The sequence below is a fragment of the Vibrio sp. SALL6 genome, assembly GCF_002002385.1.
GTDB classification, from domain to species: Bacteria; Pseudomonadota; Gammaproteobacteria; order Enterobacterales; family Vibrionaceae; genus Vibrio; species Vibrio parahaemolyticus.
Map to the genome: position 1 here is coordinate 57,672 of NZ_MQVK01000005.1, position 57,671 is coordinate 115,342.

General features: G+C 43.2%; 52 protein-coding genes (2 of these 52 cut by a window edge). 24 read left to right on the forward strand and 28 right to left on the reverse strand.

The window, feature by feature from the left end; genetic code table 11:
• Nucleotides 1–688, forward strand: the final stretch of a protein-coding gene (locus BIW15_RS01450; RefSeq protein WP_005484177.1) for a cache domain-containing protein. The gene continues 1,352 nt to the left of window position 1, outside the view; 688 of the gene's 2,040 nt are visible here — the last part of the coding sequence; its start codon lies off the left edge, out of view; its stop codon occupies nucleotides 686–688.
• A 250-nt stretch (nucleotides 689–938) separates the two neighbouring features.
• Nucleotides 939–2,531 carry an ABC-F family ATPase gene (locus BIW15_RS01455; protein ID WP_005453913.1) on the forward strand — a complete coding sequence of 531 codons (1,593 nt, stop codon included), beginning with the start codon at nucleotides 939–941 and terminating at the stop codon, nucleotides 2,529–2,531.
• A 362-nt stretch (nucleotides 2,532–2,893) separates the two neighbouring features.
• Here BIW15_RS01455 and BIW15_RS01460 read toward each other — a convergent pair whose 3' ends face one another.
• Nucleotides 2,894–3,727 (reverse strand): formate dehydrogenase accessory sulfurtransferase FdhD, encoded by an 834-nt coding sequence (locus BIW15_RS01460; RefSeq protein WP_005396179.1) that lies wholly within the window; start codon nucleotides 3,725–3,727, stop codon nucleotides 2,894–2,896.
• Between the two features lie 315 nt (nucleotides 3,728–4,042).
• On the opposite strand from BIW15_RS01460, the gene BIW15_RS01465 reads away from it, so the two are divergent.
• From BIW15_RS01465 to BIW15_RS01520, 12 genes are all read left to right on the forward strand, one after another.
• A complete protein-coding gene (locus BIW15_RS01465) occupies nucleotides 4,043–4,507 on the forward strand; it encodes a DUF3305 domain-containing protein (RefSeq protein WP_077280448.1) in 465 nt (154 codons plus the stop codon).
• Nucleotides 4,497–5,126 (forward strand): DUF3306 domain-containing protein, encoded by a 630-nt coding sequence (locus BIW15_RS01470; RefSeq protein ID WP_025515722.1) that lies wholly within the window; start codon nucleotides 4,497–4,499, stop codon nucleotides 5,124–5,126. The genes BIW15_RS01465 and BIW15_RS01470 overlap by 11 nt, the downstream gene beginning before the upstream one ends.
• Before the next feature lie 308 nt (nucleotides 5,127–5,434).
• A complete protein-coding gene (locus BIW15_RS01475) occupies nucleotides 5,435–7,096 on the forward strand; it encodes a 4Fe-4S dicluster domain-containing protein (protein WP_005396174.1) in 1,662 nt (553 codons plus the stop codon).
• 9 nt (nucleotides 7,097–7,105) lie between these two features.
• Nucleotides 7,106–7,732 carry a molecular chaperone gene (locus tag BIW15_RS01480; RefSeq protein ID WP_077280449.1) on the forward strand — a complete coding sequence of 209 codons (627 nt, stop codon included), beginning with the start codon at nucleotides 7,106–7,108 and terminating at the stop codon, nucleotides 7,730–7,732.
• 73 nt (nucleotides 7,733–7,805) lie between these two features.
• Nucleotides 7,806–8,006 (forward strand): twin-arginine translocation signal domain-containing protein, encoded by a 201-nt coding sequence (locus BIW15_RS01485; protein ID WP_005396171.1) that lies wholly within the window; start codon nucleotides 7,806–7,808, stop codon nucleotides 8,004–8,006.
• 10 nt (nucleotides 8,007–8,016) lie between these two features.
• A complete protein-coding gene (locus tag BIW15_RS01490) occupies nucleotides 8,017–10,872 on the forward strand; it encodes a formate dehydrogenase subunit alpha (RefSeq protein WP_077280450.1) in 2,856 nt (951 codons plus the stop codon).
• An 11-nt stretch (nucleotides 10,873–10,883) separates the two neighbouring features.
• Nucleotides 10,884–11,492 (forward strand): formate dehydrogenase FDH3 subunit beta, encoded by a 609-nt coding sequence (gene fdh3B / locus BIW15_RS01495; RefSeq protein ID WP_005453840.1) that lies wholly within the window; start codon nucleotides 10,884–10,886, stop codon nucleotides 11,490–11,492.
• Between the two features lie 14 nt (nucleotides 11,493–11,506).
• Nucleotides 11,507–12,559 (forward strand): formate dehydrogenase subunit gamma, encoded by a 1,053-nt coding sequence (locus BIW15_RS01500; protein WP_077280451.1) that lies wholly within the window; start codon nucleotides 11,507–11,509, stop codon nucleotides 12,557–12,559.
• Nucleotides 12,543–12,959: a membrane protein gene (locus BIW15_RS01505; protein ID WP_005479430.1), complete on the forward strand. Its 417-nt coding sequence runs from the start codon at nucleotides 12,543–12,545 to the stop codon at nucleotides 12,957–12,959. The genes BIW15_RS01500 and BIW15_RS01505 overlap by 17 nt, the downstream gene beginning before the upstream one ends.
• Before the next feature lie 509 nt (nucleotides 12,960–13,468).
• Entirely contained in the window at nucleotides 13,469–17,845 is a 4,377-nt protein-coding gene (locus tag BIW15_RS01510) for an RHS repeat-associated core domain-containing protein (RefSeq protein ID WP_077280452.1), read from the forward strand.
• A complete protein-coding gene (locus BIW15_RS01515; RefSeq protein ID WP_020903759.1) occupies nucleotides 17,846–18,745 on the forward strand; it encodes an immunity 49 family protein in 900 nt (299 codons plus the stop codon).
• 347 nt (nucleotides 18,746–19,092) lie between these two features.
• On the forward strand, nucleotides 19,093–20,313 hold the full coding sequence (locus tag BIW15_RS01520; RefSeq protein ID WP_005495037.1) for an ammonium transporter: 1,221 nt from the start codon (nucleotides 19,093–19,095) through the stop codon (nucleotides 20,311–20,313).
• A 73-nt stretch (nucleotides 20,314–20,386) separates the two neighbouring features.
• Here BIW15_RS01520 and BIW15_RS01525 read toward each other — a convergent pair whose 3' ends face one another.
• Complete coding sequence (locus tag BIW15_RS01525) at nucleotides 20,387–20,566, reverse strand: hypothetical protein (protein WP_005479442.1); 180 nt, start codon at nucleotides 20,564–20,566, stop codon at nucleotides 20,387–20,389.
• Nucleotides 20,567–20,686: 120 nt separating this feature from the next.
• Between BIW15_RS01525 and cobB the strand changes: the two genes are divergently transcribed.
• Complete coding sequence (cobB, locus tag BIW15_RS01530) at nucleotides 20,687–21,412, forward strand: Sir2 family NAD+-dependent deacetylase (RefSeq protein WP_025515731.1); 726 nt, start codon at nucleotides 20,687–20,689, stop codon at nucleotides 21,410–21,412.
• Between the two features lie 64 nt (nucleotides 21,413–21,476).
• Here the strand turns inward: cobB and BIW15_RS01535 are convergent, their stop codons facing one another.
• The 5 genes from BIW15_RS01535 to potA form a co-directional block, all read right to left on the reverse strand.
• Nucleotides 21,477–22,514 (reverse strand): extracellular solute-binding protein, encoded by a 1,038-nt coding sequence (locus tag BIW15_RS01535; protein WP_005453907.1) that lies wholly within the window; start codon nucleotides 22,512–22,514, stop codon nucleotides 21,477–21,479.
• A gap of 250 nt (nucleotides 22,515–22,764) precedes the next feature.
• Nucleotides 22,765–23,796, reverse strand: a complete 1,032-nt coding sequence (locus BIW15_RS01540) for an extracellular solute-binding protein (RefSeq protein WP_017448550.1) — start codon at nucleotides 23,794–23,796, stop codon at nucleotides 22,765–22,767.
• A gap of 106 nt (nucleotides 23,797–23,902) precedes the next feature.
• Nucleotides 23,903–24,673, reverse strand: a complete 771-nt coding sequence (gene potC / locus BIW15_RS01545) for a spermidine/putrescine ABC transporter permease PotC (RefSeq protein WP_005389180.1) — start codon at nucleotides 24,671–24,673, stop codon at nucleotides 23,903–23,905.
• Nucleotides 24,673–25,533 (reverse strand): spermidine/putrescine ABC transporter permease PotB, encoded by an 861-nt coding sequence (gene potB / locus BIW15_RS01550; protein ID WP_005457403.1) that lies wholly within the window; start codon nucleotides 25,531–25,533, stop codon nucleotides 24,673–24,675. Before potB ends, potC begins: the two co-directional genes overlap by 1 nt.
• Complete coding sequence (gene potA / locus BIW15_RS01555; RefSeq protein ID WP_005477641.1) at nucleotides 25,514–26,707, reverse strand: spermidine/putrescine ABC transporter ATP-binding protein PotA; 1,194 nt, start codon at nucleotides 26,705–26,707, stop codon at nucleotides 25,514–25,516. Before potA ends, potB begins: the two co-directional genes overlap by 20 nt.
• Before the next feature lie 323 nt (nucleotides 26,708–27,030).
• Between potA and BIW15_RS01560 the strand changes: the two genes are divergently transcribed.
• The 4 genes from BIW15_RS01560 to ttcA all read left to right on the forward strand — a co-directional run bounded on the left by BIW15_RS01560 (nucleotide 27,031) and on the right by ttcA (nucleotide 30,413).
• Nucleotides 27,031–27,828 carry a hypothetical protein gene (locus BIW15_RS01560; RefSeq protein ID WP_005457395.1) on the forward strand — a complete coding sequence of 266 codons (798 nt, stop codon included), beginning with the start codon at nucleotides 27,031–27,033 and terminating at the stop codon, nucleotides 27,826–27,828.
• Entirely contained in the window at nucleotides 27,821–28,657 is an 837-nt protein-coding gene (locus BIW15_RS01565; RefSeq protein WP_053305168.1) for a glucosaminidase domain-containing protein, read from the forward strand. Before BIW15_RS01560 ends, BIW15_RS01565 begins: the two co-directional genes overlap by 8 nt.
• 12 nt (nucleotides 28,658–28,669) lie before the next feature.
• Nucleotides 28,670–29,329 carry a DUF2987 domain-containing protein gene (locus tag BIW15_RS01570; RefSeq protein WP_017448551.1) on the forward strand — a complete coding sequence of 220 codons (660 nt, stop codon included), beginning with the start codon at nucleotides 28,670–28,672 and terminating at the stop codon, nucleotides 29,327–29,329.
• A gap of 190 nt (nucleotides 29,330–29,519) precedes the next feature.
• Nucleotides 29,520–30,413: a tRNA 2-thiocytidine(32) synthetase TtcA gene (gene ttcA, locus BIW15_RS01575; RefSeq protein WP_005477636.1), complete on the forward strand. Its 894-nt coding sequence runs from the start codon at nucleotides 29,520–29,522 to the stop codon at nucleotides 30,411–30,413.
• A gap of 95 nt (nucleotides 30,414–30,508) precedes the next feature.
• Here the strand turns inward: ttcA and uspE are convergent, their stop codons facing one another.
• The 10 genes from uspE to ccoN form a co-directional block, all read right to left on the reverse strand.
• Nucleotides 30,509–31,456, reverse strand: a complete 948-nt coding sequence (gene uspE / locus BIW15_RS01580) for a universal stress protein UspE (RefSeq protein WP_005495023.1) — start codon at nucleotides 31,454–31,456, stop codon at nucleotides 30,509–30,511.
• 179 nt (nucleotides 31,457–31,635) lie between these two features.
• Entirely contained in the window at nucleotides 31,636–32,382 is a 747-nt protein-coding gene (locus BIW15_RS01585; RefSeq protein WP_005477663.1) for an FNR family transcription factor, read from the reverse strand.
• A gap of 90 nt (nucleotides 32,383–32,472) precedes the next feature.
• A complete protein-coding gene (locus tag BIW15_RS01590) occupies nucleotides 32,473–33,150 on the reverse strand; it encodes a sulfite exporter TauE/SafE family protein (RefSeq protein WP_005477632.1) in 678 nt (225 codons plus the stop codon).
• Nucleotides 33,151–33,158: 8 nt separating this feature from the next.
• Nucleotides 33,159–33,323 (reverse strand): cbb3-type cytochrome oxidase assembly protein CcoS, encoded by a 165-nt coding sequence (gene ccoS, locus BIW15_RS01595; protein WP_005457379.1) that lies wholly within the window; start codon nucleotides 33,321–33,323, stop codon nucleotides 33,159–33,161.
• Nucleotides 33,324–33,337: 14 nt separating this feature from the next.
• Complete coding sequence (locus BIW15_RS01600) at nucleotides 33,338–35,701, reverse strand: heavy metal translocating P-type ATPase metal-binding domain-containing protein (protein ID WP_021449068.1); 2,364 nt, start codon at nucleotides 35,699–35,701, stop codon at nucleotides 33,338–33,340.
• A 4-nt stretch (nucleotides 35,702–35,705) separates the two neighbouring features.
• Nucleotides 35,706–36,182: a FixH family protein gene (locus BIW15_RS01605; protein WP_005457371.1), complete on the reverse strand. Its 477-nt coding sequence runs from the start codon at nucleotides 36,180–36,182 to the stop codon at nucleotides 35,706–35,708.
• Nucleotides 36,183–36,272: 90 nt separating this feature from the next.
• Entirely contained in the window at nucleotides 36,273–37,247 is a 975-nt protein-coding gene (ccoP, locus tag BIW15_RS01610; RefSeq protein ID WP_005477628.1) for a cytochrome-c oxidase, cbb3-type subunit III, read from the reverse strand.
• On the reverse strand, nucleotides 37,247–37,420 hold the full coding sequence (locus BIW15_RS01615; protein ID WP_005396487.1) for a CcoQ/FixQ family Cbb3-type cytochrome c oxidase assembly chaperone: 174 nt from the start codon (nucleotides 37,418–37,420) through the stop codon (nucleotides 37,247–37,249). The genes ccoP and BIW15_RS01615 overlap by 1 nt, the downstream gene beginning before the upstream one ends.
• Nucleotides 37,421–37,429: 9 nt before the next feature.
• Nucleotides 37,430–38,050 (reverse strand): cytochrome-c oxidase, cbb3-type subunit II, encoded by a 621-nt coding sequence (ccoO, locus tag BIW15_RS01620; RefSeq protein WP_005457377.1) that lies wholly within the window; start codon nucleotides 38,048–38,050, stop codon nucleotides 37,430–37,432.
• A gap of 12 nt (nucleotides 38,051–38,062) precedes the next feature.
• Nucleotides 38,063–39,490: a cytochrome-c oxidase, cbb3-type subunit I gene (gene ccoN / locus BIW15_RS01625; RefSeq protein ID WP_005477654.1), complete on the reverse strand. Its 1,428-nt coding sequence runs from the start codon at nucleotides 39,488–39,490 to the stop codon at nucleotides 38,063–38,065.
• Between the two features lie 256 nt (nucleotides 39,491–39,746).
• On the opposite strand from ccoN, the gene BIW15_RS01630 reads away from it, so the two are divergent.
• The 3 genes from BIW15_RS01630 to BIW15_RS01640 all read left to right on the forward strand — a co-directional run bounded on the left by BIW15_RS01630 (nucleotide 39,747) and on the right by BIW15_RS01640 (nucleotide 43,118).
• On the forward strand, nucleotides 39,747–40,103 hold the full coding sequence (locus tag BIW15_RS01630) for a hypothetical protein (protein ID WP_005457383.1): 357 nt from the start codon (nucleotides 39,747–39,749) through the stop codon (nucleotides 40,101–40,103).
• Nucleotides 40,104–40,216: 113 nt separating this feature from the next.
• Nucleotides 40,217–41,398, forward strand: coding sequence for an FIST signal transduction protein (locus tag BIW15_RS01635; RefSeq protein WP_017448554.1), 1,182 nt, complete (start codon nucleotides 40,217–40,219; stop codon nucleotides 41,396–41,398).
• Nucleotides 41,388–43,118 carry an ATP-binding protein gene (locus tag BIW15_RS01640; protein ID WP_077280454.1) on the forward strand — a complete coding sequence of 577 codons (1,731 nt, stop codon included), beginning with the start codon at nucleotides 41,388–41,390 and terminating at the stop codon, nucleotides 43,116–43,118. The genes BIW15_RS01635 and BIW15_RS01640 overlap by 11 nt, the downstream gene beginning before the upstream one ends.
• A 373-nt stretch (nucleotides 43,119–43,491) precedes the next feature.
• Here BIW15_RS01640 and BIW15_RS01650 read toward each other — a convergent pair whose 3' ends face one another.
• The 3 genes from BIW15_RS01650 to matP form a co-directional block, all read right to left on the reverse strand.
• Nucleotides 43,492–43,815, reverse strand: a complete 324-nt coding sequence (locus BIW15_RS01650) for a hypothetical protein (protein ID WP_005457460.1) — start codon at nucleotides 43,813–43,815, stop codon at nucleotides 43,492–43,494.
• A 112-nt stretch (nucleotides 43,816–43,927) separates the two neighbouring features.
• Complete coding sequence (locus BIW15_RS01655; protein ID WP_077280455.1) at nucleotides 43,928–44,239, reverse strand: DUF3634 family protein; 312 nt, start codon at nucleotides 44,237–44,239, stop codon at nucleotides 43,928–43,930.
• A gap of 10 nt (nucleotides 44,240–44,249) precedes the next feature.
• On the reverse strand, nucleotides 44,250–44,699 hold the full coding sequence (matP, locus tag BIW15_RS01660) for a macrodomain Ter protein MatP (RefSeq protein ID WP_025503614.1): 450 nt from the start codon (nucleotides 44,697–44,699) through the stop codon (nucleotides 44,250–44,252).
• Between the two features lie 210 nt (nucleotides 44,700–44,909).
• On the opposite strand from matP, the gene BIW15_RS01665 reads away from it, so the two are divergent.
• Entirely contained in the window at nucleotides 44,910–46,547 is a 1,638-nt protein-coding gene (locus BIW15_RS01665) for a Lon protease family protein (protein WP_077280456.1), read from the forward strand.
• A gap of 70 nt (nucleotides 46,548–46,617) precedes the next feature.
• The gene (gene fabA / locus BIW15_RS01670; protein ID WP_005390081.1) at nucleotides 46,618–47,136 is read left to right on the forward strand and encodes a bifunctional 3-hydroxydecanoyl-ACP dehydratase/trans-2-decenoyl-ACP isomerase; all 519 of its coding nucleotides are present in this window, start codon (nucleotides 46,618–46,620) and stop codon (nucleotides 47,134–47,136) included.
• 113 nt (nucleotides 47,137–47,249) lie between these two features.
• Here fabA and rmf read toward each other — a convergent pair whose 3' ends face one another.
• The 8 genes from rmf to BIW15_RS01710 form a co-directional block, all read right to left on the reverse strand.
• Nucleotides 47,250–47,423: a ribosome modulation factor gene (gene rmf / locus BIW15_RS01675; RefSeq protein ID WP_005494976.1), complete on the reverse strand. Its 174-nt coding sequence runs from the start codon at nucleotides 47,421–47,423 to the stop codon at nucleotides 47,250–47,252.
• A 171-nt stretch (nucleotides 47,424–47,594) separates the two neighbouring features.
• Entirely contained in the window at nucleotides 47,595–49,334 is a 1,740-nt protein-coding gene (locus BIW15_RS01680) for a DUF3466 family protein (protein ID WP_025632351.1), read from the reverse strand.
• Nucleotides 49,335–49,341: 7 nt separating this feature from the next.
• Nucleotides 49,342–51,261, reverse strand: a complete 1,920-nt coding sequence (locus BIW15_RS01685; protein WP_025629279.1) for an ABC transporter ATP-binding protein — start codon at nucleotides 51,259–51,261, stop codon at nucleotides 49,342–49,344.
• Nucleotides 51,239–51,481: a glutaredoxin family protein gene (locus BIW15_RS01690; protein ID WP_031810488.1), complete on the reverse strand. Its 243-nt coding sequence runs from the start codon at nucleotides 51,479–51,481 to the stop codon at nucleotides 51,239–51,241. Before BIW15_RS01690 ends, BIW15_RS01685 begins: the two co-directional genes overlap by 23 nt.
• Nucleotides 51,482–51,509: 28 nt before the next feature.
• On the reverse strand, nucleotides 51,510–53,633 hold the full coding sequence (gene rlmKL, locus BIW15_RS01695; RefSeq protein WP_025441885.1) for a bifunctional 23S rRNA (guanine(2069)-N(7))-methyltransferase RlmK/23S rRNA (guanine(2445)-N(2))-methyltransferase RlmL: 2,124 nt from the start codon (nucleotides 53,631–53,633) through the stop codon (nucleotides 51,510–51,512).
• A gap of 496 nt (nucleotides 53,634–54,129) precedes the next feature.
• A complete protein-coding gene (locus BIW15_RS01700) occupies nucleotides 54,130–54,672 on the reverse strand; it encodes a cell division protein ZapC (protein ID WP_005494967.1) in 543 nt (180 codons plus the stop codon).
• 168 nt (nucleotides 54,673–54,840) lie between these two features.
• Nucleotides 54,841–55,851 carry a quinone-dependent dihydroorotate dehydrogenase gene (gene pyrD / locus BIW15_RS01705; protein WP_005458264.1) on the reverse strand — a complete coding sequence of 337 codons (1,011 nt, stop codon included), beginning with the start codon at nucleotides 55,849–55,851 and terminating at the stop codon, nucleotides 54,841–54,843.
• Between the two features lie 297 nt (nucleotides 55,852–56,148).
• Nucleotides 56,149–57,671 carry the final stretch of an NAD-glutamate dehydrogenase gene (locus tag BIW15_RS01710; protein ID WP_077280457.1) on the reverse strand. 3,319 nt of this gene lie beyond the right edge of the window, so 1,523 of the gene's 4,842 nt are visible here — the last part of the coding sequence; its start codon lies off the right edge, out of view — the gene reads right to left on this strand; it ends in the stop codon at nucleotides 56,149–56,151.

Below are 57,671 nucleotides of genomic sequence, written 5' to 3' on the forward strand. Positions count from 1 at the left end.
GCTGACCGCCGGGATTGCACACGAAATCAATAATCCAACTGCGGTAATTCTTGGTAACGTTGAGTTGATTCACTTTGAGTTGGGTGAAGATGCGAGTCGAGTTCAAGAAGAAATTGATGCAATTCACGCGCAAATTGACCGTATCCGCAATATCACTCGCAGTTTATTGCAATACAGTCGCCAAGGCGGTGTTCAAGATGAAATCACTTGGCAGCATGTCAACCCTATCATTGATGAGAGCATCACATTGGTCAAAACCGGTACTAAGAAGCGCGACGTCGAATTTGTTACCGATTTACAAGCGCATACGCCAGTTGAAATTAATCGCCATCACTTGCTACAAATTTTGGTTAACCTGCAAATGAACGCCATTCATGCGATGAACGGCAAAGGAAAACTGATCGTAATGAGTGAAGATTGGATTGAAGAAGGTGAAATAAAGGGCGCAGCGATTCATGTTATCGACGATGGTTGTGGTATCAAACCAGAAAACTTAAATCGAATTTTCTCACCGTTTTACACGACGAAACGCGACGGCACAGGGCTAGGGCTATCGGTCTCCCAAAGTATTCTCAGCCAAACGGGTGGTGAGTTAAAAGCAGAGTCTGAATGGGGGAAAGGAAGTACATTCAGCATCTATTTACCAAAGAAAGCCGAGCTACTGCTGGAAGTGACGAACATCGCGTAACGTAAACCTACGCCAGTTCCATCTAAAAGGTCAGTGAAAACTGGCCTTTTTCTTATCTACTCATCTTATCCTTCGTTGCCACTTCAAGTACGACAAATGACATGGATTTTTCGCCTTTTCGTACAGAAAAACACAGGTAACGAAACATATTTCCCATTAATTAATAAAAACAAAACTTGAAGTATGTAGCTTGAAGCAGTACCGTTGCCCGGTTTTTTCTCAATACACTTAAATTGCTAAGGTAAAGGTTTTGATCTCCACAGCGAATATCACTCAACAATTTGGCGCTAAGCCGTTATTTGAAAACATCTCAGTTAAGTTTGGCGAAGGTAACCGCTACGGCTTAATCGGGGCTAACGGTTGTGGTAAATCAACCTTTATGAAGATCTTAAGCGGTGAGCTTGAGCCAACAGGCGGTAACGTAAGCTACGATCCAAACGAGCGTGTTGCAAAGCTAAACCAGGATCAGTTCGCGTACGAAGAATTCACGGTTATCGACACGGTAATCATGGGTCACAAAGAGCTTTGGGAAGTGAAGCAAGAGCGTGACCGTATTTACTCTTTGCCAGAAATGAGCGAAGAAGACGGCATGAAAGTGGCTGACCTTGAAGTTCAATTCGCGGAAATGGACGGCTACATGGCTGAAGCAAAAGCGGGCGAGTTGCTTCTTGCTGTAGGTATTCCAATGGAACAACACTTCGGTTTGATGAGCGAAGTGGCTCCAGGTTGGAAACTGCGTGTGCTTCTAGCGCAAATCCTGTTTGCTGACCCAGACATCATGCTACTTGACGAACCAACCAACAACTTGGACATGGATACGATCCGTTGGTTGGAAGACACGCTAAACGCGCGTAACTGCACGATGATCATCATCTCGCACGACCGTCACTTCCTAAACTCAGTATGTACGCACATGGCTGACTTGGATTACGGTGAACTACGTGTTTACCCTGGTAACTACGATGAGTACATGACCGCGGCTTCTCAAGCTCGCGAACGTCTACTTAGCGACAACGCGAAGAAGAAAGCTCAAATCGCTGAGCTACAAACTTTCGTTGCGCGTTTCTCTGCAAACGCATCGAAAGCAAAACAAGCTACGTCTCGCGCTAAGCAAATTGACAAGATCAAATTGGATGAAGTTAAAGCGTCTAGCCGTCAAAACCCATTCATTCGTTTCGAACAGTCGAAAGAACTGTTCCGTAACGCTCTGATTGTTGAAAACCTAAGCCAAGGTTTTGAAGAGGACTTGTTCTCAGACTTCAATGCAATTTTTGAAGTGGGTGAGCGCGTTGCGATCATCGGTGAGAACGGTGTGGGTAAAACAACTCTTCTAAACACGCTTGCTGGTGTACTTGAACCTCGTGCGGGTGAGTTCAAATGGTCTGAAAATGCAAACATCGGTTACTACGCGCAAGACCACGCGCATGAGTTTGCAGAAGACATGAATCTAACGGATTGGATGGGTCAATGGCGTCAAGAGGGCGACGACGAGCAAGTAGTTCGTGGTTTCCTAGGTCGTATGCTGTTTGGCCAAGACGACATTAAGAAGTCAGTAAAAGTACTGTCTGGTGGTGAACAAGGTCGTATGCTGCTTGGCAAGCTGATGATGCACAAGCCAAACATGTTGCTAATGGACGAACCAACCAACCACATGGATATGGAATCGATCGAATCTTTGAACACTGCGCTTGAGCAATACAAAGGCACGTTGTTCTTCGTATCTCACGACCGTGTGTTCGTAGACTCGCTAGCAACACGTATTATCGAAATTCGCGATGGCAAGATTTCAGACTTCAAAGGTACTTACTCTGAGTTCTTGAAATCTCGTGGCGTTGACGCATAATTACTCATACAGCGCTTGAAAAGTAAAAGCCTCGCTATTTAGCGAGGCTTTTTTAATTGGTCTTAATCCTTAAACTGACCGGTTAGATACGCATATATGCCGACGACACCAAATGTAATGATCATTGAGAGCATAATGCCACTGGGCGTGAGCAAAAAATTCCACAGTTGGTCATTGTCCATAGTTCACATCCTTTGTGAATGAGCTGTAGTTAGCATCAATTAAAACAAGTGTTGTTATTGCTACAACAAACGTTGCTATTTCTGGCTTACATCGCTTAGTTAAGCCTTCATAACGTGATGATTTACTTATCCCAATCGTTATAAGTTTACACTAATCGGCGGTTTTGTAATGTGTTCTCGTTAACGAGATGCGCTTTCGCCTTTCACATCAAACTCAATCTTGTCCGCTCCGGTAAATACTTGGAATCGCAAACCTTTCGCACGCGCAATGGTCGTAATGCCAAATTGCTTCGCTAGATCTAACCCCATTTGAGTAACGCCAGAGCGAGAAAGTAGAACAGGAATGCCCATTTGAGCTACTTTAATCACCATCTCTGATGTAAGGCGACCTGTTGTGTAGAAAATTTTATCTTCACCTGTCTCTTCTTTGAGCCACATCTCACCTGCAAGAGTATCCACTGCGTTGTGACGGCCGACATCTTCCACAAATGACAATACCTCATTGCCTTTGCAAACCGCACAGCCATGCACCGCGCCCGCTTTTTTGTAGGTGTCGTTGTAATGAGTCAACGCTTCTAGTGCGGAGTAGATTTCTGATTGCTTAAGCGGAACTTGAGGCACTTGGTAGTTCTCAAGTTGTTTCATCACGTTGCCATACATGGTGCCTTGACCACAGCCAGATGTGACGGTTTTCTTTTTCAGAGCGCCTTCTAAATGTTCGGTATTTTCTTTAGTAATCACCGCTGCGGAATGCGTTTCCCAGTCAATAATGACGGATTCAATCGCTGCTGGATCAGACAGGAAGCTTTGGTTTTTTAAATAACCCAGTACCAGCGCTTCTGGACGCGAACCTAGCGTCATGAGCGTGACCACTTCTTTCCAGTTCAGCATGACCGTAAGAGGACGTTCGCAAGCAATTTGCTTCGTGAGCTTTTCGCCGTACTCGTCGTACACATCGACTTCAATGGTTTGCAGGGGATTTTCACTGGTTTTAATAATATTTGGTTTCAGCACAGTCGTGTCCTAGTGATTAAGAGCGTTAGGTTGCTACGCATTTAGCTTGCTAAGTGGTTAGCAAAGCAAATCTCGTTCCAAAATAGCGGTTCCCATAAAAATTGCGAGGTTTTATGTCAACAATGCATTAAAACTGCGATATCGCAGTAATGACACATCAATAAATTTGAGTTTCAACTACTTTGGTACTTGAGTATAGCGCTGCGTATAGGATTGATTTGGCGCGGTTATTGCTTTGTAGCGATGAAATGGTTGAAAGCCAAGGTCAAAATGTCCTGTGAGTTTTCAGACCAACATAGAAAAACTGGGTGAGTTATGTCGGATAAGAAAGATTTCGAGAACAATTACGAGAAGACTGAAGACGCATGGCCAATTGGCGTAGAGCTTGTTGAGCATGAGATCAGTACAGGGATTTGGGTGACAACCCAATGGCAGTTGACGGGATTTGCGCTAAATCCGACTGAACAGACTCCAGATGTTTGTCTGTTGCAATTGCACAAAGACGAGCGTACAGACTACCGCTTTAACTTAAGCTCTCAGCAACCTAAACTTTTTTTAGTGATGGATAACGTCGAGTCTGGTGAAAAACCAGCGATACAGCTACTAACGGCTTCACAATCTGTCGCGGCGCAATATATGGATGGCGACAACCTTGTACTATCCAACGATATGCCGTTAGCCGTTCAGGCTTGGATGGAAGCCTTTATCGGTCGCCACGGTGAGTTGTTAGAAGTAAGACGTAAGAAACGCAAAGGAGCGGGCAGAGCAAATGGCAACTAGTTTTTTAAGCCGTTGGTCGAAACGTAAGTTAGAAGAATCTTCCCAACATGATGAAGAGATCACGCCGATAGCAGAGACGGAGCAATCCGAAGATTGTGTCACAGCGCTTTCAAACGCTGACGAAAGCTCAGACGCTTTGAACGTCAATGAGGTTAGTCAGGCTCCAGACATTACCGCGAATGTAGAGACTGAAAAGCCCGAAGAAATGTCTGTGGCGCAACTGCTGGTTTCTGAAGCTTCAGAAAGCGTTAAGAAAGCCGCGCTGCGCAAAATGTTCTTGTCCGAAGAATTTAACGTGCGTGATGGCCTAGACGATTACGATGACGATTACAGTAACTTAAAGTCACTTTCTAAAGACGTCGCAGAGACGCTGCGTGATTGGGTTAAAGAAAAAGTGGAAGAAGAACCAGACGCTGAAACGGCGCAAGGATCTGAACTTAACGCTGACGATATCGCATCTGAAGTGGTTGAAGAAGCAGAACCAAATGCCGAAAAAAGTGCCGGAATTACCCAAGATGAAAATGAACTGTATATAAATACAGTATCTGGTGAAAGTGATACTTTTGCTGAGGAATCACCGCCTAACGAGGTGAGACAAAATATACCACACAAAGAATAGGTACATTTTGACTAAACACTCAATGAACCGGCTGGGACAAAATGTCTCAATCGGTTTTTTTATCCCTACTATTTGTCGGTAAAATGTCTAACTGATTGAATTTTAATTGATATTTTATTGGCATGACATTTGCTATTTGTTGCTCAATACCAATCTGGTTGAAGTTAGTACGGACGCACTGCGTAGTATTCATCGCCTATAGATGGCGGAATAAGAATGCTCATTGATAAGTTAATCAGCAGAATCTCCGGCGCTAACTACACTAAGAGATGGAAAAGACTATCCATGTTCATAAATGGAATTGAGCAATGCTGAAACAATTATTAGAACAAGCAACTTCCAATAACGGTAAAGCGAGGCTGTACGCTTTCGAAAATACCGTAGAGTTGACCAATCTTATTCCACCAACCGTAAGCTATGAAAGCGGTGGTAATACTTTGATTGTGGGTCCAACGGCAATCATCGAAAGTGCGGCAGCGCAATTGTCGCAAATGAACAGCCTAACGCTGCTTTCTACCGATGGCGAAAAGGGAACAAATCCCGAGCTTTACTACGCTAATTCGGTTCAGGTTTCAGGGTTCTTAGGTACGTTTGAAGTTCTGATTGAAAATCATGGTTCGACCAACAATCTTGCCAAGGTCGCGATCAATAGCGATTGTTTCGATATCGTACTCGATCTTTGCCTAAACAGCTGCATGTCGGAAGAAGTACCAGTACCGGGCTACTACCCAGTTGGTCGTGGCTATCCGAAACTGGCTGAAGCGTTGGAAGAAATTCCAACCTTGATGGGGACGTTCGATAAACCGAAATTCTTCCGTTTAGATACCGATCTATGTGCACACAGCTCTCGTGGCGTAAAAGGTTGCGAACGTTGTGTGGATGCTTGTCCGGCAGGGGCACTATCGAGTGAAGGCAGCGACAAAACGGGCCATCGCATCGAGATCAACCCATACCTATGTCAAGGCGTGGGTACTTGTGCTACAGCGTGTCCGACAGAAGCTATTCATTACGCATTGCCAAACCCAGAAGATACGCAAAAGTTTATTGAACGTACGCTAGCCAACTATGAGCAAGCGGGTGGTTTAGATCCTATCGTATTGATTTGTAGTTCTCGCCACGAGAGTTACAACGTGATGGCACTAAAAGCACTGCCAGATAATGTGATTCCAATTGTGGTGGAAGAACTGCCTTCGGTTGGTATAGATACTTGGTTCGCCGCGCTTGTGAACGGTGCCACTCAGGTGCTATTTGCGGCTTCGCGTTTTATGCCTCAAACCATTATTCGTGTACTTAATAGCGAAGTAGGTATTGCTCAAGAGCTGCTCGACCAACTTGGTATCGCCAAAGAAACCATCGACATTTTGTATCTAGAGTCATTACGTGAAGGTGCTCCGACACTTTGTACCGAGTCTTTTGATTTGGCATTAGGAGACTTGCAAGGCAACAAACGTCAGCGTCTATTTACGGCGTTGGATGCGTTGTCAGCATCACGTATTCCAGTTGAGAACATTGTTGAACTGCCAGCGAACGCACCTTACGGTACGGTTTCTTGTGAAAGTAAAGATTGTACGTTGTGCATGAGCTGTGTGGCGGTGTGTCCAACACGTGCATTGCATACGGACGGCCAATCTCCGTCGCTTAAATTCGTCGAGCAAGACTGCATTCAATGTGGGCTGTGCGAGAAAGCGTGTCCAGAGAAAGTGCTGACGCTTACTCCTCGTATGAACTGGGTGAAAGAAGAACGCCAGAAAGCGGTTGTGATTCATGAAGAAAAGGCAGCCGAGTGCATTCGCTGTCACAAGCCTTTTGCTCCGCAATCGATGATCGACATGCTGCAAAACAAGCTTCGTGGCCATTCTCATTTCTCTGATGAAGCTGCCATTAATCGCATCGCCATGTGTGAGGACTGTCGTGTGATCGACATGTTTGAATCGATGGCTGCAGATCCAATGAATCAATTGAAATACTAGGAGCTCGCAGTGGATACACAACAAGAACAAACACTGAGAACGGACATTTATCTCGTTCTATCCGCGCTTTTTCGTAGTGCGCCAAGTGAGGAAATGCTGGCGTTCTTGAAATCGCTAGAAATTGAACCGTCTGAGAGCGCGATGCAAAAAGCTTGGCTCGCACTGCAAGAAGCCGCGAACGAAGCGCAGCGAGAAGCGTTAGAAGAAGAATATCAAGATCTGTTTATTGGCATTGGACGTGGTGAAGTTGTGCCATTCGGATCTTGGCATCGTACGGGCTCGATGATGGAAAAACCGTTAGCGGAAATTCGTCGCGATTTGGAACTTTTAGGCATCGAACGGGAAGAGAACGTGAAAGAGCCTGAAGACCATATTTCTGCACTGTGCGAAGTGATGGCAATGCTGACGGGTAAAGAGGAAGAACTTCAACAAGCGGTGTTTAACAAACACATCGCGCCTTGGTTCCAATCTTTTACGCGCCAACTAGAGAACGCAGAAAGCGTGAACTTCTACAAGCCAGCTGCACAGCTTTGCGATGCGTTTTTAACGTTAGAGCAAGTGCGCTTTAGCGTGAACACCAAAAGCAGTAAGAGCAAATTAAAAATTGATGTGAAAAACGTCACTGATTACGAGTAATCGAGCAGTACTTGGTCATATCGATAGAGAGGCATGAGTCTCCAAAGATCTACCGTAAGGTAAGGAAGCAATGATGAAAGATAATAAAGAAATAAACACAAGCCGTAGGGATCTCCTAAAAGGCTTCACAACCGCTGCCGTTGCTGGTGCTGTTGTTGCGGGAACCACGAAAGTGGCCGTTGCTTCAGAAACGGTTGAGCCTTCTGAAAAAGACGTGAAGAAAAAAGGGTATCGTGAAACTCAACACATTCGCGATTACTACGACACACTTTAGGAGATAACGGATGAAACTTGTCAAACGCTCCGACAGTGTGAGCAAAGAAACGAACCAGCTTGGCGTATCTCGTCGTGCATTCATGAAAAACACTTCGCTTGCCGCTGGTGGCGCAGTGGTTGGTGCTAGTCTATTCGCACCGGGAATGATGAAAAAGGCGCAAGCAAAATCAGTCGATCCAGAAGCGAAAACAGAAGTAAAACGTACTATCTGTTCTCACTGTTCAGTGGGTTGTGGTATTTACGCAGAAGTTCAAAATGGTGTTTGGACGGGTCAAGAGCCTGCATTCGACCACCCATTTAACGCCGGTGGTCACTGTGCAAAAGGCGCAGCACTGCGTGAACATGGCCACGGTGAGCGCCGTCTTAAATACCCAATGAAGCTTGAAAACGGTAAGTGGAAAAAGCTTTCTTGGGATCAAGCGATCGAAGAAATCGGTAACAAGGTGATGGATATCCGCAAAGAGTCTGGCCCTGATTCGGTTTACTTCTTGGGAAGCGCAAAGCACAGCAACGAACAAGCGTACTTGTTCCGCAAAATGGCATCACTTTGGGGCACTAACAACGTTGACCACCAAGCGCGTATTTGTCACTCAACAACCGTGGCGGGTGTAGCGAACACTTGGGGTTACGGTGCGATGACCAACTCTTTCAATGACATGCACAACTGTAAGTCGATGCTGTTCATTGGTTCAAACCCAGCTGAAGCACACCCAGTAGCGATGCAGCACATTCTGATCGCGAAAGAGAAGAACAACTGTAAGATCGTCGTAGCGGATCCTCGTCGTACACGTACGGCAGCAAAATCGGATCACTATGTCTCACTTCGTCCTGGTTCTGACGTAGCATTCATTTGGGGTGTGTTGTGGCACATCTTCGAAAACCAATGGGAAGATAAAGAGTTCATCCGTCAACGTGTATTCGGTATGGATGAAATCCGTGCTGAAGTAGCGAAGTGGACGCCAGTAGAAGTTGAGCGTGTAACAGGCGTAAGCGAAGAAGACGTTTACCAAACAGCAAAACTGCTTTCTGAAAATCGCCCGGGCTGTATTGTTTGGTGTATGGGTGGTACTCAGCATACTACTGGTAACAACAACACACGTGCTTACTGTGTGCTTGAGCTAGCGCTTGGTAACATTGGTAAATCAGGCGGCGGTGCAAACATCTTCCGTGGTCACGATAACGTACAAGGCGCGACCGACCTAGGCGTACTTTCTGACACGCTACCGGGCTACTACGGCCTTTCTGAAGGTGCTTGGCGTCACTGGTCAAAAGTGTGGGAAATCGATTACGAATGGATTAAAGGTCGTTTCGATGACAACGCTTACGGTGGTCAAAAACCAATGAACAGTGCAGGTATTCCTGTATCTCGTTGGGTGGATGGCGTACTGGAAAACAAAGACAACATTCGTCAACGCGAAAACATCCGTGCAATGTTCTACTGGGGTCACGCAGTGAACTCTCAAACACGTGGTGTTGAGATGAAAAAAGCGATGCAGAAGTTGGACATGATGGTGATTGTGGACCCATACCCAACTGTTGCTGCGGTAATGAACGACCGTACCGACGGCGTTTACCTGCTTCCTGCAACAACGCAGTTTGAAACATACGGCAGTGTTACCGCTTCTAACCGCTCTCTACAATGGCGTGATCAGGTGATTGAACCTTTGTTCGAATCAAAACCAGACCATGAAATCATGTACCTGCTTTCGAAGAAACTGGGCTATTCAGATCTTCTGTTCAAAAACATCCGTGTTGAAAACAACCAGCCGGTGATTGAAGACCTAACGCGTGAATTCAACAAAGGCATGTGGACGATTGGTTACACAGGCCAAAGCCCAGAGCGTTTGAAAGCGCACCAACAAAACTGGCATACGTTCCACAAAACCACATTGGAAGCGGAAGGTGGCCCTGTCAACGGTGAAACCTACGGTCTACCTTGGCCATGTTGGGGTACACCGGAAATGAAACACCCAGGCACACACATTCTGTACGATACGTCTAAGACGGTTGCAGAAGGTGGCGGTAACTTCCGTACGCGCTTTGGTGTGGAATTCGAAGGCAAGAGCCTTCTTGCAGAAGACAGCTACTCGAAAGGCTGTGAAATCAAAGACGGTTACCCAGAATTCACTGACAAGTTGTTGAAACAACTTGGTTGGTGGGACGATCTAACGGCTGAAGAGAAAGCGGCAGCAGAGGGTAAAAACTGGAAGACTGACCTTTCTGGCGGTATTCAGCGTGTCGCGATCAAGCACGGTTGTATCCCATTTGGTAACGCGAAAGCGCGTGCGATTGTTTGGACGTTCCCAGACCGCGTACCACTGCATCGTGAACCACTGTACACACCACGTCGTGACCTTGTAACGGATTACCCAACTTGGGACGACAAAGATGCAATCTTCCGTGTTCCTACGTTGTATAAATCAATTCAAGAGCAAGACAAGTCGGGCGAGTACCCAATCGTTCTGACTTCAGGCCGTCTGGTTGAATATGAAGGTGGTGGTGAGGAGACGCGTTCAAACCCTTGGCTTGCCGAGCTTCAACAAGAAATGTTTGTTGAAGTAAACCCGAAAGACGCGAACGATCTTGGCTTTAGAGATGGTGATGATGTTTGGGTTGAAGGTGCAGAGAAGGGACGAATCAAGGTGAAAGCGATGGTAACACGTCGTGTGAAACCTGGCTTGGCGTTCATTCCGTTCCACTTTGGCGGTAAGTTCGAAGGTGAAGACCTACGTCCTAAATACCCAGAAGGCACGCAACCTTATGTTGTTGGTGAAGCTGCCAACACGGCAACCACTTACGGTTACGACCCTGTTACTTTGATGCAGGAAACCAAAGTAACCCTATGTAACATTCGTAAAGCGTAAGGAGTCTGACAATGGCACGAATGAAATTCCTATGTGACACCAAACGCTGTATCGAGTGTAACGGCTGTGTTACTGCATGTAAGAACGAAAACGACGATGCGCTTGAATGGGGCATCCAACGTCGTCGCGTTGTGACACTTAATGACGGTGAACCGGGTGAAAACTCGATCTCTGTTGCTTGTATGCACTGTACAGATGCGCCTTGTATGGCGGTTTGTCCGGCTGACTGTTTCGAGCATACAGAAGACGGCATCGTACTTCACAATAAAGATCTGTGCATCGGCTGTGGTTACTGCTTGTTTGCTTGTCCGTTTGGCGCTCCGCAGTTCCCGAAACAAGAAGCGTTCGGTGAACGTGGCAAAATGGACAAATGTACGTTCTGCGCAGGCGGTCCAAACACTGAACCAGGTTCAGAAGAAGAACGCCAAAAATACGGTGCGAACCGTATCGCAGAAGGCAAACTACCGATGTGTGCATCGCTATGTTCAACAAAAGCACTACTTGCGGGTGACGCAGAGAAAGTCTCTGATATTTTCCGCCAACGTGTGGTAGAGCGCGGCGCGAAAAACGCAGGTTGGACAGACGGAAACGATCTTTCTTACGATGCGACGAAAAGCTAAGTAAGGAGAGGCACATGTTAAACACTCTTAAACGTGCGTCTCTAGCAATGCTGTCAATGATGACGGCATTGCTGCTGACTTTCGCAATGCCTGCTTCAGCAGAGGAGCAATCTTCTAAAGTGGTTCAACAGGAGATAACGCAACTCGCCGGGGCAGACTATTGGCGCGAAGTCAGAGAGGGGCAAGAGGGCTATACCACGTCTCAATCGCCAGAACATGGCGTATTAATCAGTAAACCTGGTGAGACTTGGTACATTCTAAAAGAGAAATGGATGTCTCCTGCTGGTGCTGTCGCGATTTTCGGCAGTATCGCGATGGTTATCATGGCTTACATATTTGTTGGCCCTTTGATGCTAAGTAAGCCTCGTACAGGCAAAAAGATGAAGCGCTGGTCTCGCTTGGATCGCGCTCTCCACTGGAGTATGGCGTTTACATTCTTAACGCTTGCATTTAGTGGTTTGATGCTGGTTTACGGTAAGCACTTTTTAAAACCTTATGTTCCTACCGAGTTTTGGGGCTTTATCGTCATGTTGGCGAAGCAATACCACAACTACATGGGACCACTGTTCTTCATTTTACTGATGTTTGTACTCTTGAAATGGTGGCGCAAGTCGATTCCAAACATGACAGATATTCGTTGGTTCATGAAAATGGGCGGCATGGTTGGTAAGCACAAAGGCACGCATCCATCGGCAGGGTTCTCAAACGGTGGTGAGAAAGCCATCTACTGGTTGTTGATTTTCTTTGGCGCTATTGTCGCTGTAAGTGGTTTAGTTTTGGATTTCCCAATCTTTGGGCAAACTCGCCGAGATATGGAACTTTCTAACCTAGTTCATGCCATTTCAGCCCTGATTCTGATCTGTGGCTTTATTTTCCACATCTATATCGGTCTATTCGGTATGGAAGGTGCGTTAGAAGGCATGGTGACTGGTGAAGTCGATGAAACATGGGCGAAAGAGCATCACGACCTTTGGTATGAAGAAGTGAAGTCTAAAGAAGCGATGGGCGAAACAGAATCAAAACCAACGACAGAGAAAGGAGCGAAAGCGAATGAACAAACATCATAACGGGATTTGGATTGCGTATATCCTGAGTTGTTTTACCCCGTTTACGTTTTTGATCTCAGGCGTTATCGCAATTATCTATGCGGGTTACCGTTTGGATAAGGGGGAGGACAGCGACGTAGTGATTTCTCATTACTACGGTCTGATTCGTACTTTCTTTCTCTACCTGACGTTTTTTGTGGTGCTGATTGTCACTGTAGCGACCTCTAACGGTGTGCTAGTCGGGGTGAGTGACTATTGGGTGAAAAGTACGTTGATCGAAGACATCGCTTACTTCATCCCTTGGGTCGGAATGGTATTCGCTGCGTTAGCTATTCTTGTCTGGTTCATCCGTATGTTCCAAGGCATGCAGCAACTGCGTAACAATCAACCTCATACTCCCTCTACAGGTCCAAACCTATAATTGAACCTTAACAACATCAAAAGCCGCCTTATTTAGGGCGGCTTTTTTATTGCTTCGATTATGTAATGGAAAGCCAGAAGCTTGTCGTGACACGCTGGACATGAGCATAACGTTCTATAGTTTGAGTCAACTTCTCTTGTGTGAGACACGGTATCTCAGTCACGCGACTATTGTGAATTTTCTTGGTGAATTTTGTTATCTGGGGAGCGAATCAAATTAACAAAAGAAATTGCTCTCTAAAAGGCAAATCGCTGAGACCTCAGTCTCACTCACACTATTGTTCATTTACTCAAGGCATTTTTAGCCGCTAGAGTACGCGACGCTCAGCAATTCTTTTTTAAAGAGCATCAAATTCGCCTTAGTGCATTCAAGTCAAGGAATAGTCGAATTCTGAAAAGGAATCCGGCTTTCACGCGTTTGCTTTGTATTCTCAGTACCTGCTAGATGAAAACAAAGCAAACTTGTGAAGTCAGTGGTAGGCAATAGGAAAGGACACACTCGTTACAACTATGATTCCTCAATTTGTTATCCCTCTCACCAACTGCCTTGGTCAAAGCTTTCATTTTTCCAGTCAGCCAGTCCCAAAAGGTGAACACAAAAAGTTTGACTCAGAACAGAGTGCGAAGGCGTTTCTAGATGACTTCGTACCGCTTAGCTCAAGCCGTATTGAAGAGTTGTATCATCTACTTGGTCAGTTTCCCCCAAACGTACCGGATGAAGAACTGACACCAGAGCTTTATGCGCCTGTATTTGCAAAAGCACTTGTGAATGGTTCTCTTTATGTCGCTAGTTTCCCTAAAATAAAGAAAAACGCGACAATATCCAGTGAACCAACACCGGTACCTAAGCAAGTAAAAGCAAAGTCTAAGCAGAACAAAGCACATACATCTTCTAAAACCCAAGCTAAGAATTCAGCCTCTGCAAAGCCTTTACAGACGGGCAGCGAATGTCATGAAAAAGCGGGAGATCCGGTTTCTCTAGTAACGGGCGAAGAAATATTAACACTCAATGATGTAGAGCTTCCCAATGGCTTCGTTTGGTCAAGAACGTATCGCTCATCCAAAGCTTCCCGAAATCAAGGTCTTGGTTACGGTTGGCGACATGCTTTTCAATTTGAACTGAAAGAAGTCACAGATGAAAAGCACAACGTCACCTCATGGGAATTTGTAAGTGATTCTGCTGACGAGATTGAATTTGAACCAGTTGAGCATGGTTCAACAAGTTATCAAGTCTATGTCGGAGCAAGCTGTCATTTCCTAAACCCAAATACACGAATTGTCACTCTCTCTAGTGGTGATCAATATCGTTTTGAGTTGGTAGAAGACATTTGGCTATTAAAACAAATCCGCAATGGAATCTTTTCGACGTTCCAACTTCGTTATTCAAGAAACCACCGCCTAGTTGAAGTTGCACATAACAAGCGACCAGTTCTTGAGTGTCAATATGATAAACAAGGGCGCCTTGTTGAATTGCTGAACGCAAAGACAGAACAAGTATTAACAACATATATCTATGACGAGCAAGACGATCTTGTTGGTGCGACGAATGATTTGGGTTTGACTGAGCGATATGAGTATCAAGACCAACATTTGATAGCCAAACGTGTTCGACCAACAGGGTTTACGCATCACTTTGAATGGTCAGGAGAAGGCTCGAGTGCTAAGTGCATTAGAAACTTTGGTGACTCAGGTATTTATGATTATCGATTCCATTATGAGGGTGCAAAGTCCTCTTATTCTGACTCTTTAGATAATGAGTGGACTTTCATTCATGATGAGCAAGGTCATCTGCTTGAAAAATCGAGCCCGACAGGAAGAACGTGGCAATGGCACTATGATCATTTAGGGCGTAAAGAGAAAGCGGTATTCCCAGATAACTCGACAACACAGTACCAGTACAATCAGCAAGGCCAATTAATTTCCAAACTGCACTCTTCCGGTGCTCAAATTCAATATGGTTATGACAGCTTAGGTAAGCTTGTAAAAACGGTATCTCCTGATGGTGATCTTGAAAAGGCCTATTACAACAGTCTTGGCCAACGAGTGTGGGATATCGATGCTCTAGGCTGCGTAACGGAGTATGAATACGATAAACATGGTCAAGTCGTAAAGAGAGAGTCTGAAGATGGTAAGAAGAGCCGTTGGTGGTGGGATAAACAACAAAGATTAGTCGCTCATGAAGTAGATGGCACTTTACTTCGCTACAGTTATGGCGCTACCGATTTAGTTAATGGGATTGCGTATCCCGATGGATGTGTTGCCCAGATTTCCTATGATGATTACGGACGCCGCACATCGATAAGATATTTCAACGACGAAGACCAAGTCGGTTACAGTGAAGAGTACGCTTATGACGAGTTTAGTCGTGTTGCACAGATACAGACACCAGAAGGTGTCACGTCTTATCAATGGGGAGCTTTGGCTCAACAAGAAGCGGTAATCTTCCCTGATGGCAGCCATATTTCCTACGAGTACGATCAACAACGTAACCTAACGAAATTAGTTCGAAGTGATGGTCTAGCGTTTGAGTTTTTGTACGACAGCGAAGGTTTACTATCAGGTACCGTTGGATTTGATGGGCTACACAGCCAATTCAAATACGACTCTATGGGAAGAATCATCCGAAAAGATGTCGCAGATAGGACCGTTTTATACCGCTATGACGATGCGGGCTTTCTTCAGCATATTAAAGCGGGAAATGGAAAAAATATTGTTGAGAATCACTTTAACTATACGTTAGGTGGAAGATTGACTTTAGCCTCTAATCGTCATCAAACTCTACAGTATCAATATTCCTCATTTGGACATTTAACTAAGCGTATTCAAGGTCAATTTGAAATCGGTGAAGAGTTTAACCGAGTCGGGCAGCGTATTTCGCAAACCTTACCTGACAAGACGTCACTTAACTTTTCATACGACACCAATGGTAGGCTTTCCGAAATCCGGTTTAGCGATGACTCATTACCGAAAATTGAGTTCCAATATGATGTTATGGGGAGGCTTTCTGTCACTGAAACTGCGAGTTTCAAAGAGAGCAAGCTTTATGACGGTGTCGGTCGATTAGTCGAGCAGCAATGGTCAGGTAGAGAAAAAAAATACATATACAATGCACAGAACCGAATCTCTTCAATTTTAGATAATACTGTAGGGGCAACTCACTATCAGTACGATACCCTCGGGCACGTTACAAAGGTTAGTGAAGCCGGTTCGACTTCAACATTTGAATCAGATAGCTTTGGAAATCCCGCTTTGGCTGATTCTAAGGTAATGAGTGACCGCATTGAAGCTTATGCAGGTGTTCGTTACAAATACGACCAACAAGGTAATCAAGTTAAACGAGAAGGCGATGGCGCGGTTCAAAAACGTGTGTTTGACGCATTAAATCAACTGGTAGAAGTACATGGTGATTCGAGTATTAGTCACTATGAATATGATGCATTAGGCCGTAGAACAAAGAAAATTACTCAACATGGTATCACGGAGTTTCTTTGGGAAGGTGAGCGTTTACTCGGAGAACGCACTGCCGATGGCTTTCGTTGGTACTTATATCAACCAGAAACCTACATCCCATTGGCTGTGTTAGAAAATGGCTCAATTTATTTGTATGAATGTGATCAGGTTGGTAAACCGGAGCGACTAAAAGACAGTGCCGGAAATATCGTTTGGAGTGCAAGTTATGATGTCCATGGATTTGCTTCTATAGACGTTGAAGAGGTGAGAAATCCACTTCGCTTTCAGGGACAGTATTTCGACCAAGAAACCAACTTACATTACAACCTCGCTCGGTATTACGACCCTAAGCTAGGACGTTTTATCCAACAAGACCCGATATCTATTGCTGGTGGCATTAACCATTACCAATATGCAATCAATCCTATCCAGTGGATTGACCCAACAGGTTTCCTTTGTGAAGAAGGGCTAAAACGCTTACAGCAAATGCTGGCTGATTATCAGGCGCAAAACAACGTTCCCCAAGAGGTTTGCGATCAGATTTTAGAGGCGGCAAAAGAGTCATCCGTCGGAGAAGATGGCGTTCGCTCGCAAGTCAAAATCCGCAAACCCAAAGGTAAAAATCATATTCGATATGAATACGATTTAGACCATATTGATTGCGAGAAAAACGAGATTACTTTTTATCGTTATATAAATCATTCAGATGGCAGCAGACACGAAGTGCAGTATGTTGTTGGGATTGAGGAGTTTGTCAATGCGCATGTTTTTGACTCAGAGAAAGTTGGCGGGGAAGAAGGTTGCACGATCTTCACTGAAGATCTTGTGCTGAACAAAGCTAAGTATAAAGAAAACTCTGAACTCAATACGAGTGGTTATGAGCTAACAGAAAGAAACAAAGCAAAAATTGATGAATGTTTGAAAGAGCGTCAAGAGGCTATGGAGGCTCGAACTGACGAAGAAGGATATAACGCGCAAATCGCCAAGATTAATCAGCAATCTGCAAAAATCGGTGAGTTGGCTGCGGATGACTTTGTTCGAAGTAAACGTCCTAATGCTAAGTTGCTTCATCCTAAAGATATTGGAACCTCAATCTCGAAGCCGGGCGACTTTGACATGGTTTATGAGGTGGAGGAGCCACCACCAGGTGAAATTATCATTGTTGAGGCCAAAGGGGGGAGCAGCCCGCTGGGTAGCCGTAAGCTCGGAAATATGGCATATCAGCAAGGGACAACTGAATATGCAACTGCAATTACTGATTTAATGGCTCAAAAGGACAAAGATACAACCGAATGGAAAGCGGCCAGAAGTATAAATAAAGCATTGAGAAAAAAAATTCCTGTTAGATATATTCACACCACTGCAGCTATTTCTGATGCTGGAGAGGTTTCTTCAGTTAATGTAAAAGAATTTAACGTAGAGTTAGGATTTGATTAGATGTCTGATAATAAAAAGAAAGTTAGCATAGAGAGAAAGGCGGAACCTCAATTGACACCAAATGATGTCGCTGAATACCAAATGTATATCAATGAAGATTTAGATGAGCGCAAAGAGCTAATAGCAATCCGTAGAGAGAACTTAGTCGCTCTTAGCGACGACGTTTCAGAACAAGTGAGGTGGTATACTTGCTTTCCATCTTCAATAGAAACTGAACAAATCGGAACACTATGCCTTTATGAGGCGTCATTGATGCGTGCTTTTTACCATCAACTTGCCATTAAACCAAGCGAACCTCAAAGCGTTAAATTACCTGATTATCCAGAAGTGACATGGAAAGGCGAAGGTATTTTGAAAACTGGATGTTTACACCCTAATCGATGGTTGGATGCTTATTTTACTTCGGTGATTGTGCGTGATAAACCTAGTATGGACATATTGGCGAACTTTCCGATTTCTTTGATGAGACAGAGCTCTACCAAAGCGGGTGAGCTGTCTTATATGCTAGTAGACGTCATTCAGTCGTTCCACAACCGCACATCGGACTATCCTGATAAACTGGTTGCAGCAATGGACGCAGCGGTAGCTCAAGGAGATAACTGGGCGTTGGAAATTGCGATGGGGATCCTAGAAACCTTCGCTGCGCTAACTACTAACATTGGCTATGACTTTGAGGAAGTGCTAGTCAAAAATCTACAGTTCCAAGAGAAATATCATCTTCGAGAATTAGGACCCGACAGGATAGGCATCCGCACGTTCATTAATTTCCCTCTGCTTGGCATGGCTTGTATGTGGTACGACAAAGGTCATCGTTTATCTATTGAAACCGGTTGGCTTCCTCCATATCTCGTTGAAGGACGTTGGCTAGAAGATGTAAAAGCAGGCAAGATCACACGATAAATTATCATTTAGTTAGAAATTTAATGTATGAGCCATCTCTATATGAGGTGGCTTTTTTGCGTTTATGGTCAGAGTTTACTAATTAAACGCGTACATGTTGTGCGCATTATATTGGTGCATAAACCCTACATTGGTGCATTTAAATAGATAAAATCAATACAAATAAAAGTTTTTGATTTCATTTAAGGCTTTACAAAACAATGAATTAAACCCTAATTGTTAGAAGAGTAAATTATGGAACGGTAATTGCTGTATTAGACGCTTTGTAAATTTCATTCACCAAATTGGTGATGAATTTAACTTTGATGCACAGGATGAGTGCGCTACAAATAACGGAGATAAACATAATGAGTGTAACTGCTGATCAGGTACATGGCGTTGTACAAACTCTCACACAAAGTTCCGATACACTTTTTCTATTATTGGGTGCCATCATGGTTTTTTTGATGCATGCTGGTTTTGCTTTTCTTGAAGTGGGAACCGTGCGCCAAAAGAACCAAGTAAACGCACTCGTTAAAATTATTGCCGATTTTGGTATTTCTGCGATTGCTTACTTTTTTATTGGTTATTGGGTTGCTTATGGCGGCACGTTCTTTTCTGATGCTCAAACCTTATCTCAAGATAATGGCTACGAGTTGGTTAAGTTCTTTTTTTTACTGACCTTCGCTGCGGCGATTCCTGCTATTGTTTCTGGTGGTATCGCGGAGCGAGCTCGTTTTTATCCGATTCTAATCGCAACATTTTTCACTGTCGGCATAGTATATCCGCTATTTGAAGGAATCATCTGGAATGGAAACTTTGGTGTTCAAGCTTGGTTTGAAAGTACCTTTGGTTATGGTTTTCACGATTTTGCAGGTTCGGTCGTTGTGCACGGCGTTGGTGGATGGATTGCGCTGGTGGCCGTTACTTTTTTAGGGATGCGTAGAGGTCGTATCCGCGCAGGAAAGCATACGAACTTCGCTCCATCTAATATCCCATTTTTGGCACTTGGGGCTTGGATTCTCTGTGTTGGTTGGTTTGGTTTCAACGTTATGTCCGCTCAAACTCTTTCTGGAATCAGTGGCTTAGTGGCGATGAACTCGTTGATGGCAATGGTTGGAGGTATCGTAGCTTCATTACTTGCGGGTAAAAATGACCCTGGCTTTATTCACAATGGCCCTTTGGCCGGTTTGGTTGCGGTTTGCGCGGGGTCAGATTTAATGCATCCGCTTGGTGCATTAGTGACAGGTGCTGTTGCCGGGGTTTTGTTTGTGTATCTGTTTACATACCTGCAAAACCGGACCAAAATCGATGACGTACTGGGTGTGTGGCCTTTGCATGGAGTATGTGGTGCTTGGGGCGGGATCGCTGCAGGAGTTTTTGGTCAAAGTGGATTTGGTGGAATGGGCGGTGTTAGCTTCGCGGTTCAAGTTTTAGGGACATTTCTTGGCATTTCCATTGCGGTTTTAGGTGCTCTTGTAGTCTATGGCGCAATTAACGCTCTAACAGGTTTAAGGCTTTCAGAAGAAGACGAGTTTAATGGTGCGGATTTAGCGATTCATAAAATATCATCTACTAACGAAGACTAATTTAATCGAAAAAAGAGCGGCATCAAACCGCTCTTTTTTAAACTATTTGCTTCAAACCGATATACAAGCCGTTTTAACAGTTGCCTTTTTTAGCTTGACCAGGAGGGCAAAAGCCACCATTGCCGTGCGGCCCATGATTGTCATCATTTGTGCTGACTTTTACTTTTACGTCGTCAATTTCACCTTCCACATTTGTCAGCTGACAGCCTGCTAAAGTCGTAAGTAATATAAGCGCCAGAGATACTTGTCTCATTGCGATTCCTCTCAAAATGTAATTCTAATAGTGACCATTACGACCATGGTCTAATCCATACTACTACAGTTGCTATTCTTTCAGTGTTAAGCTAATGAAAAAGAACAACAAGGATAAGTTATGAATTTCCCTTATAGAAATATTGTAGTACTTACTGGAGCAGGTATCTCGGCTGAATCTGGTATTCAAACATTTCGAGCCCAAGATGGCCTGTGGGAGAATCACCGAATTGAAGATGTAGCAACACCTGAAGGTTTTGCTCGTGATCCAGACCTTGTTCAGAGTTTTTATAATCAACGCCGTCAAAAGCTTCAAGATGAAGCGATCATACCGAATGCTGCGCATCTTGCTCTTGGCCGTCTTGAAGCGGAATTAAAGGGAAAGGTGACGGTTATTACGCAGAATATTGATAACTTGCATGAAAGAGGTGGCAGCCAAAATGTGATTCACATGCATGGTGAGTTACTTAAGGCGCGATGTAGTGAATCTAACCAAGTTATTGAACATACCGAAGATATAAAAACTGGTGAGCTTTGCCATTGTTGTCAGATCCCATCACAAATGCGCCCACATATTGTGTGGTTTGGTGAAATGCCACTGAGAATGGGAGAGATATACGCAGCACTGGAAGAAGCTGATTTGTTTGTCTCTATCGGCACTTCGGGCGTCGTCTATCCGGCCGCTGGCTTTGTGCATGATGCTAAAATGCATGGCGCTCATACTATAGAAATTAACCTTGAGCCAAGTGCGGTTGAAAGTGAATTTGAAGAAAAACGCTATGGTAAAGCAAGCGTTGAAGTACCGAAGCTTGTTGATGAAATCCTTGCTTTGGACACGAAAGCATAAACTAACTATTAGATAAAAAAAAGCGGCTCATGAGCCGCTTTTTCACATCTTTAAAACTAACGATTTAGTTGTTTACTTTTAGCTTTTGGAAGTACTCATCGTACATTACGCTCGCTTCGCCAACTTCATCTTGCCATGTTCCGCTGTCCATTACTTCTTGCGGAGGGAAGATGCTTGGGTCGTTAGCAAACTCTTTTGGTAGCAGTTCATGTGCCGTCTTAACTGGAGTAGGGTAACCAATCTCTAGTGCAATCTTAGCGGCGTTCTCAGGGCGTAGTAGGAAGTCGATCATCTTATGAGCAGCGTCTACGTTTTTCGCGCCAGCTGGAATTGCTAAGCTGTCCATCCAGAAAATGGTGCCTTTTTCAGGCCAGATGATGTCGATATTCGCACCTTCTTGACGAGCCATGTAAGCAGAGCCGTTCCAAAGCATACCAAGAGATACTTCACCTGCAAGGTAAGGGTTTGCAGGGAAATCAGAGTTGAATACCAACACGTTTGGCATTAGCTTTTTCAGCTCTTCATAAGCTGCTTTGATTTCATCTGGGTTCGTTGTATTTGGCGAGTAACCAAGCTTTGTTAATGCAATGTGGAAGACTTCACGAGAGTCATCCATCAGCATTAGTTGGCCTTCCCACTTGCTATCCCAGAAATCGTCCCATTTAGAAACAGACGATTTATCTAGCATATCTGCGTTGATACCAATGCCCGTCGCACCCCAAATGTAAGGGATAGAGTAGTTGTTATTTGGATCAAATGGTTTATCTAGGAAGTTGGTGTCAAGATCGCTAAAGTGAGAAAGTTTCTTTTTGTCGATCTCTTGCAGCATACCTTCTTTACGCATTTTAGAAACGAAGTAGGTAGACGGTACTACCAAATCGTAACCAGAACCTTGCGTTTTTAGCTTCGCGTACATACTTTCGTTAGATTCGTATGTAGAGTAGATAACTTTGATGCCAGTTTCTTTTGTAAAGTCTTCAAGAACTTCGTTTGGAATGTATTCCGACCAGTTGTAGAAATACAGTTCTTGATCAGCCGCCATTGCAGGGGTAGCGATTAGCGTCGCTGCACATAGAGCGCTTGCGTAGAATTTACTTTTCATTTGTTTTCCGTTTTGTTTAGCGATTGGACAAATCAATACTAGTCGCAGTTATTAAGTTGAGCCAAATCGCAATAAGCACAATCCTGTTTATTTAAATCAATTTATACCGAGCCTTTTTAGGGAAACGATAATTCTGTGAAACTGAGCTAAATAAACCTAGCAACGCATAATTATATCAGTCAATTACAAAAATAGGCAGCGTATCGCTGCCTATTTTCAGTTAGTCGATGCCTTAGTAGGCAAGATCAGATTATTGACCCGCTTTCAGCTTCAAGAAGTAGTCTTCATATTTCACTGTCATATCACCAACCGAGTCTTGCCATTCAACACGGTCAAGATCTTCTTGAGAAGGGAACAGCGGTGCTACGTCTTTAAACTTCGAGTTTGATTCTGTAACGGCGGTTAGGTAGCCAGTGTCACGAGAAATTTGCTCTGCGATTTCAGGGCGTAGTAGGAAGTCGATCATTTTGTGCGCTGCTTCTACGTTTTTCGCGCCAGAAGAGATTGCGAAGTTATCAACCCAGCCAATACCGCCTTCTTTAGGGAAGACTAGCTTAAGGTTTAGACCTTCGTTTTGCGCCGCAGCCGCACTGCCGTTCCAAAGCATACCAACGCCAACTTCGCCAGACATGTATGGTGCACCCGGGTTATCAGAGTTAAATACTAGAACGTTTGGCATCAGCTTTTGCAATTCAGCGTATGCTTCGTCGATTTGCTTTGGATCTGTAGAGTTACCTGAGTAACCCAATTTACGTAGGGCAATGTGGAATACTTCACGAGTATCGTCCATTAGCATTACTTGACCTTCAAGCTCAGGCTTCCATAGGTCTGCCCAGCTTTGGAAGTCGTTTGGATCGTACATGTCAGCGTTAACTGCTAGACCTGTAATCGCAACAACGTGTGGAATAGAGTAGTCGTTATTTGGATCGTAAGGCTTATCTAGGTAGTTCTTATCTAGGTTGCCGAAGTTTTTCAGCTTAGTCTTATCGATCTTTTGTAGCATACCTTCATCGCGCATTTTTGCTACGAAGTAAGTTGAAGGTACGACTAGGTCATAACCTTGGTTATGAGTTTTTAGCTTTGCGTACAAAGTTTCGTTCGACTCGTAAGTCGAGTAGATCACTTTGATACCTGTTTCTTTAGTAAATTGCTCTAGGATATTACTGTTGATGTAAGGACCCCAGTTCATAAATACCAATTCTTTATCGTCCGCTGCCGCTGAACCTGAGAACAGAGAAAGCGCACATGCACTACCAGCTAATAGAGTAGCCCATTTTTTCATTGACGTTAGCTCCAAACCAAACGTTGTCCAAATCATTTTGGACGGTAGATAGAAAAACAGAATGGCATGTAACCATTCTGTTTCGTGATGTTAACGGATGCGGATTTTACTTTACTTTTTCTCTTGCTAGCAACTGAGAAATTACTACAAGAACCAAAGATACAATCAACATGACCGTTGCTAAGGCATTCACTTCCGGTGAAATACCCACCTTAACCATCGAGTAAATTTTCAATGGTAGGATTTCGTATGTTGGGCCTGTTACAAACGAGCTGATAATTACGTCGTCTAAAGACAGAGTAAAGCTTAGTAACCAACCTGCAGCAACCGCTGGCTTCGCAAGAGGAAGGATGATCTGTTTTAAGATAACCCATTCACTTGCACCAAGGTCTTTTGCTGCTTCCAACATTTTCACATCAAAGCCGTTCAAGCGGCTGTAAACGGTTACCACAACAAACGGTAAACAGAATGTGATGTGTGCAATCAATAGAGTAAAGAAACCAAGCTGCGCGCCTAAAACTAAAAACAGCGCCAACAATGAAATTGCCATCACGATGTCTGGTGACATCATTACAACAAACAGCATGCCGTTTACCGCACCTTTACCTTTAAAGGAGTAACGGAATAGGGCAACGGCCGTCAAACTACCAATAATAGTAGCAGCTGTTGCAGAAAACACCGCGACATTAAGTGAATGCCACGCTGCTTGCATAAGGCTGTCATTGTTAACTAGGGTTTCGTACCATTTGGTTGTAAACCCGCCCCATTTCATACCAAATTTGTTGGCATTAAATGAGTTCACGATCAATACGATGATTGGTAGATACAAAAATGCATATACCAGCGCCATAAAGCTAAATCTAACTGTACGTCCCATTAGTCTAGCTCCACCTTCTTATTCAATAGTTTGCCTGCTCTGTAGTAGGCGTACAGCATGATTGCCATTGCAATAGTAAGTGCGATACTGGTTGCCGCACCGAATGGCCAATCACGAGCGTTTAATACTTGGCTCTTAATTACGTTACCAATTAATAGGTTCTTCGCTCCGCCTAGAAGATCGGAGATGTAGAACATACCTAACGCAGGAAGAAGTACCAACAAACATCCACCAATAATGCCAGGCATCGTTAACGGCAAGATCACTTTTGTGATGGTTTGCAGTTTGCTTGCGCCTAAGTCTTTTGCAGCCTCAATGTAGGTGTTGTCTAGCTTCTCGATTGCCGAATACAGAGGCAGAATCATAAACGGCAGCAAAATGTAGACAAGACCAATCATTACCGCTGTTTCGGTATACATAAGACGCAATGGCTTATCGATAATATCCATTGCCATTAATGACTTGTTCAAGATGCCCTGTGTGCCAAGAACAATCTTCAAACCGTAAGTACGGATAAGTGAGTTTGTCCAAAACGGTACAATCACAAGAAACAGCATAAACGGGCGCCATTTCTCAGGCATTTTTGCCACGATGTAAGCAAATGGGTAGCCGATGATTAAACACAACAACGTCGCAATGATTGCCATGTAGAAAGAGTGCATCAGCACTTTTGCGTACAATGGATCAAGTAAACGAAGGTAGTTGTCGAAAGTAAAAGTCAGTTCAATTAAGTTCGCTTCATCACGCGTTAAAAAACTTGTACCGATAATCATTAGGTTTGGAACCAACACGAAAAGTGTTAGCCAACCAACAATTAGGGTAATGATTGCGTTCTGAAGATTAATCTTCTTGCTTATCATTGAGTACTACCTCCCAGCTCTCAACCCAAGTGATAGCGACTTTTTGGCCGAGAGAGTGGTCCACATCTGGATCATCTTCGTTAAAGAACTCGCTAACCATCACGCGCATGCCTGAGTCCAGTTGGACAACAGAGTCTAGCGTCATACCTTTATAGGTACGTTCAGTGACGTGACCAACAATGCCTTTTTCTTCAGACTCTTTGATCTCTTCGATACGTAAGTCTTCAGGGCGAAGCAGCACTTGTAGTTTGTCACCTGCTTGTGCTTCTTTGTCGTAGTAAACGACGGACTCAACACCTTCGATTTCCGCACGGATACGTTTTTCATCAATGCGTTCAAGCATTGTTGCGTTGAAGACGTTAATCTCGCCGATAAAGCGAGCAACAAACAAGTTTTTAGGTTCTTCGTAAATTTCACGTGGTGAGCCATCTTGTTCGATAACGCCATCGCGCATAACGATAATGCGGTCAGACATCGATAGAGCTTCTTCCTGATCGTGAGTAACAAAGATAAAGGTAATACCAAGTTGACGCTGAAGTTGTTTCAACTCAATCTGCATTTGTTTACGAAGTTTGTAATCAAGAGCAGAAAGCGATTCATCAAGTAGCAGTACTTTTGGCTTATTTACAACCGCACGCGCGATCGCGATACGTTGTTGCTGACCACCAGAAAGTTGGTGCGGCTTACGCTGCGCCATTTTTTCTAGACGGACCATACGTAGCGCTTCCATTACGCGTGGTTCGATTTCTGCCGCAGGCGTTTTTTGCATGCGTAGGCCAAATGCCACATTATCGAATACGGTCATGTGAGGGAATAATGCGTAACTCTGAAATACCGTGTTGACGTGCCTATGCTCTGCAGGAACTTGCGTTACATCTTGGTCATCTAATACGATTTGACCGTTATCTGCCGTTTCAAAACCAGCGATCATGCGTAAAACCGTCGTTTTACCACAACCAGATGGACCAAGAATCGTCAGAAACTCACCATGATTAACATCAAGATTTAAATTACCGATGATTTCCTTTCCATCGAAACTTTTGCTGATACCAGATAAACGAATAACTGGCTTTCCTGCTTGCTGTTTAGCGTTCAACGTCTGTATTTCTCCCACGTTAAAATTGGGTTTACGCCAATTAGTGTGACATAAGTCATTCACTTTTGAGGCGCGCATCATAATCACCAAAATTGTGAAATTAAAGCATTTTCTTATCTTGAAACAGAAAAAATTTTGCAGGCAAAAGTAATCATTCCTTACCATACTGTTTTTAAGAGGTTATTTGCCTTTTAAACACAGTTCGGTAGGGCTTTGTCATTAGCAACAATTGCTTTCAATTTCATAGTTTTGTGAGTGGTTAATTATCAACCAAATAGTAGATATTGCAAGGATAGAACGTCAGTTCTGATTTTAGACATGGAAAGATTTCTTTATAATGTAGGCCACTTTAATTGACTGGTATACCAGTAAAAAATTCACAAGTTAATCTTGGATAATATATGAATAACGATTTTGAAAAAGATTTCAATCTTGGGGGGAGTGTAGAGCGAGCTTTGTCTGGCGACTACGAACTAAAAGCGAGTGCTGTATTTAGTGAAGCTTGGCGCGCAACCATTCAACACTTTTTATCGTTCTCGCCAGCGATTATTCTTTTGCTTTTTGTCCAGTTGGGGATTTTCTACATTGCACTTCAACTTCAATTGGGCGACCCAAGTGTCATTCTCGATGCGATAGAAAATCCGGAAGCATTCACCGCTAATATCGTTTCTGCTATTTATATCGCTAACTTTAGTTATGAAGTGATCAGCGCACCAATTTATGCTGGGATCAGTTTGATGGCGATGAGTCACGTAGCAGGGCTAAAAACCAAAGTTCGTCATGTCGGTAAAGGTCTGCAATTTACCGTCCCTGTTATTATTGCAACGCTGTTCAGTTTAACGTTGCAAGGTGTCGCGGGAATGATCCTTCCACCGCTTTCATTATATTTAGCAATGGCGTTTAGTCACTCTATCTTACTGATTTGCGAGAAAAGAGTGCCACCTATGCAATCGTTATTATTATCACTACGTGCGATCAATAAGAAGATTTTTGTTGTGGCAGGGCTTTACATGGGCGTTATGTTGATGTTTATTGTTGCGGCTATGTTCTACGGTATTGGCTTTATTTTTGTCTTGCCATTCTTCTTCCATTTGAAGGGCATCCTTTATCGAGAAATGTTTGGCATCAAACTTAAGATCGTAGCAACACAAAAAAATGATAACGATCACGATGGTAAATCTCAGGTGTTTAATGCCTAAATCTTTAAAATTAATGACTTTACGAGTGGCGGCTGCCTGTATAGCCGCCACTTTTATTTCGGTAGGTCCATATTTGCATTACGACCACCAGTTCAAAAGCGCGAATGATCCTAATGTTGTTCAAGGTCCGGTGACACATCCTGATTTGTCGCACTTGCCCTACATTGGGGACATTCCAGACTTTAACTCTATCAAAGACGCCAAAGAAAAAAAGGCGGCATTTTTCGATTTCTTGCGGCCTAAAATCGCACTAGAAAATCACAGGATTGAAAAAGAACGTGCTTTTCTAAGCTCTCTTGAGATTGGAGAAGTGTCGCCGGACGAAGAAGCTTACGCAGAAAGATTAGCGCAGTTATATGGGTTTCCTCTTCATGATGGTCATATTGATGAAGCTTGGCTGACTGAAATGTTAAAGCGAGTCAATGTTTTACCAGAAGCATTAGTGCTAACTCAAGCTGCCAATGAATCCGCGTGGGGTACTTCTCGTTTTGCTACTCAAGCAAACAACTTGTTCGGCCAATGGTGTTATAAACAGGGTTGCGGAATTGTGCCTGCTCAGCGTGCTGCAGGAAAAACTCACGAAGTTCAAAAATTCGATTCAGTTCAGCAGTCAATTCATGGCTACTTTATGAATGTGAATCGCAATCCAGCTTACGCTGACTTACGTGATATTCGAGCTATGTTGGCAGATAAGCACAAAAACTTGTTATCCGTGGCGACAGCATCAGAACTCACTCATGGACTGTTGTCTTACTCAGAGAGGGGCATTGCATACGTTAATGACTTACGCTCGATGATTCGCCACAATAACGCCTACTGGACTCAATAAAATAATAATCTAATGAAAAAGTTAAGCTTAATTTTAGGAAGTGCAGCACTCTTGCTCTCGTCACCGATAACGCATGCTCAAGAGTATATGTTTACGTATTCCAAACTGTATACTCAGTTAAAAAATAACACTAAAGAAGGGCATGATGACGTTAAAGTCGGTGTGTTCTTCGTCGATGCCAGAACTAAGCAGCTGTGTGCGATCGAAAAAGCGTGGATGGAAAAGGAAGAACATTACGAAGAGTTTGTGATTCCAGCGTCGAAAGAACTACCATTACCGATCGACAAAAATCTAAAATCCGCAAATCCTTTGGTATTCGTACATACCCCTAAAGATAGCCGATGTGATTATTCTTTAGTTGTAATGACGAAAGAACCGTTACAGGGTAGCGTTTCTTACGAGCAACTGAAGCCATTAATGCCTCAAATGCAAAGCATGTTAGAGGATTTAGGGGGGATGTTTGCTGGATGGTTCACACCTGAAGTACAGGGCGTCACAATGGAGTTTGCCAACGAACTGAACGGTAAGATCGTTTTTTCAAATGGACAAGAGAAGGCGATTGTTAACGGTAAAGTGCAGGTTGCTTTGAGTGAAATTGGCGAAGGTGGAACAATAACGTTACCGGAACCAACGATGAGAGTGCTTCCTTATTTGCCCCAAGCAAAGAAATAGCACTATCTTCACGGAAGAGCCGCATTCGCGGTTCTTTTTCTATTCTATGATGATAATTCAGCGCACTTATTTTCTTATCCTTCAATACAAACATTTAATCCTGCTGCAAAAGCCCGTATAATCCACGCCCCAAAGAAACCCATGTTAGGAAGTCCTACTGTCGATTTTATCGGCGATGTGAGAGCCCGCAATGAACCAGAAAGATACAAGAAAAGAAACCCTTGAATTCAACAAGCTTCAAAAACGTTTGAGAAGAAATGTTGGAAATGCCATTACAGATTACAACATGATCGAAGAAGGCGATGTTGTCATGGCATGCATAAGCGGTGGTAAAGACTCATTTGCGATGCTCGATATCCTGTTGAATCTACAAAAAGCGGCACCAATCAAATTTGAAGTGGTTGCTGTTAACCTAGACCAAAAACAACCTGGTTTCCCAGAGCATATTTTGCCTGAGTATTTTGAGACGCTGAATATTCCTTACTACATCGTAGATAAAGACACATACTCAGTAGTTAAAGAAAAAGTGCCAGAAGGTAAGACAACGTGTGGTCTATGTTCTCGTCTACGTCGTGGTACGCTTTATTCATTTGCTGAGAAAATCGGCGCAACAAAACTTGCACTTGGTCATCATATGGATGACATCGTAGAAACGATGTTCTTGAACATGTTCCATGGTTCTCGTTTGAAGGCAATGCCACCAAAACTACGCTCTGATGATGGTCGTAACGTGGTTATTCGTCCGCTGACTTACTGCCGCGAAAAAGACCTGATCAAATACGCAGAGCACAAAGATTTCCCAATTATTCCTTGTAACCTATGTGGTTCTCAAGAGAACTTGCAGCGCCAAGCAATCAAGGCAATGCTGATTGATTGGGATAAGAAGACGCCAGGACGCGTAGAAGCGATTTTCAAATCAATCCAAAACGTAAGCCCAAGCCAATTGGCAGACCGAGAGTTGTTTGATTTTGTAAACTTGCCGCTAGATCGTGACGGTAGCCGCGAAGAGTATGAGTTTAGTGAAGCAGTCGTTTCTTCAACTAACATCGATGAATCTCTATTCATCGATGTAACGAACATCTAGTAAATAGGAGGCAACGATGCCTCCTATTTTGTACTGGCTGAAGCCGAAAATAAAACGCCCCAAAAAAGGGGCGTTTTTATATTTGATTATTTGCTCTACGTTGCGGTATTTGGATCGAGAGGGCTGATATAACCTTTTGGTTTTAATGCCAGTACATCACAGTTAATCTTATCGATCACATGCTCTGCCGTGTTGCCGATAAAGACCGCTGAAAGCCCCGTACGACCAGTCGTACCCAAAATCACCATTGCTGCATTTAATCGCTCCGCTGCGGCAGGAATGACGTCTTCTGGTAAACCTTGTTCAACGATGGTTTGTTCTTCGTCGATGCCATGTTTTTGTCTCAATGCTTTCATTGCGGTGAGATGGTGGCCACGAACCGCATCCGTGTAGGTCGTTGGGTCAAATTCAGGCAATTCAATCGTAATGTTAGCCGGTGTAACAGGATAAGCGTTGACGAGATACGGTTCAGCATCGAGACGGTTTGACATCTCTTTGAGGCGTTCAACCATCGCGTCGTTCAAATCAATGTGAGTTGGGTTTTCTGACCCCACGTGTACAGAAGCGAGAATATTAGCTTGCTCCGGCCAATCCGAGTTCTTGATCAAAAGTACAGGAATAGGGCATTTACGTAATAAATGCCAGTCTGTCGGCGTGAAAATCACAGACTCTAAAACATCGTGTTTACGTGTCCCTTTGATTAGAAGATCGTGCCCACCAGCATACACTTCAGCAATGATTGCTTCGTAAGGACGGTTGTGCCACACAACGCAAACATCAAAATCGAAGCTATCGTTTAAGTACGGTTGAGCAATCTTACGCATCCACTGCTCACGTTGATGGATAACGCCGCGACGCATCGCATCTCTTTCATCGACTGACAGCATTGAGGTCATGTCATAGGAAAAATCGTAGATGGATAAGAAGAAGGTGATTCGGCTTCTGGATACACTCTTTTGAGCTAATTGAACCGCTCTAGCGAGTGCAGGCTGTTCATCATTATTGATGTCAGCAACAACAAGAATCTTACTGTATATACTCATAACTAAGCCCACTTATGTTGCGAAACCAAATACTGAAAACAAGTTAAATCAGTAAATTGGAGACTCTTCGTATATTTTTACTGTAGCTTAGTTTGGGGAACTTTTTGAGGACTTTCGAAGGGATTTTATGAGAAACATGATGTAGCTCATTTTCGAGCTACATCAATAAGTAAGCGAGATTACTCTTTTGTTACACCGGCAAGTTCCATTAGCGCATCATGATCTAAGATGGTGATGTACTTACCTTTAACACTCAGAATTTCAGATTTTTGGAAACGACCTAATAGGCGGCTGATGGTTTCAACCGTTAGGCCTAAGTAGTTACCAATATCGCCACGAGTCATGGTCAAACGAAATTCTCTTGGGCTGAAGCCACGTTGAGAGAAGCGAGTTGACAGGTTGTACAAGAAAGCAGCGAGACGCTCCTCAGCATTCTTCTTAGAAAGCAGAAGAATCATTTCCTGGTCGCCTTTAATTTCATTACTCATTAAACGCATGATTTGCTGACGAAGTTTAGGCATTTTGCCTGATAGGTCGTCAAGGATCTCGTAAGGGATTTCACAAACCATTGATGTTTCAAGAGCTTGAGCGAAACTAGGGTGGCAGTCACCAGTAATAGCGTCAAAACCAACTAAGTCACCAGCTAAGTGAAATGCTGTGATTTGCTCATCACCTTGTTCTGTGATTGTGTAGCTCTTAATCGTGCCAGAACGGATAGCGTACAAAGATTTAAGCTCATCACCTGCTTTGAATAGCTCTTGTCCTTTTTGGATAGGCTTTTTACGCTCGATGATTTGGTCCAACTGGTCAAGTTCAGATTCATTCAGAGTGAATGGGATACACAGTTGGCTAATGCTACAATCTTGGCAATGAATCGCGCAACCGCCTGATTGGATACGCTTTGTTGCAGGTTTTTCAGAAATCATAACAACCTTTCACTATTTGATATACATCAATATTTTAGCACCGCTTAATCCTAAAGGATAGCAAAAATATCGGTGGTATAGAGTTTTGCGTTATATGAAACCAAGCATCTGCATGGCACCCGCGGCAGTATACGCGCCATAGACAATTAAGATTAATGCTGAGATATTTCTAAATATTAATGATTTTTGCAGTTTCTGAAAATGGCTAGCTCCGTAACCAACAGCGAGCATGGATGGCAGCGTTCCCAAACCAAAAGCTAGCATGATTAGGCCGCCATTTACTGCGCTACCGGACACCGCCGACCATGTTAATGCCGAATAAACTAACCCGCATGGTAACCACCCCCAGACAAAACCAAAGGGCAGTGCGTGTATTGGCTTTTTAAGTGGTAAAAGGCTTTTTCCAGCTGGAGAGATAAACTTCCAAAGGTGCTGGCCCATCTTTTCTACGATGAGTAAACCTTGCCACCATTTCGCAATATATAACGCAACCAAAATCATGAAGATTGCGGCAACAAAACGCAGCCACGCAAGAGATTGAGCTAAGCCGCTGAGTTCCGATAACCCTGATATTGCACCTCCGACAAGTGCGCCTATTAAGGCGTAACTGCTGAGTCGTCCAAGGTTGTAGAATAAAGGTATGGTTGGGGAGGATTTTGAGCTTGAACTACCTAAGGAAAGTAGGGATGCGATACCACCACACATCCCCATACAATGGCCGGCCCCGACAAGGCCGATAAGCAAAGCACCTAAAAAATCAGGATTCATAAAACATACTACGGTTTCTTATTGTCTGATTGTTCTTCTTCATCTAATAAAATGTTGTGTCCTTGTCGCTCAAGATCTTCAAACTGGTCGCTTCGAACCGCCCAAAGAAAAATAGCGACAGCAACGCAAACAAGAACAATCGCGATTGGAATTAAAATATAAAGGCTTTCCATAAGTGTTCTCTTGTTTACTTCTCTTTAAGAAGTCGCAGTGAGTTAGATACAACAATGATTGAACTTGCTGACATCCCAACAACTGCGATATAAGGCGCAACTAGTCCTGCAACCGCTAACGGCAAAATTAACAAGTTGTAGCCTAACGACCAAGCTAAGTTTTCACGGATAATCTTTCTTGTACGAAGAGCCAATAGGCGAGCTTCCAATAACTTTTCTAAGTTATCTCCAAGAAGCGTCATATCTGCTGATGCCTTTGCAACGTCAGTACCACCGCCCATAGCCACGGATAAATGGGCTCCCGCTAGAGTAGGTGCGTCGTTTATGCCATCACCAACCATCATGGTGATATCACTGCTATCAAGGCTCTTAAGATACGCGAGTTTGTCTTCTGGTTTTGCAGATGCGATCACATGCTCGATACCAATTTCGTCAGCAACAGGCTGTGCGTTTTGAATAGAATCACCAGTAAGTAAGGTTGTTTTGATGCCAGCTTCAGCAAAACGTTGAATAAACGCCTGACTTTCTTTGCGAATAGGATCGTGATAATAAAAAGTTGCAGCGTGTTCGTTGTTTATTGACAAGTAAATGGCATTGCTTTCTTTTATGCTCGAATCTAGCACAAACGAGGAGCTGCCAATTTTTACCATCTTACCATTCCAAATCCCTTCGATTCCTGAGCCAATCACGTTTTTAACATCTGTTACAATAATCTCGTCATTACTGAAACCGGTAAATGAACGCGCAATAGGGTGGTTTGCATGAGCTTCAAGAGCAGATGCAAGGGCCAGACTTTCCGCTTCAGAAAGCTCTTTGAATGTGCTCGTACGGCTAATCTCGATGTCACCTTTCGTTAATGTTCCTGTCTTGTCGACGACGAGATGATTAACTTTGCAAAGCGTTTCGAATACATGGCCTTTTCGCAACAGAATGCCAAAATTGCCCATTCGTGAAGTCGCACAAGTTAGTGCGGTCGGTGTAGCAAGGGATAATGCACAAGGGCATGTAGCGACGAGAACCGAAAGCATAATCCAAAAAGCATCATCTGGTTTGGTTTGGTGCCAATAAAACCAGGTTCCAGCTGAGATGATAAGAATTACACCAACAAAGTAGCGTGCTACGACGTCAGCAACTTCTGCAATTTTTGGCTTCGAATGCTGTGCTTCATCTTGAAGGCGCACAATATTTGAAATCATCGAGTCTGCTTTTGAATTGGTGACTTCCAACTCAAATGATTCATCTCCGTTTAATGTACCTGCATAAACAGCATCACCTTCTTTTTTTACGACATGAATAGACTCACCAGTCAGCATTGATTCATCAATATGAATACGGCCAGAAATAACTTTGCCATCAGCAGGGATATGTTCGCCAGGGAGAACGCGAATGCGATCACCAATCTTCAGCGTTTTAACTGGAATTTGTTCGCCGTCTAGTGTTGTTGCAATGGCAGGGATAAGCTTGAGCAAGTTACCGCTAGCAGCAGCAGCTTTGCGGCGAGCGCGCATTTCTAAGAATCGACCCACTAACAAAAAGAAGGTAAACATCGAGATAGATTCAAAGAATACTTCGCCTTGCTCAGTTACTGTCGCAACTAAACTCGCAACATAAGCGAAAATCAAAGCGATCGAAACTGGGACGTCCATGCCTAGAGTTCGCCCTTTAATGCTTCGCCAAGCATTAAGGTAAAATGGTAGGGCAGAGTAAAGAAGAACTGGTGTAGCGAAAATCAAACTTACCCATCGGAAGTAGTTTTTAAATTCGGGTTCCAAATCGCCAAACACTTCTAAATACAACGCCACAGCAAGCATCATTACTTGCATCGTCGCTAAGCCAGCAATACCCAATCGGTAAAGGTACTGCTTCATCATTCGGTGATAAGATGCTTCTTGTTTGTCTGCTTCAAATGGCGCGGCTTTATAACCAAGCTTATGAATAACTGAAAGCAGTTCACTTAACTTAACTTGAGTTTTGTCCCACGCAAGCAAAGCTCGGTTTGTTGTCGTATTTACCCGTATGGAGACTAAACCTTTAGCGCTGGATACTTGCTTTTCAATAAGCCATGCACAAGCGGCGCAGGATACACCTTCGAGAGATAATGTTACTTCAGATACATTGTCATGGTTACGTACAAATTCTGATTGAACGTCTTCATTGTCATAGTGGATCAGAGCTTGAAGTTGTTCTGGAACGAGGTCTGCTTTTTCAGCGGGTGCGGTTCGGTACTGGTAGTAAGAAACAAGACCGCTATCTACGATAGTTTGTGCGACAGTTTCACACCCCGGGCAGCACATCTCACGAACTTCGCCAAGTATTTCTACTTTAAAATCCGTGTTTGCTGGTACATCTTCACCACAGTGGTAACAGGATTTGCACATAAAATTACTTCATTAATGAGACTGAAACTGCTGGAAATTCGACTTTGCCTTGAATCATCCATTGCTTATCGTGTGGTTGAAGTTCAACAAACCACGGGCCTTGTATAGCGTCTTCAGTAGTAAAGCGATAGTTGCCAGATGCATCTGCGGTAACTAGCTTCGTAAAATCACGATCGGGTAATGTACGGTGAGTAAACGTTGCTGTAAGCGCTGGGTAGTGCGTTAGCGCTCCTTTCGTAAAGCCAATTACGATATTGTTATCTAGAGAAGAAATGTTCGCATTAAGACCAAGATCACGAGCGACGTTCATTTTACTGATGTCGATATTTATGCCTTTGCCTTTTTTATAGTAATCCTCAGCAACAAGAGAAACAGAGTTGTTTGAAAAGACGACTACCGTGGCGATTGTCCAAACGACTACCGTAAGAGGAAGGATAATTAGGAACCACGGCCAGAATTGTTTATACCAAGGCTTTACCATAAAAAAGTTCTCAACAGCTAAATGAAAAAAATGTAAGGCATTAAATTTAAAGGAAAGACAGCCCCTGTGAAAGGGGCTGTTATTGAAATGTTACTTATTGTCTGAGTTGCTTAAACTCCAGACATAAGAGGCAACAAGTTGAACCTTATCCTCACCTAGAATGTCCTTCCATGCTGGCATAACACCAGAGCGGCCATTCATTACGGTTTCAGTTACGGCAGCACGCGAGTCACCAAATAGCCAGTCTTGGTCAGTTAGGTCAGGGGCACCAACTGCTGGGTTACCTTTACCATCTGTACCATGACACGCTGCACACACAACAAAGCGAGCTTTACCTGCTGCAGCTTCACGAGCGTTAACTTTACGACCCGATAGGCTTAATGTGTAACTTACTACTTCTTGGACACCTTGCTCACCAAGCGCATCTTTCCATGCTGGCATTTGACCAATACGGCCATGCATGATGGTTGTTACGATTGCTGCTGGCTCACCGCCATATAGCCATGCGTCATCAGTTAGGTTAGGGAAACCTTTTTGACCGCGAGCATCTGAGCCGTGACATTGTGAACAGTTTTGCAAGAACAAACGTTGACCAACTTTTAATGCTTCTGGGTCTTGCGCGATCTCAGGAACAGGGCGTAGACCATTCGCATTATGAGCAAGTTTACGGAATGCTTCGCCGAAGTAGGCATCCGCATCATCCAATTCTTTTGCGTATTGGTTGAGTTGTTTATTTTCTTGTGCCTGTGCAATAGCTTCTTTTGACTCTTCAAGCGAACGAACGGTTTGAGCCGAACTTTGCCAGTTTAAAAAGCCTTTAAAGCTACCTAGACCTGGGAACAGGGCTAGATAAACTGCAGCAAACACAAACGTGCTTACGAAAAGGTAAGTCCACCATTTCGGTAGAGGGTTGTTTAGCTCGCGAATACCATCGTACTCGTGGCCCATGTCTTCCCCTTCCTCGACGCCCATTTTATCTTTGGCGCACCAAGTCAGGAGGATCGCACAGCCTACTAGCGTACCGATAGTAATCACGATAATCCAGAGACTCCAGAATGTAGTCATTACTTCTTCACTCCTTGGTTATTTGGGGTCGTTTGTTCTTCGTCAGCAAACACCAAGTTGGCATCTTCTTCGAAGCGTGCTTTACGCTTCTTGCTAAATGCCCACCATACGATGCCGATAAAACTCGCGAAGAGCACTACGGTATAAATACTATGAATTGTACCGAAATCCATATGATCCCCTTACTTCATTGCATGACCAAGAGACTGAAGGTAAGCGATGATTGCATCCATCTCTGTTTTACCTTCTACTTCTTTAGCCGCATTCGCGATTGTTTCATCTTCGTATGGAACACCAAACTGATCGCGGAACACTTCAAGTTTCTTCTGAGTCAGCTTGCCATCTAATACGTTCTCAGCAAGCCAAGGGAAACCAGGCATGTTTGATTCAGGAACTAGTTCGCGAGGGTCAAGTAGGTGTACTCGGTGCCACTCATCAGAATAACGACCACCGACACGAGCCAAATCAGGACCTGTACGCTTAGAACCCCATAGGAATGGATGTTCCCACACACTTTCACCAGCTACAGAGTAGTGGCCGTAGCGTTCCGTTTCAGAGCGGAAAGGACGAACCATCTGGCTGTGACAAACGTTACAACCTTCACGGATATAGATGTCACGACCTTCCATTTCCAGAGGAGTGTAGACTCGTAAGTTTTCTACACTTTCTGTGGTTTGCTTTTGGAAAATCAAAGGAGTGATTTCAACAAGAGCACCCCAGCTGATTGCAAAAACAATAAAAATAGCCAACAAACCGACATTACGTTCTAGAATTTCATGGCGATTATTAGAATTATTACTCATTCTTAAATCTCCTTATGCCGGATGAGGGATAGCCTTGAGGCTTTCTTTTGGCGCACTTACCGTTTTGTACGTGTTGTATGCCATTAAGAACATACCTGATAGGAAGATGAAACCTCCTAGGAAACGTACAAAGTAGAATGGGTAAGATGCTTCAACTGACTCTACGAAGCTGTAAGTCAGGGTGCCGTCAGAGTTAACTGCACGCCACATCAAGCCTTGCATCACGCCAGAGATCCACATTGCTACGATATAAAGAACCGTACCAATTGTTGCTAACCAGAAGTGGACGTTGACCAGACCCACAGAGTACATGCGCTCTTGGCCAAACAGGCGAGGGACTAAGTGGTAAACTGAGCCGATTGAAACCATTGCAACCCAACCTAGCGCACCAGAGTGAACGTGACCAATGGTCCAGTCTGTGTAGTGAGATAGTGCGTTTACTGTCTTAATCGACATCATCGGACCTTCGAAAGTAGACATACCATAGAAAGACAATGAAACGATTAGGAATCGTAGAATAGGGTCGTAACGAAGCTTATGCCAAGCACCAGACAACGTCATAATACCGTTGATCATACCACCCCATGAAGGAGCAAATAGAACAAGAGACATCACCATACCCAGAGACTGTGTCCAGTCTGGTAGCGCAGTATAGTGAAGGTGGTGAGGACCTGCCCAAATATATAGAGAGATCAATGCCCAGAAGTGAACGATAGACAGACGGTAAGAATAAACAGGACGTTCAGCTTGTTTAGGTACAAAGTAGTACATCATACCTAGGAAACCAGCGGTGAGTAGGAAACCTACCGCGTTGTGTCCGTACCACCATTGCACCATTGCATCCACCGCACCGGAATAAATCGAGTAAGATTTACCTAGTGATACAGGGATAGCCATGCTGTTCACGATGTGAAGTACTGCTACTGTGATGATAAATGCACCGAAAAACCAGTTCGCCACATAAATGTGGGAAGTGTTTCGTTTCACTAACGTTCCAAAGAACACCACTGCATATGAAACCCATACAATCGCAATAGCGATATCAATAGGCCATTCTAGTTCAGCATACTCTTTACCTGAGGTAAAACCTAGAGGTAGAGAAATCGCTGCGGCTAGGATAATTGCTTGCCAACCCCAGAAGGTGAAGGCAACGAGTGGGCCACCAAAAAGACGTGTTTGACATGTACGCTGAACAACATAATAAGATGTTGCAAACAGGGCACTAGTACCAAACGCAAAAATTACCGCATTAGTATGCAGTGGACGTAAACGACTGTACGTCAACCACGGCGTATCAAAGTTTAGCTGTGGCCAAACTAATTGAGCGGCAATCAAAACACCAACAGCCATACCAACTATGCCCCATAAAATGGTCACAAGGGTAAATTGGCGAACGACTGTATAGTTGTAGTTTTGTTCAAGCTGCTTTACTTGGCTCATTTGCATGCTTCCAATTTCTAATTAACTACACTTTACTTCCAACACGACTTGCGTCGTAACACCACCCAAGTAAACTCTAGAACTCAAGTGTTATCATCACCTTATTTCTATTGCTGACTTTAATAAAAAGTGGCATTTTCAGCGTGACACTATACTTGAATTAACAATTCAATGACAGAGTAGTAACCTTACTGGAGCTCTGGAAATCATTTTTTATTTAAAAAGTTTGAAGTTTGTAACAAGGATATTAGTAATTATGCCTGCACAAAAGTTAACAAAGGCGAGACTTGCACAAATCTTAATCATGCTCAGTCTTTTAGTTGGTGCGTTTTTCTGGAGAACCTTTACGCACGAGACCAGCACAAGTGTTGACTGTTCACAAAAAGAGCGATGCGATGTAACAATTGGTGAAGATAAAATCACGATTAATCGTGATTCGAGTGGGATTTTGATTGAAACAACTGAAAGTACAGGTCTAAAAATTGATCTGAATCAATCTGGTGTATTTGATAGTATAAGCGACAATCATTATAGAGCTGAATGGAATGCTATATCTGCAACCAAAACGATTAAGCTCAAAATAAACCAAAATATTGTCTTAGTGCATTTATAAATTAGATCTGACACGAGATAATGGCATCTTCTTTGTGAAATTCGAACCCTCTAGCCTAACGATAATTTGTCGTAATGGTATAACAGTAACGTGACAAACAATAATAAAAGCGTATGCAGTGCCAATCAGTATTTACCCATATTACCGACGAATATTTAGCAGTAGAGAGGCTTCGTTCAGAGCTGAGGCAAGAACACTTGTCTTATATCATCTGTTATTACACAGAAGAGTACGACTTCAGAGCCATTCGCTCTGCCTTTCTTAGATATTTCCCTGGTGTTCCATTCCACGGTTCAAGTTCATGCCAAGCCATTATGACCGATCAGGGTTTTCACGTTGGGCCAGTCATAGCGGCTATGGCTATCTATGACTCAGGCCCACATGCTTATGGAACCGGTATTTCTAATTGTGAAGAAAATGAGTGTGTCTCCGTCGCTCTAGATATGGCTCTTCAAAATGCTAATCGAATTGGCGAAGTACCTAACTTAATTCTTCTTCATGCAACTCCTGGGAAAGAAGAAAAGATTATCGAATCGATCGACGAACGCTTCGGCACACTTGTTCCTATCATTGGCGGTTCAGCAGCAGATAACCACATCGAGGGAAAATGGTCAGTGATTACAGCGCAAGGCCATGAAAAGCAAGGGATTAGCCTCACACTATTTTACTCCTCTAATCCCGTTGATATTGCTTTTAGTGCAGGTCACACACCAACCAACATCAAAGGCATTGTTTCCAAAGCAAAAGGGCGGTGTTTACTGGAAATAGATGGTGAATCAGCACTAGATACTTATCGAAAGTGGACTCGTCATCAAGAAAACCTAACTAGCAAAGAAAACCTACTCTTTACCAACTCCAGCGCTTATCCCTTGGGAAGAGTTGCCGGACATTTGTACGATAGACCTTATTACAAGCTTTCCCATCCAATACGTGAGACCGAAGATGGGGGGATTGAGCTATTTACCCAGATTTCGGTAGGGGAAGAGCTTACTTTGATGAAAGGGAGTAGGGAGCATTTAATCGCTCGAGCGGCAAAAGTCGTGAATGCCGCATTTAACCAAAAATTAGAAGAATCTCGAAAAATTGGTGTCATAAATATATTTTGTGCAGGACCGATGTTGCACTTAATGCAAGACATGAATAGCGTTTGCGAACAAATTAATCAGGAACTGGAACACTTGCCATTTATATGCCCATTTACCTTTGGTGAGCAGGGAAGATTTATCGGCGGCGAAAATGGACATGGAAACTTGATGATCTCATCAGCGATTTTCCATAAACCTTATGAAAGATAAATATTTAGACACATACCAACAAGAAGCATTACAAGAAGCGTTAGTTGAGCTAAAGCAGACCAAACAACGGGAAAAATTGCTTGCCGATGAAAACAAAGCGATTCTTTCAGCAATCTCTGCAATGAGCGAGGCAAAAAATCGTAATGAAATTTTTTCGGGGCTAAACAGCGTTCTAAAAAAGTACATCAGTTTTGAAGACTTTATTGTCATCGCGCGCGATGACAGCCGTTATCCGTTCAAGACGTTAATCTCAACCAATAGCGTGTTTGACAAGGTAGAATGGTTACACGGTAACACGATGGAGCGCGCATTAAACAGCGAGTGTATTCTATTATTCGAGCCAGCGAAATTGTTAGAGTTTGAGAACTTAAATAGCTTTGTTAAAACACATGTTAACTCCGTAATTTTAACGGGCATTCGTTCGGAAGTAACACAAAGCATCATACTATTAATTGGAGCTCAAAAAGGGCATTTTAGTATTGAAAACAAAGAGACTCTAAGGCGCTTTAGACCCCTTATAGAACGTGCTGTTATCGACATAGAAACAAAGGAAAAGTTACAACGTATTGTTGAGGTAAGAACGACTCAACTTGCAAGAGCTCGTGAAGAAGCAGAACTAGCCAACCAGTCAAAATCTGAGTTTTTGGCAATGATGAGCCATGAGATCAGAACGCCTCTTAACTCAGTTTTAGGAATGCTAGACATCCTGAGACAATCTACCTTATCAGATGAACAATTTGATGCCCTCAATCAAATGGAATGCTCCGCTGAGCTTCTTCTAGCCATCATTAGCGACATTCTCGATCTTTCAAAAATTGAATCCGGTAGCTTCCAATTAAACGAACAGTGGATACATTTAAATGACACTGTAACTTTTGTAATTTCTCAGCAAAAACAAGTAGCTATAACTAAGGATCTTTCTTTTAACTTTGATTGTCAGATCTCATCAGACAAACAGTATTGGATTGATTCGACGAGGCTGTCACAAATTCTCTTTAATTTGATTGGGAATGCCATTAAGTTTACGGACTCAGGAAGTGTGTCTGTTTCTGTCGCTGAAGAAAATGACGAAATTGTAGTTTCTATATCTGACACCGGAATTGGAATCTCGAGAGCAAAACAAGCCCATTTGTTTACGGCATTCCATCAAGGTGATCGCTCAATTACTCGAAGGTTTGGTGGTACAGGCTTAGGGCTTGCTATTACCAAGCACTTAGTTGAAATGATGAGAGGTGAAATCTCTGTAAAAAGCCGCGAGAATGAGGGTTCTGACTTCACCATTCGAATTCCAGTTCTGACACGTTACAACCAAAGTCGTCCTGTAAAAATTGAGCATAATAGACCAAGCAAAGCTCTAAACTTGCTTATTGTCGAAGACACTCAATCAAATCAACTTGTCATTAAATTGATTCTTAACAAGCTTGGCCATAATGTTCATATTGCAAGCCACGGCGCAGAGGCGCTTACATTTCTTGAAGAAAACGATACTCAAATTGATATGATCTTGATGGATGTCTCGATGCCAGTAATGGATGGAATAACGGCAACTAGGCTGATTAGAAAGAAAGGAATCACAATTCCAATCGTCGCTTTAACAGCGCACGCGCTAGAAAGTGATAAAGATAAGTGCTTAGACGCTGGCATGGATAGTTTTGTATCAAAGCCAGTTCGCAGGCAAGATATCTATGAAGCTATACAATCATTAATAGAAACGGCGTAGTCATTAATATAGATCTTAACAATCGATAGATTATTAAGATCTATATTAAGTATTTTATGGTAAATACTGATTATGTTTAATCAGCTATCTAAAGTTAGCTCAAATTTAAAATCTGAAAGAGATAGGAGAGCAAAGTAGCAAGAATCTGACGTATGGTTACACTTAATTTAACATAATATACATAATGCGCACTGATATAGTGGTTCCTGTGGACTTACATCACTAAGGCCAATTCAGCGCAAGTTATTGAAATGCTTGACAATCCAAGTCTATCAAACTTTTTTGCAATTCATTCCCATGCTACTTCTATCTACGGATTATAGAAATCAATTGATCTACGGTAACTCGGTCTTGCTTACTTTAAACTGAAGGTTCACGAACCAGTTGTTATATGTATGCGGATATATTTTTCAGGATATTTGTAACGATATCGCTTACCGGTTTTTAAGTTTGAACGAGCAAAACGGCAAACTTTTGTATCTCCGCTTCCAGTAACTCGTTTTACTATTGCTACTTTTCCTTTATGTTCCATTTCAATCATTAAATCGCAATAACCATCATATTGGTCGAACTGCTTATCGACTTTCTTTTGTAGCGTCGATTTAATTTTCTTAGCCACTGGATTTGTTTCTGAATCATCGGCCAATGTTGACGCTGTGGGTAACAATAATAAAAATAAAGTGACAACGTATCGCATTCGTAAATCCATTTTTGATAAATGGACTGATTGTAATTTTTTATGCGTCAAATGCTAAAACGGGACACAATTTTGCGTCCCGTTTAACGTAGATAAGTAATTGATATGTCGGCTAAGCTTGTTTCTTGCCTTTATTAGCTTTGAAACCTTGATGAGGAAAAACATTTCGAATTCGTTGTTGAACTTTCTTTGGTACGTCTTTAGAAAAGACCAGCCTCATTCTGGAGCGTTGGTTGTACACTTTGAGTTCACCAGTAAACGGGTCATGTTCGCCAATATCTTGTAAGTTATGTTTAAAAGATGGAGGTATATGCCCTTTTACCTTGCTCAAGTGGCCGTCATCAAAACTCACTTTTAACACGGGTCTATCCACGGCGATCAACCAGAATATGACGATTGCAGCAATTAATATCACATATAGCATCTAACACTCCTTAGCTGGATAGTAGCTTACTCAAGTCTTCTTTGATGGACGTAACTTTCTGGCTTGCTTTTTCACTTCTTGAGGCTTCTGAAAGTAGATATTCAATGGCATCAGACAGCGTACACCCAAGTTCATTGGCTCGATTAGATAATTTTTCCCAAACACGGTAATCAAGATCGATCGATTTCTTTTTGGTATGAACTTGTTCTGCGTTGAAGTGGCGCTTTCGTTTTGCGCGAATTGCCTGCTTGAGTTTGTTCTCTAGCTCTTCAGACATGTGTTTTTCAATCCAAGCTAGCACTAATGTAGGTTCGTGCTCTATGCGTCGTAACTCGGCGACAGCTGCATCAGTTTCACTTGTATCAATATGTCTAGTAATCGCTTCACCATCTTTCCATTTTTTGATTAGATACTTCCACTTCCATCCACATTCTAAATTTTCAAGTTGCTGATATTTCATTCTTTCTGACTCATAAAGCTAACCTGGTGACAGCGTAACCCAGTTATAGTTATTCATCAATGAAAACTCTTTGAAGTATCGATGTTGATCACTCATTTGTCCAAATGATACTCAACGAGTTATTTGCATTTACAACTACACCAATTGGCACTAGGGAGTTTAGAGCCCTTTCGTTATAATGACCGCAATATTGAATAATGATGAAATTAAATGAATCAACTTAATTGGAAAGACGTGACTCCTTCGTTCGAACAGTACGAAGACATTTTAAAATCTGCCTCCTCTCTACCTAAGAAGAAGTTCGTAGAACTTCAACCAAGACTCCTCGCTACTGTTGAACGATTCAAGAAAATCAAAGGCTTGACTCGAGTTTTGGTAATAAACTGTGCAGATAATACGGTTTATCGTAAGTTTATTTGTGACGTGGTCACTGATGGTTTAGAGCCTGCAATAATGACAGAGTCTTTGGACGCAAAGCTCTTGTTTGATCGCTACAGTGTTGATTTAAAAGGCGATGTTGTAGTTGAAGCTGGATTACTTTCCAAGGCTAACGGCGGGTATTTGATTTTACCAGCGAACCTCATTTTGGCGAATCCCGGATATTGGCCGAGCATTAAGTCTGCCATTCAAGGAAAGCCAGTAAAACCCTTGAATGTAAGCCCTACTCGACTACCTATTTTAACGGCCGATGAAAAAGAATTTGACGTTAAGATTATTGTTACTGGCGATCGTAATCAATTGGCCGACCTTGAGTATGTTGACGAAGATTTTTCAACCGGCCTAACGATGTATACCGAGGTTGAAGAAGATATCCACTTATCTGCAAGTAACTTAGAGTTGTATGTAGGTTTGGTGAATTGGATTTGTTCGGAGTACGGTTTCCCATCGTTGGATGAAGGTGCTTTTCAACGGTTACTATTAGCAGGCATGCGTTTAACTGAGGACCAACATTATTTGCCTTTAGGTGTGATGTGGCATTGCCAACTACTTAGCTTAGCAGCTCAGTTTAGCGATCAAAATATCATTGATTATGTGGCGATAGATAAAGCCATCGACGATAAATATTATCGAGAGTCTTACCTTCCTCAACGTGCAGTTTATGACATTCTTGATGGTCAGGTCATCATTGAGACTACTGGCGAACAAGTCGGCCAAATTAACGGACTCACGGTTATTGATATGGCCGGGCATCCTGTCTCTTATGGCGAGCCAGCGCGAATTTCATGTGTTATTCACTTTGGAGATGGTGACATTTCCGATGTTGAGCGCAAAGCTGAACTTGGAGGCAATCTTCATGCGAAAGGCATGATGATCATGCAAGCATTTCTAAGCTCTGCTTTGAATTTGGATGAGCCACTGCCTTACTCTGCGTCTATTGTTTTCGAGCAGTCCTATAGTGAAGTGGATGGTGATAGTGCTTCATTGGCAGAGTTATGTTGTTTGGTAAGTGCACTGTCTGAATCACCGGTTAATCAACAAATCGCGGTGACTGGCGCGGTGGACCAATTTGGTCGAGTACAAGCAGTAGGCGGTTTAAATGAGAAGCTCGAAGGTTTCTATCAAGTTTGTAAACACCAAGGCTTCACTGGTCATCAAGGCGTTATTATGCCTAAATCGAACTTGAAGCACCTCGCTTTACATAAAGATGTCATAGAAAGCATTAAGAATGGTGAGTTCCATATTTGGTCGGTTTCTACCGTTGATGAAGCAATACCAATTCTAATGGGCAAATCATTCAGAGGCGAAGATGATAGCGTCATCGGCAAGATCGCCGAACGTATTGAAAATTTTGAAAGACATGAGCATCCAGAAGGAATTGTGCAGCGCATCAAAAACTGGTTTGTCTAGTACTGATCGGAGTTGTTTAGCGTACACGTGTTCACTAACATGCATCTGTCAAAAATTGGAGTAATTGATAATGCAAAACAAACGTGATTCTTACAACCGCGATGATCTTCTTGCTTCTAGCCAAGGCGAGCTTTTTGGTCCGGGTTACCCACAACTTCCTGCACCAAACATGCTAATGATGGACCGAGTTACTAAAATGTCTGAAACAGAAGGTGATTTTGGTAAAGGTTTAATTCTTGCAGAGTTGGATATTACTCCAGATCTTTGGTTCTTCGATTGTCACTTCCCTGGTGACCCTGTAATGCCAGGCTGTCTCGGTCTAGATGCCATGTGGCAGCTAGTGGGCTTCTTCTTAGGTTGGGTCGGCGGCAAAGGCAAAGGTCGAGCTCTTGGCGTTGGTGAAGTGAAGTTTACTGGCCAAATTCTGCCAACTGCTAAGAAAGTAACGTACGAAATTCATATGAAGCGCGTTGTGAACCGTAAACTAGTGATGGGTCTAGCAGACGGCCGCGTATGCGTTGACGGCAAAGAAATTTATGTTGCGAAGGATCTTAAAGTTGGCTTGTTCCAAGATACTTCGAGCTTCTAGTTACCCTTCTCTATAAATTTTTAAGGCCCCTATCTGGGGCTTTTTTATGCTTAGTCATTACGAGAAAAGGCTCTCTACGAGCCCTTTCGAATCCTTCTGTTGTATGTGGAGAGTTATTTATAGAGACCAGATTGTTTTTCATCTCTGGCATCACGCCAACCACCTAACCAATACGACCGAGCGTCTACTTGTTGATACGGGCAAGCCTCTTGAGACCTTCCATTCAACCCAGCTTTATAGCCTTGAGATTGAGCTCGTTCTAGGCGATCACGCTTTTGTCTCTTCATAGTTAATTCCTCATACAGGTCCATTTACTAACGTACAGCTGTTATTGTGAAACTTTAATGGAGTTTTTATGACTCCACTTATAAGAATCGATCAAATTGTGCAATTTCTCAAGGCATAAAAAAAGCAGAGGCTCAATTCTGTGAGCCTCTGCTTGAATTAAAAATTACTGACTATTTTCTACGGAACCCAAACAAACCAAGCATGGTCAAAGCTAACCAACCAAGACCTGCGCCTTGACGTTCAGCGCTGTCTGATTCCACGCTTCGCGCTACGATATCTTCTTTCGTTTGGTTAGGAATTGGCATTAATTTCACTGCAACAATTTCTTCAGTACCATTACAAGAAGCGTTATGCGCTGTAGAGTTATATCCGCCTGCACATTTCATGGCAGTAGCCGATATTACACCTGCATCATTAATATCTGTTGCATCAATAATACGGAATGCGTTATTTGCCTCTGAATATTCGCCACCGTTTGTCAATGTATCTAGGAACCACGCTTTACCATCAAACAGTGTTTCAGCTCTCACATTGTTTGCATCATCTTGGATGTATGGATAAATGAAACCACGCTTACGACGAGGTTTGCCATCATCTTCACGGGTAGATTCCGCATCTAACTGACCCACAATTTCGTTGTAAGCGTTGATACCACCCATTTTACCGCCCGCACCGTTGAAGAAGATGCCCGTCGTTGGGTAAATAGCACTCAGAGATGCAGAGCGAACATCATCAACAATAAACAAACGATTTGGAGTGGAGCCGGTCGGCATAGGGTACGCACCTGAACGTTTGGCCTCACCAATAGCAACGAAATTTTTGTTTACATTTGTCAAACGAGAGTTCGAATGAACAGTGTCATCTCCTTCTCGTTGCCGCGCTCCTACCACTACCTTGTTTTGCCAGGTACTAATATTGCTTAAAGAACTTTCTGACTCCAAAGTTCCAACAAACACAGTCGCGTTTAGATAGTTATCATTTTTTGAGTAAGTATTGTATCCCACACCATAAATGGTGGTTCCATCGACAACAAAATCTCGCATGCTTCCTTGAGCCAAACGTTCCCCATCTTTCCAATTGGTACTCGGCCAAGGAACTTGAGATATCAAACCGCTTTTGTCCCAGATTGCTGCCTTAGACGTATGGTGAGCCCCATTAGTATTAGAAGCCTTTTCTGAAATACTACCAACGGTAAATGTTCCATCCGTTTTCCATGCTCTAGATTCAACAACTTCAGCAGTTTCAGAGCTAGGCACAATATTTGGCAAAGTCGGTGCTACAACTGTGTTACGAGTTTCTAACGTCGCTGAATCAGATGCGCTTACGATACTTTGGTTACCTACAGCCTGACCTGACTCAGTTAAACTGTTGATGACATTGTTATATTCATTTTTGTAAGCGTCAGCGCTGTTCTCTACAAACGCAAGGGCATTGGACGTGTAGTCTTTACTGTAGCGTTCTTTACCCCAAGGAGACCAGTTAACAGCAGCCCATGAATCACACGTTGAGTAACGTTTTTCATTTTTGCAATAACGTTCGAAATCTCCAACTTCATCAAGGTAGTAAAAACCAGCATCCATCGCAAAAGGGATTTCTTCGCGGTAGCTATTACCATCAACTTCTTGGCTTGCAGATATTGGTGTCGTGCGAGTTTCAACAGCAAGCTTAAATTGCTCTGGAGTGCAGTTTGCCGTCGCATCAAAGCAACCTAGGGCAAATGGAGAGTCTGTTGACGCATCGATTACATCACCCTGTTGAATGGCAACACCATAAGCGGTTTGATAATCAACAACATCGCCGTTCACTTCTGGCGATACTTCGATGACTTGATACAATGCTGCGTTTGCATTCATTGCGGTACCCACCATCAAAGCGACAGCGGTTAATTTGAATTTGTTACTACAATTCATTGAATTCTTAACTATCCTGTTGCATTGCTTCGAGTTCTTCCCATCTCTCGAATGCGATTTCTAACTCCTGCTCTAAAGCAGCAAGTTGTTCCAATACCGGTTGAGTCTGCTCGACTGGCTTAGCGAAAAACTCAGGGTCATTCACTTGTTCTTGCAGAGTTTCAATATCCGATTCTAACTGTTCTAGCTTAGCTGGAAGAGCTTCTAATTCTCTTTGCAGCTTATACGATAACTTCTTAGAGTTGTTCTTAGGTTGAGTTGTTTTGGGAGTTTCCTCAACCACTTTCTCTTTTTTCGCTGGTTTTTCCGTCGAAAAACGAACGGCAAGTGCTTGATCACGTTGCTGCTTCGCATCGTGATAACCACCCACGAACTCTTCGATTACACCATCACCTTCAAAAATCCAGCTAGTCGTTACTGTATTATCAACAAACTCACGGTCGTGACTTACTAACAGCAACGTACCCTGATAATTGGCAAGCATTTCTTCTAAAAGTTCCAACGTTTCGATATCCAAATCGTTGGTTGGCTCATCAAGAATAAGTAAGTTATTAGGTTTCAGTAAGATACGAGCGAGCAACAATCGGTTTTTTTCTCCGCCAGATAAGGCTTTAACTGGCGTGCGAGCGCGCTTTGGTGCAAACAGAAAATCTTGAAGATAGCTTAAAGCGTGACGCTGACGACCACCTACCATTACTTCCTGCTTACCGTCCGCTAAGTTGTCGATAACAGTTTTCTCAGGATCGAGGATCTCACGGTATTGATCGAAGTAAGCGACTTCTAGCTTGGTACCACAATGTAAGCGACCCGATTGAGCTTCGATTTGCCCAAGCAATAACTTCAGTACGGTACTTTTACCACAGCCATTTGGACCAATAAGGGCAATACGATCGCCGCGCATGATGTTGAAGCTGAAGTTATCAACAATTTGCTTACCGTCGTAAGCAAAAGACACATTCTCTGCTTCAAAGACGATTTTGCCTGAGCGTGACGCATCATCGATATTGAGATTAACTTTACCCTGCACTTCTCTGCGGTCGCGACGCTCTTCACGAAGTTTCTTAAGTGCGCGCACTCGTCCTTCATTACGAGTACGACGCGCTTTAATACCTTGGCGAATCCACACTTCTTCTTGAGCCAGTTTCTTGTCGAACTCAGCGTTTTGCATCTCTTCAACACGAAGCATCTCTTCTTTCTCAAGCAAGTAATTGTCGTAATCACCAGGGAAAGAGGAAAGTTGCCCGCGGTCTAAGTCGACAATACGTGTCGCCATAGATTTAATGAATGCGCGGTCGTGGGAAATGAAGATAATCGAGCCTTTGAAATCTTTCAGGAAGTTCTCTAGCCATTCGATGGTTGTGACGTCCAAATGGTTGGTTGGTTCGTCAAGTAGTAATACATCAGGGTCACAAACTAGAGCTCGAGCTAATGCCGCCTTGCGTTGCCAGCCGCCAGATAAGTCACGAAGTAATGTGTCTGGACTTAACTTTAGGGCACTAAGTACGTTTTTAACTCGGTCATCAAAACGCCACGCATTTGAATGATCCAATTGTTCTTGAATTTTTGCTAAGCGGTTGATGTTCTTTTCGCTTGGGTCTTGCGCAACAAGATCAAGAAGATCATGGTAGATCTTAAGCTGTTCGCCAATTTCCGCTAAGCCACCAGAGACATACTCATAAACAGTACCTTCTTGGTTGCGCGGTGGATCTTGCTCCAAACGAGAAACAACAACGTCTTGTGTTATTTGAATTTTGCCGTCGTCCAGTAAGATGTCGCCAGCAAGTACTTTCATCAACGTTGACTTACCGGCACCGTTTCTCCCTACTAAACAAACACGCTCATTTTCCTGCAAAGCAAACTCTGCGCGGTCTAATAGCGGATGATCACCGAAAGCAAGTTGCGCGTTATGAATGGTAAGTAATGCCATTATTTTCCAACCAATTTTTGAGTTCATCTAAATCGAACGGCCAGTTCAACTCAGAATCTTGATATTTTAATACGGGAATCGTTACGCCGTAACGAGAAAACAGATCATCATCGAATGCGATATCGATAATATCTGTTTGTTCCGCCAGGCCGACCTGGCTTACTAGAGCAAATGCCATCTCACAAAGATGGCACCCCTCTGTGCTATACAATGTCAGCACTTATACGTCCTTATACTCAATCGTTTCTTTACTCTGCGTGTGTCACTAACCAGCAGTTATGGATGTGTTTGTTTCGAGAAAAATCCAAAGGCAAAGTTTGCGATGAAATATTCTGAGCTTTTAGTCCTAGCTCAGCCAACCCTTCTTCATCCATCTTAAAGTGACGTTTATTGTTCGAGAACACAATCGTACCGCCTGCTCGTAACAAACGTTTCAAGTTCGTCATTAGCTTGATATGGTCACGTTGCACGTCGAATGACGTTTCCATACGTTTTGAGTTTGAAAACGTCGGTGGATCAATAAAGATAAGGTCGTATTCGCCTTTTGCATTTTCAAGCCACTGCAGACAATCAGCTTGCTCAAAGCGATGTTGGCGTCCAATACAACCATTCAACTGCATATTGTCTTTTGCCCAGTTCAGGTAAGTGTTTGACATGTCTACTGTCGTTGTTGAACGAGCTCCGCCAACTGCCGCGTGTACTGTTGCACTACCTGTGTAAGCAAATAGGTTCAAGAAATCTTTGCCTTGAGCCATTTCGCCTAAGCGACGACGTGTGATCTTATGATCTAGGAATAGTCCCGTATCAAGATAGTCGTGCAAATTCACGATCAGCTTCACGCCGTACTCGTTCACCTCTAACGTTTCAGATACCTGACCCAACTTTTGATATTGGCTGCGACCTTTCTGCTTTTCACGAACTTTAAGGACAACTTTGTTCGCTTCTACGCCTGTCACTTGAATCGTTGCGCGAATGATATCCGTCAAACGGCGTTTCGCTTTCTCTTCAGGGATATTTTTAGGTGCTGCGTATTCTTGAATCACGATTTGATCGCCATATACGTCAATCGCTACGTTATATTCAGGAAGGTCTGCGTCATAGATGCGGTAGCAATCTAATTTCTCTTTACGAGCCCATTTGCCAATTTTGCCAATGTTTTTCTTCAAACGGTTTGAAAAATCAGGAGCGATTTGAGTATTGGTATCTGCACCTTTTACTTCATCGGCACTACGTTCTGCGATGCTGTAGTTTTTTTGGTGACACGGTAACGCACCATTGTTTAATTTGAATTGCTTATCTGCACGCATGCGAAGACAGCTCAGCAACTCATCTGAACTAGAGAAAATAGACGCTTTGCAGCCACCAAATTCTGCTTTCAATTGGCCACCAAACGCGGTGTAAAGCGCAATCAGACCTGGCTCTGTACCCAAACGTTCGCCGTAAGGTGGGTTAGATACAATCACACCATTTTCAAAACCTGCAGGTCGCGTAATAGTTGCCGCATCGCCTTGAGCAAACTCAATCAGTTCCTCAACCCCTGCTCTGCGAGCGTTCTCTTGTGCAACTTTCAGAACTTTCGGGTCGTTATCGAAGCCAAAAAACTTAGCGTCAACTTTCTTGACGCCGCGTCTAGCCTGAACGTTTGCTTCTGATTTGATTTCAGCCCATGTATCTGGCTCAAAGTCTTCAAGTGATTCAAAGCACCATTGCTTTCGTTTTACACCAGGAGCCATATTTGCAGCCATCATTGCCGCTTCAATCAGTAACGTACCAGAACCACACATTGGATCGAGAAGTGGCTGATGACTGTCCCAACCACAACGCATAATGATCGCCGCTGCTAATGTTTCACGAAGTGGTGCACGGCCAGATTCCGGACGGTAGCCACGTTGATGAAGGCCACTACCTACCATATCAACACCTAAGATAGCTTTATCTTTGTGAAGGCGAACATGAACGCGAATATCAGGACGTTCTTTGCTGATGTTTGGTCGAGGTAAGCCTTTCTTCTCAAAGCAATCAACGATGCCATCTTTTACTTTCATCGCGCCGTACTGACTGTTGCGGATCTCGCGGTTGGTACCGTTAAAGTCCACAACGAAACGCTTAGAACTGTGGAATTGATTCACCCAGTTAATTGACGAAGTAGATAGGTATAGATCCATGTCGTCGTTACAAGTGAATTCAGATAAAACACGTACAAATCGTGATGCCAAGCGGCTCCACAAACAACAACGATAGATTTGCTCATTCGTGGCTTTAAATTTTACGCCCGCCTGTACTGGTTTCGCGTTTTCAATGCCTAGTTTAGTCAGTTCTTCAACAAGCAGGTTTTCCATGCCGTTTGAAGTTACCGCGAGATATTGATTCATAGTGTTCTTTCGTTAATAAAAAATGGCCTTAATTATACCTGACTTTACGATCAATGCCTCGTTTTTAAAGGCGTTTTTAGTTTCGCCAGCGCAAACAATCACCAATCACTTGATCTGAAACTTCCTACATTTCGAGCTGAGCATTTCTTTTCCCATTCTTTTAGCTAACCAAAAACCTTACCTTAAAGAAGAAGTGAATACTTATTTACCTTAAAATTGGTATATACCAATAGTAAAATTATGTTGTAATTTACTTACCAATTGCATGTATTGGGGAAGAAATGGGGGAATGTTAGGCGATAAGTTGCCTAATATTAGTGATCGCTAAGATGAAAAAAGTGGAATAAAAGTGACCAGCTTCATAGTTATGTGCTTAACAACGCAGTGATTTCAGCCGATTAATAAAGGTATTTGAAAGGAGAAGGATAAAAAAAATCGACCTGAGGCGGTCGATTAAGGCAAACAAAGGAACGAAATAGAGAAAACTCAAAGAGGTTTAACCCACCATAGCCATTGGAGCCATGACAAATAAATGATTCGCACAAACCATTCTGTCGTGCATAACTTTTATTGGTTGTCCAAACTGCAGCGTTTTATGGCCATCAAGAATGAACTCTTCTTGACCGACATACGCGCATAAGCTTGAAGCTTCGCCAGGTTCTAAAACGATGAAAACGCCTTCAGAATAGCGGTTAGATAGAAATACCATGTCCCCTTCTTCTGGTTCGTGCCCTGTTGATTGAGCATCGAAGAACCAACTCTTAGGCTGGACTGGTTTATGGAAGCGTTTCGCAGCTACACAGTAAAGTGTTAGCTCGGCCTGACGGTACTCATTGATATCGAGACAACGAATGCGTTCATTAAACGTTTGAAACGCACTAGCATCATCGACTGTAAATTCGTTTTTTGAGAAGGCACAGTTGACCAACAGCTTACGGGATAGATTGGTTTGGAAAATCATTTCCTCCCCCAGATCCAGCATTAAGCAAGCTTTGTGCTCGTCAAAATACCAATTCCATTTGTCGCTGGGTTTAAGCATTATTCCGTTCTCTCTTGACTAGTGAATCAATGGTAAAGAGGTAAGACGCTTAATTACCTACTCATGATTTTCTAAATTTTACAAACGAACGGACAAAAAAAAAGAGGAAACGAGTTCCTCTTTTTTCTGAAATAAGCGTTGAATTCTCAGCGATTTATTTGATGAGTGCTACAGATTTTTAACAATATCGCGTACTAGGCCAGGACCATGGTAGATAAAGCCAGTGTAAACTTGTACGAGTTGAGCGCCTGCCATCATTTTCTCTTTTGCAGCAACATAAGAGTCAATGCCGCCAACACCGATGATAGGAAGTTTGTCACCCAATGCTTCGTGCAATTTGCGAACAACTTCTGTTGAACGAGATTGCACCGGACGACCGCTTAAACCACCCGCTTCATTTGCGTGTTTCATACCTTCAACTACTGTTCGATCCAGTGTAGTGTTTGTTGCAATAACACCATCGATATTGTTTTTCAGTAGTGATTCACAAATCTGAGTGATTTCATCATCGCTCAAATCAGGGGCAATCTTAAGTGCTAGTGGAACGTACTTGCCGTGTTTTTCTGCAAGCTCTGATTGTTTCGCTTTAAGCTCTGATAGTAACTCGTCGAGTGCTTCACCGTATTGTAGAGAGCGAAGCCCCGGAGTGTTTGGAGAAGAAATGTTTACAGCGATGTAACCAGCGTATTCGTACACTTTCTCCATACAAATCAAGTAGTCCTCTGCCCCGTTCTCGATTGGTGTATCTTTGTTTTTACCAATGTTGATACCAAGAACACAGTTGAACTTTGCTTTTTTCACATTCTCAACCAGATGATCCACACCTAAGTTGTTAAAGCCCATTCGGTTGATGATGCCTTCGGCTTCAACCAAGCGGAACAAACGCGGTTTGTCATTACCTGGCTGAGGACGAGGAGTCACTGTGCCAACTTCAACAAAGCCAAATCCCATCGCATCGAATGCTTCAATACATTCCCCGTTTTTATCCAAACCAGCAGCAAGACCCACTGGGTTACGGAATGTTAACCCCATGCATTCTACTGGACGGTTAGGTAATTGCTGACGATAGAAAAGATCGAGTGGTGTGCCGTTAAAGCGTTGGAAGTTCTTGATTGCAAGATCATGTGCCTTTTCGGCATCAAGTTGGAAAAAGCCAGTTCTGGCTAGACGGTAAAGCATTGTGCCTCCGAAAGAAAAAAGCCCCGTGTAAACGGGTCAATATTATTTACTGTTTTTTATTGTAATTCAATGAAAATGAACGAATTAAGTAAAATTGCATATTGAGTTAGAAGTTTTTTCATAAAAACAAAGAATTAGCAATTTTTTGCCGCATTGAAATATCCAGTATCTAATGGAAAAGCAATCGATTTCAACAGAAGTTAAGTTTTAAAATCAAGTTACAATGTCACGGAATTGGTGATTGCGGATACAAAAAAGCCTCGCATTTACGAGGCTTTTTCTAATAAGTTAACTCACCTACTCGTTTGAAGAGCAATTCAAATTAAGCAGTACCAGTTCACGAAGAGCTACCGAGAATTTGGCAAATTCATGTACAGAACCGACTTTGAACTCATTAAGGATGCTTTCCCAACGATGAAGTGATTGTTCGTTTGCTTCCATCCACTCTTCAAGCGCTTGCATTACATCAAGATCTTCGCTTGCACACGCACAGTTGAGAACTTGCGCTGTCAACTGACGTTGTTGCCAATCTAGGTCTTCACGGAATGCCGCACGAGCTAGAGCTTGCCAGTTGTTGTCGACAGCTTGGCTATTGATTTGTTTCAAGAACCAGTGCAACGACAAGCGATCGCCAAGGTTGAAGTATAGCTTCGATGCTTGTTCAACCGTTTTGCCTGTTTCACCTGCAACCGATGAAATATCCAGTGCCGATTGAAGGCTCGATAGACGTGCTACTTGATGGGCAAGTTTTTCTTCTACCCCACGCTCCATCCATGTTTGAGCCAACTCATTGTGCTCTTCCACTTCAGATTCAACCAGCATGCTATCAAGAGTTTCAGCAATAACATTCACATCTTGTTTGTAGATTGCAATCAACTCACCAACGGTAGATTTACCGCTGCGATTACGCAGTAACCAACGAGCAATACGACGTAGTGCGCGACGTACGTAGAACATGATCTCGTACTGTGCATCTGCCGTTGCAACGTTGTCTAACGCGCGAGTTTGCTTAAGAATTTCAGCAAGATCAAATATTTCACGAGCTGCACTGTAAGCATTTGCAATATCAACAACACTTGCGCCCGTCTCTTCTTGAAGACGAGTGACGAAATTACAGCCCATTTCGTTAACCATTTGGTTTGCTAGCGCAGTCGCGATAATTTCTGCACGTAGCGGATGGTTAACCATTTGATCTTTATAGTTACGGCGTAACTCACTTGGGAAGTACTCAACCAGTTGTTTCGCATGGAATTCATCATTTGCAATGTCATCCGTCACGAGCTGCTGTTTCAGAACCATTTTGCCGTAAGCGACAAGCACCGATAGCTCTGGACGAGTAAGACCTAGGCCCTGCTTTTCGCGTTCCAGCAACGTTTCATCATCAGGAATGTACTCAAGAGCACGGTCCAAGTACCCTGCTTTTTCCATTGTGTGGATGAAACGAATCTGTTCTTTAACGATGCCAACGCCTTGTTGTTCTGTCACTGAAATGGACTCAGATTGACGGTATGCGTCATCCAGAACGATTTCGCCGACTTCTTCTTCCATAGATTCAAGAATTTGGTTACGTTGTTTAACGGTAAGATCGCCATTTGAAACCAGTCCGTTCAAGAAGATCTTAATGTTTACTTCGTTATCCGAGCAGTCTACACCGCCAACATTGTCAACAAAGTCGGTGTTAACTCGACCACCGTTTAGTGCGTACTCGATACGACCAAGCTGAGTCATACCTAAGTTACCACCTTCACCAACCACTTTTGCGCGCAGCTCACGACCATCAATACGAAGCAGGTCATTTGCTCGGTCACCAACGTCTGTAT

What these genes read in the sequence shown, in the direction of transcription:
- BIW15_RS01465 (WP_077280448.1), top strand. Translation starts at nt 4,043, where the DNA reads ATGTCGGATAAGAAAGATTTCGAGAACAATTACGAGAAGACTGAAGAC.
- BIW15_RS01470 (WP_025515722.1), top strand. Translation starts at nt 4,497, where the DNA reads ATGGCAACTAGTTTTTTAAGCCGTTGGTCGAAACGTAAGTTAGAAGAA.
- BIW15_RS01475 (WP_005396174.1), top strand. Translation starts at nt 5,435, where the DNA reads ATGCTGAAACAATTATTAGAACAAGCAACTTCCAATAACGGTAAAGCG.
- BIW15_RS01485 (WP_005396171.1), top strand. Translation starts at nt 7,806, where the DNA reads ATGAAAGATAATAAAGAAATAAACACAAGCCGTAGGGATCTCCTAAAA.
- BIW15_RS01490 (WP_077280450.1), top strand. Translation starts at nt 8,017, where the DNA reads ATGAAACTTGTCAAACGCTCCGACAGTGTGAGCAAAGAAACGAACCAG.
- fdh3B (WP_005453840.1), top strand. Translation starts at nt 10,884, where the DNA reads ATGGCACGAATGAAATTCCTATGTGACACCAAACGCTGTATCGAGTGT.
- BIW15_RS01500 (WP_077280451.1), top strand. Translation starts at nt 11,507, where the DNA reads ATGTTAAACACTCTTAAACGTGCGTCTCTAGCAATGCTGTCAATGATG.
- BIW15_RS01505 (WP_005479430.1), top strand. Translation starts at nt 12,543, where the DNA reads ATGAACAAACATCATAACGGGATTTGGATTGCGTATATCCTGAGTTGT.
- BIW15_RS01510 (WP_077280452.1), top strand. Translation starts at nt 13,469, where the DNA reads ATGATTCCTCAATTTGTTATCCCTCTCACCAACTGCCTTGGTCAAAGC.
- BIW15_RS01515 (WP_020903759.1), top strand. Translation starts at nt 17,846, where the DNA reads ATGTCTGATAATAAAAAGAAAGTTAGCATAGAGAGAAAGGCGGAACCT.
- BIW15_RS01520 (WP_005495037.1), top strand. Translation starts at nt 19,093, where the DNA reads ATGAGTGTAACTGCTGATCAGGTACATGGCGTTGTACAAACTCTCACA.
- BIW15_RS01525 (WP_005479442.1), bottom strand. Translation starts at nt 20,566, where the DNA reads ATGAGACAAGTATCTCTGGCGCTTATATTACTTACGACTTTAGCAGGC.
- cobB (WP_025515731.1), top strand. Translation starts at nt 20,687, where the DNA reads ATGAATTTCCCTTATAGAAATATTGTAGTACTTACTGGAGCAGGTATC.
- BIW15_RS01535 (WP_005453907.1), bottom strand. Translation starts at nt 22,514, where the DNA reads ATGAAAAGTAAATTCTACGCAAGCGCTCTATGTGCAGCGACGCTAATC.
- BIW15_RS01540 (WP_017448550.1), bottom strand. Translation starts at nt 23,796, where the DNA reads ATGAAAAAATGGGCTACTCTATTAGCTGGTAGTGCATGTGCGCTTTCT.
- potC (WP_005389180.1), bottom strand. Translation starts at nt 24,673, where the DNA reads ATGGGACGTACAGTTAGATTTAGCTTTATGGCGCTGGTATATGCATTT.
- potB (WP_005457403.1), bottom strand. Translation starts at nt 25,533, where the DNA reads ATGATAAGCAAGAAGATTAATCTTCAGAACGCAATCATTACCCTAATT.
- potA (WP_005477641.1), bottom strand. Translation starts at nt 26,707, where the DNA reads ATGCGCGCCTCAAAAGTGAATGACTTATGTCACACTAATTGGCGTAAA.
- BIW15_RS01560 (WP_005457395.1), top strand. Translation starts at nt 27,031, where the DNA reads ATGAATAACGATTTTGAAAAAGATTTCAATCTTGGGGGGAGTGTAGAG.
- BIW15_RS01565 (WP_053305168.1), top strand. Translation starts at nt 27,821, where the DNA reads ATGCCTAAATCTTTAAAATTAATGACTTTACGAGTGGCGGCTGCCTGT.
- BIW15_RS01570 (WP_017448551.1), top strand. Translation starts at nt 28,670, where the DNA reads ATGAAAAAGTTAAGCTTAATTTTAGGAAGTGCAGCACTCTTGCTCTCG.
- ttcA (WP_005477636.1), top strand. Translation starts at nt 29,520, where the DNA reads ATGAACCAGAAAGATACAAGAAAAGAAACCCTTGAATTCAACAAGCTT.
- uspE (WP_005495023.1), bottom strand. Translation starts at nt 31,456, where the DNA reads ATGAGTATATACAGTAAGATTCTTGTTGTTGCTGACATCAATAATGAT.
- BIW15_RS01585 (WP_005477663.1), bottom strand. Translation starts at nt 32,382, where the DNA reads ATGATTTCTGAAAAACCTGCAACAAAGCGTATCCAATCAGGCGGTTGC.
- BIW15_RS01590 (WP_005477632.1), bottom strand. Translation starts at nt 33,150, where the DNA reads ATGAATCCTGATTTTTTAGGTGCTTTGCTTATCGGCCTTGTCGGGGCC.
- ccoS (WP_005457379.1), bottom strand. Translation starts at nt 33,323, where the DNA reads ATGGAAAGCCTTTATATTTTAATTCCAATCGCGATTGTTCTTGTTTGC.
- BIW15_RS01600 (WP_021449068.1), bottom strand. Translation starts at nt 35,701, where the DNA reads ATGTGCAAATCCTGTTACCACTGTGGTGAAGATGTACCAGCAAACACG.
- BIW15_RS01605 (WP_005457371.1), bottom strand. Translation starts at nt 36,182, where the DNA reads ATGGTAAAGCCTTGGTATAAACAATTCTGGCCGTGGTTCCTAATTATC.
- ccoP (WP_005477628.1), bottom strand. Translation starts at nt 37,247, where the DNA reads ATGACTACATTCTGGAGTCTCTGGATTATCGTGATTACTATCGGTACG.
- BIW15_RS01615 (WP_005396487.1), bottom strand. Translation starts at nt 37,420, where the DNA reads ATGGATTTCGGTACAATTCATAGTATTTATACCGTAGTGCTCTTCGCG.
- ccoO (WP_005457377.1), bottom strand. Translation starts at nt 38,050, where the DNA reads ATGAGTAATAATTCTAATAATCGCCATGAAATTCTAGAACGTAATGTC.
- ccoN (WP_005477654.1), bottom strand. Translation starts at nt 39,490, where the DNA reads ATGAGCCAAGTAAAGCAGCTTGAACAAAACTACAACTATACAGTCGTT.
- BIW15_RS01630 (WP_005457383.1), top strand. Translation starts at nt 39,747, where the DNA reads ATGCCTGCACAAAAGTTAACAAAGGCGAGACTTGCACAAATCTTAATC.
- BIW15_RS01635 (WP_017448554.1), top strand. Translation starts at nt 40,217, where the DNA reads ATGCAGTGCCAATCAGTATTTACCCATATTACCGACGAATATTTAGCA.
- BIW15_RS01640 (WP_077280454.1), top strand. Translation starts at nt 41,388, where the DNA reads ATGAAAGATAAATATTTAGACACATACCAACAAGAAGCATTACAAGAA.
- BIW15_RS01650 (WP_005457460.1), bottom strand. Translation starts at nt 43,815, where the DNA reads ATGCGATACGTTGTCACTTTATTTTTATTATTGTTACCCACAGCGTCA.
- BIW15_RS01655 (WP_077280455.1), bottom strand. Translation starts at nt 44,239, where the DNA reads ATGCTATATGTGATATTAATTGCTGCAATCGTCATATTCTGGTTGATC.
- matP (WP_025503614.1), bottom strand. Translation starts at nt 44,699, where the DNA reads ATGAAATATCAGCAACTTGAAAATTTAGAATGTGGATGGAAGTGGAAG.
- BIW15_RS01665 (WP_077280456.1), top strand. Translation starts at nt 44,910, where the DNA reads ATGAATCAACTTAATTGGAAAGACGTGACTCCTTCGTTCGAACAGTAC.
- fabA (WP_005390081.1), top strand. Translation starts at nt 46,618, where the DNA reads ATGCAAAACAAACGTGATTCTTACAACCGCGATGATCTTCTTGCTTCT.
- rmf (WP_005494976.1), bottom strand. Translation starts at nt 47,423, where the DNA reads ATGAAGAGACAAAAGCGTGATCGCCTAGAACGAGCTCAATCTCAAGGC.
- BIW15_RS01680 (WP_025632351.1), bottom strand. Translation starts at nt 49,334, where the DNA reads ATGAATTGTAGTAACAAATTCAAATTAACCGCTGTCGCTTTGATGGTG.
- BIW15_RS01685 (WP_025629279.1), bottom strand. Translation starts at nt 51,261, where the DNA reads ATGGCATTACTTACCATTCATAACGCGCAACTTGCTTTCGGTGATCAT.
- rlmKL (WP_025441885.1), bottom strand. Translation starts at nt 53,633, where the DNA reads ATGAATCAATATCTCGCGGTAACTTCAAACGGCATGGAAAACCTGCTT.
- BIW15_RS01700 (WP_005494967.1), bottom strand. Translation starts at nt 54,672, where the DNA reads ATGCTTAAACCCAGCGACAAATGGAATTGGTATTTTGACGAGCACAAA.
- pyrD (WP_005458264.1), bottom strand. Translation starts at nt 55,851, where the DNA reads ATGCTTTACCGTCTAGCCAGAACTGGCTTTTTCCAACTTGATGCCGAA.